Here is a 57,671-nt window from a genome sequence, read left to right as displayed (position 1 = left end):
TGCTCGGCGCCGAAAGTGCCGGCATGATCGGCTATGTGATCGAGCAGGAACTCGGCAACCTCCTCAGGAACAGGTTGTTTGCAACCCTGCTGACGCAGGTGAAGGTGGACCCGAGCGACCCAGCCTTCGCCCATCCGACAAAACCGATCGGCCCCGTCTATGACGAGGCGACAGCGCGGCGGCTCGCGGGCGCGCGCGGTTGGACCGTTGCGCCCGACGGAGACAAATGGCGCCGTGTCGTGCCCTCGCCGCGCCCTCTCGATATCCTGGAAGTGTCGGTGATCTCCTATCTGGTCGAACATGGCGTCGTCGTCATCTGCACGGGTGGCGGTGGTGTCCCGGTCATCGCCCGCGACGATGGCAGCATGATCGGCGTCGAAGCCGTCATCGACAAGGACCTGGCAAGCTCGCTTCTGGCGCGTCAATTGAAGGCCGACATGCTGCTCATGCTGACGGATGTCGATGCGGTCTATACCGGCTTCGGCACGCCGGAGGCGCGCGCGCTCCGGCACGTTGCCACGACAGAGATATCCGGACAGAATTTTCCGGCCGGATCCATGGGGCCGAAGGTCGGTGCCGCGACCGAGTTCGCCGAAGCAACGGGCAAGCCCGCCGCGATCGGCAAGCTCGACGATGCCCTGGCAATTGTCAGGGGCGAGCGCGGCACCTGGTTTGAGGCCCCCGGCCAAGGAGCGCAAAACAGCTGATCGCGGTGGACGCTGCGCCCCTGCGGCGTTCGTTCACGCCGACAATCACCGGTTCGGCGGACGGCTATCGGTTGACGGGATCAGACCCGCGCCAGCCAGAAAGGCGCGGATAGCCGTGCGAACCTCCTGCATGCGCCCGACAAGAAGATGCCCGCCGGTATCGTAGACCACCAGCTTGGCGCCGCGAATCCTGGCCGCCGCGAACTCGGCTGCCGGCAGCGTGTTGAACAGGTCGTCGCGCGCGGAGACGATCATTGTCGGCGCGGCGATTTCTGATAACGGCCGTTCATGCGGGTCTGGGGCGCTGTCGATATTGATGCCGGAGAAGCGCAGCGACAATGGTTCAACGCCTCTGACGAAGCTCATCACACGGTCCGTCTCGGCTTGGGGCGCGGCCGCTACCAGCGCCGGCCGAACGCCGAGGAAGCGAATGAGTACTGATGGCGCAATGTTCTCGGCAGCCCACCAGGCGAAATCGCCGCCGGTGTTGACAGCCCAGAACGCAAACCTGTTACCCCGGCCCACGTCGATCGAGACCGGGCTGGTGGGCGAATAGAGGGCCGGGACAACCAGAATGAGAACGGCGACCTTGTCCGGGTGCCGCAGGCTTAGCTCGACCGCGGACCGCGCGCCGGCAGAAACGCCGACGACCACCGCTTTGGAAACGTCCAGTTCAGTGAGCAACGCCGCGAACGCATCGGCCTGCGCGGCTGGAGAAGGGTCTTGCGGAACAGGCGTGCGCAGGTAGCCGTAGCGCGACGGCGCGATGATCCGGAAGCCCTCCCCCACGAGACCGGAAGCAAGGGCAAGCCCTTGGTCAAAGCCGCCGCCGGCGCCGTGGATCGAAAGCAGTGGAATGCCCGCGCCGCGGTCGGCGTATTCAACCGGCCCGATGTCGAGCTTGGCGACCAGGCTGCCTCGGCTGACGGCGTCGCGCAGGCGACCAAGCTCGTTCCTGTAAAGCACGAAAGCGACACCGGCCGCGGTCACCGTGGCGATAAGCATGACCAGCAAGAAACCGCCGATACGACTCATGCGAGGGCTCCACCAGCTGTGAGCGGATATTGACCTGCCTCGCTCGGAAGCAAGTTCATCTATCCAGGCTGACCGTCGATATCGAGCCGGACCAGTACCGTCGTGTAGCTCATGTCCGGACTCCATCAGAGACGGATCGACCAGCACGGTCGAAAACGCCCCGCTTTGATGTGCATCAACTTCGGTTCAGCCGGGGCACGACAGGCCGAGAGCGTCGAGTCCGGCCGCGAGGTGATCGCCCAACAGTGGGTTGCCGCAAAGATAGTCGGCCGTATGCCTGTTGTGGGCGTAGGCCGCCTGCCGGCGAACCTCGTCCCAATCGGACGCCTTGCCGTCGTCCCTGCCGAGCCATGTCAACGCCACGAGGTCGATCTGCTCGTCGACTGAGAGATCCGAGATCAGCGACCCAAGCTCTTCACGCACGGGGTCATCATCATAGTCCTGAAGCACCGCGATTTCACCATCGTCCGTGGGATTGGAGCCCGCGTCCGGCTCGGTGACGGCAACCTTGACATCGAATCCATGCGCCTTGGCGATTATGAAACAGACCTTCCTGGTCGAGATTGCCAGCTCAGGGGCCTCTGTGTCCTCACTTCCGATACCGCGTTTCATCCGATACCTCCTCTTGCGCCATCGGCGCTCTCTTCCGCGGATTCCCACTATCGGCCGAGGCTCCCGATATAAGCGATGATCGCCTCGATCTGATCTGGAGAGGCCACGAACTCGGGCATGTCCGGATGACCGGTGGAGATTCCCTCGGCCAAGGCTTCTTGCAGGTCCTCGATCGGATAGCGGCGGTGCAACAGACGAAAAGGCGGGGCATCAGGATGGGTGCTTTCGCCAGTCCGGCCGACTGCGTGGCATCGCGCGCAGTTTGTTTCGACGAGCCTTCTGCCATAGGCAACCTGCAGATTTTCGCCCGCCGAGGCCGGCGATGCGAAGGCGATTGCAAACAGCAGAACCTTGAGCGCTGTTCGACGTTTCATGGCTGCTGAATACGCCTTGAGCGGACGCCGCGCCTTGACCTCGCTCAAACGGCTGGAACGCAGCTACCGCTCGAGGACATACGTGCCGGGCGCGGCGCAAACCGTCTTCAAGGTGCCCAAGGCATCGCCCCGGTCGGCCGCGACCTCGCCGCTGGAATGACCGGCCAGCCATTCGACCCAGGCCGGCCACCAGGAGCCATATGTCACGGCCGCCTCTTTTGCCCACTCGTCCGGGCTGGGACGAATGGCGGCATGGCGGCAACTGAGCCTTCTGTAGGAACGGTTCGAGTGTCCGGGCTCCGACACGATACCCGCATTGTGTCCGCCGGTGGTCAGGACGAAGTCGATGTCGGTGTCCAGGAGATACGTCAGCTTGAATACCGAACGCCACGGCGCGACATGGTCCGTCTCGGTGCCGACCGCGAACACCGGGGCTCGAATGTCTTCCAGATGAACAGGCCTTCCCTCGACGCGAAAGCGGCCCTCGACAAGATCGTTGTCCAGATAAAGCTGCCGCAGATATTCCGACTGCATGCGAAACGGCATGCGGGTTGAATCGGCGTTCCAGGCCATGAGGTCGCTCATCGGAGCGCGCTCGCCGAGCAGATATTCGCGCACCATGCGTGACCAGATCAGATCCTGCGAGCGAAGCATCTGGAAAGCGCCGGCCATGCGGCGCTGGTCGAGCGTGCCTTCGGCCCACATCACGTCCTCGAGCAGCGTGATCTGGCTCTCGTCCATGAACAGGCCGAGTTCGCCCGGTTCTTCGAAATCGACCTGCGCCGCAAAAAGCGACAGGCTGGCCAGGCGGTGATCGCCGTCGCGGGCCATCGCCGACGCGGCTATCGACAGCAGCGTGCCGCCAAGGCAGTAGCCCACCCCGTGGATCCGGCTGCTTCCCGTCGCCGCCTCGACCGCATTCATGGCCGCCATAGCGCCGAGCCGGCGATAGTCGTCCAGCGAGACTCCGGCCTGGTCGCTACCCGGATTGCGCCAGGAGATGCAAAAGACCGTATAGCCGCTCTGGACAAGATAGCGGACCAGCGAGTTCCGCGGCGAAAGATCGAGGATGTAGTATTTCATGATCCAGGCGGGGACGATGAGGATCGGCTCCTCCTTCACGGTGCCCGTCATCGGCGCATAACGGATCAGCTCGATCAGTTCATTGCGAAAGATCACCTCGCCCGAGGTTGCGGCGACCTCGATGCCCGGCCGGAAGTCCTCCACGCCAGCTGGCGGCTTGCCGTCGACCAGTCGCATCAGGTCGTCGACCATATTGCTGGCGCCGTTGACGAAGTTGGCGCCGTTTTTTCGAAAGGTCCTATCGATGACCTCCGGGTTGAGCGCCGGGAAATTGGAAGGAGAGACGGTATCCAGTATCTGCCGGCTGTAGAACTCGACGAGGCGCTCATGCCTTCTCGTTACTCCAGGAAGCCCGCTGGTGGCGTTGTGCCACCATTGCTGGGAGAGCAGGAAGGCTTGCTGCATCGCGTTGAAGGGGAATGTCTGCCAGGCATGGTGCTGGAACCTTCTGTCTTGCGGCAAGGGCGTGATGGTTGGCGCAGCCGTCCCCATTCCAAGCCCGCAGCGAAAAAGAAAATCATTGAACCTGACGAGCTTCTCGACCGCCTTTGTGGAGACCTCCGCCTGCTTTCCCGGCGATGTCGACAGGTGCAGCAGCCAGTCCTGCCAGGCCTGCAGGAGGCTGACCGGAGAGACGCCCGCGGTGAAGGCGCCCACCAAGGCATGCGCGAGCCTGTCGACGTCGCGATAGACGCTTGGCGTTCCTTCGTTCGGCAACTGCGGCACTTGGGGGCCGACCGCGGCCACCACCTCATTGCGCCTGGAGCCTTGCGGTGTCTCCGGATCTTCCACCATGTCATGACTGCTCCAGACGGAGGACCGATCGGCGGCTGGTTTGCGCCTGCTTTTCCCTGGCAAAGACATTTCAGGCGGGAAGCGTTGCCGCGGCCATGTCGTTCATCGTCGTTTCCGCCTCCTTGCGGACTTGCCCGGCTGTCTCCGAAGCCAGTTTGGCGCCGATGGAAGCGAATTTGCCGGCCTCTTTCGCATAGTCGGATGTGGCGTTCTGGACGAAGTTCACGAACACGTCGAACGCATCGACGAATTCGTCGCCGCCGGTCAGCTTCTCTACAAGCTTCAGGTCATCCTCGAAGCGCCGCTTGAGGAAGGATACGCCTTCAATCTGGCAGCGCAGCAGCGCGCGGACCGAATGCGCCTGCATCGCGGCGGCCGCTCTTATGAATTTTTGCCCGGTTTGGGCGAAAGGGAACAGCTCGGGCGAACTAAACTCTTCCGAATTCCACGTCATGGTGTCTTTCCCTTCGCTTCTCGCTTCAATTTCTTGATTTTGGCTGATGCGGGCGTGAGTGGCGTCCAAAGCCGTGGCTTGCGGACAAGCCTTTGCTTCGCCGGAACGATGCCCGCTCGAAATAGATCGCGGCTCCGGCGATGAAGCCGAGGCAGGGCACGGCGCCCCACAGCAGGAAATCTTCAGTCGCCATCGACGAGCCCCTTTGGTCGTCCTGCTTGAACATCGCAGGTCCGGCGCAAGGTGGCATTGATCATGATCAATCCGGCCCGGCATGCCGGCTTTGACCCTGATCAAGGCGAATGATGGCAATGCCCGCGACAAGTCCATGACAACAAGCCCATCCTCAGATGCAAAGCGAGGGACGGATATGAAGGAATTGCCGCTTGCCGAGGTCTACCGGATCATTGAACCCGGTCCGGTCGTCCTGCTTTCGACGCGGTCCAGGCAAGGCCGCTCGAACGTCATGACGATGTCCTGGCACATGATGGTGGAAGTCGCGCCGCCAACCATCGCCTGCATCGTATCAAGCAATGACCTCTCATTCTTCGCCTTGCGTCAAACGAGGGAATGCGTGATTGCAATCCCAGCCGTCGGCCTCGCGGAGAAGGTCGTGGAGGTCGGGAATTGCTCCGGCCGGGACACGGACAAGTTCGCGACCGCATGGTTCACGCCGCTTCCCGCTGAACAGGTATCGGCGCCGCTGGTGGCCGAGTGTTTCGCCAACCTCGAGTGCCGCGTGGTCGATACGCGCCTGGTCAACAGATACAATCTCTTCTTGCTGGAGGTCGTCAAGGCGTGGATCGATCCGCAACAGCCGAGGCCGAAAACCATCCATCACATCGGGAATGGCGCCTTCGTGGTCGATGGCGAGGTAATCCATTTCGACTCCCGCATGCCTTGAAAGTAGGGGGCGGCTTAGAGGCGACTTTGATCCACATCAAGGCGGGCATGCTCTTGCGACATATGGTTCCGTTCATCGAGAAGGACCCGATCGAAAGCGCGTGCGATGAGCTACAAATCAATTCTTCTGAACCTCAATATCGACGGTCCGATAGAACCGATCATGCGAATCGGCGTGAACCTCGCCAAGCGCTTTGATGCCCGTTTGATAGGGTTCTGCGCCGCGGATGCTCCGTTGCCGGTAACGATGGCGCCCGAGGGCGCGGCGATCGCCGCCGAGATCTGGGAACAGTCGCGGGATGAGATCCGACGCCGCCTGACCGGCCTGAACGCCGAGTTCGATGGCCTGGTGGCCGGAGCAGTCAAGACGGACTGGCATGGCGAGATCGAAAACCCGGATCACGCCGTGGCCCGGAGAGCCCGCATGGCCGACATCGTCGTCACCAGCGCTTCCCAGGGCGCGTCGACGGGCGATACCTGCCGCACGGTCGATCCAGGATCCCTGGTGCTGCGCGCGGGCCGGCCGGTCCTGGTCGCGGCTCAGGGCGCGATGGATTTGCCGGCTCGCAGGACCGTGGTGTCCTGGAAGGACACGCGCGAAGCCAGGCGGGCGGTGGCCGACGCTTTGCCACTCATGGTCATGGCCGACGAAGTCACCATTGTGGCGGTCGATCGCAATCCGGACGATTGGATCAGGGACGGCGTCAAGGACGTGGCGAGCTTCCTGGCCGGTCACGGCATCAAGGCGCGCACCGAGATCATCAAGACGGCCGATGATGAAAGCAATCGCCTGGTCGATTTCTTCGCTTCGGTGAAGGCCGAGTTGATCGTGTCGGGCGCCTATGGGCATAGCCGGTTGAGGGAATGGGTGTTCGGCGGCGTTACCCGCTCGTTGCTGGACGAGGTGTGGCTCAACCGGCTGATGTCGAGCTGACGCGGGTCGCCTGGGCACGCGCATGATGACGGCGGCAGCCGCGGGATAGAGCATGGTGATCCGCATCGCCGTCGCCATCGAATATCTCGACCGCGGCGAGAGGCGTGAGGAAATCGCCCACCGGGCCGCATGGACCGCAGTGAAACATCGCTACCACAACCAAGGGAATGCGTGGGGGCCATTGTAAGCGACTCTTTTCGGCGCATTGACCGAAATCAAATTCTTCGCGTCGAAATCCTTCATATGTGGCGTAATCAGGCACTTAAGGTCACGCCGCTCAATGAGAAAAGCCGTCGCGAAGCTTGTCGACACCTGCAATGCTGAAAGAAGCAAGGGATCAGACTTTCCAACTATCTGGAGAGATGTGCTGAAGGCGCATCCTTGCGTGCTCGGGCAGCCGGTGCAGGACAGCGGAGAGGACGGTCCCCTGTTGAGGATTCCTTTGATCACCGGCCAGGTCCTCGTGTTCCTGGGTTCGCATTTTTCTCTGTGGTGAGCTACCGCGCCGCCGGGCGATATCGCCAACCGACCGGGCGTCAGGACCGGCAGCGAGGTCGTCAGCGGGTTGTCAGGCTGTGCTTGCTAGACAGCGCTCGCGACCAATCATCTTGCCAAGCAGTCCGCCTTTGTGGTCGCCGGGCGGCAGACAGGAGCACTTACGATGCAGTTTTTGAGAATTGGACTTGCGTTGACCGCGCTGGCCGTTGCGGCGCCGGCCTTCGCGGATTCCACGGTCAACGTGAAATTGTGGGACAAGAACGGCGACATGAACGCCGACGCCAAGATGGGGATGGGCATGCCGGCGAATATGAGCATGGCGATGATGAAGATTCAGGTCGACAAGAAGGTCGTGCCGGCCGGCAAGGTGACCTTCGATGTGACCAACACCTCCAAGGCCACGGTCCATGAAATGATTGTCGTTCCCGTGGCGGACCCGAAAAAGACAACGCTGCCCTATATTTCGAACGAGAACCGTGTCGATGAGGATGCGGCCGGCCATCTGGGCGAGGTCTCGGAACTCGATCCGGGCAAGTCGGGTTCGCTGACGCTCGATCTCAAGCCGGGCTTCTACGCGGTCTTCTGCAACATCCCCGATCATTTCATGAACGGCATGTGGGCCACCATCAAGGTTCAGTAAGACGACACCGAGCACGCCCGGCGACGAACCGCGGCGTGCTCGCCCAGCCAGTGCGGTCGCGAGCTGCGAGAACATCGTCGCGTATCGCAACCGTGCGCGGCCCAACGGGTCTGCCGCCGCAAAGCTTTCCAGCGGTTGGACGCGCCTATGCCAATCAAGGCGGGCGGAGTGTCGATCGGGTCAGGCGGCTTCTATGGCGCTCTTGATCGACATCACCGGATGCTTGACGAAGTCCTTGGCGATCTCGCCGACGAGTTTGGCGCTCAATGACGGCTGATAGTGCCTCCGCATCTCACCGAGCGTGCGCGGATCGGCGATCACCAGTACATGCTCGCAGGCTTCCTCGCGGGCCTTATGATTGAGATAGCTCGCGATCGATGCGGCGAAGTCGTCCTCGCCCAGCCGGGACTCGTCCGGATTGGCGGTTGAACTGCGGTGCCTGCCGCCGGATCCGGCGTGAGCCACTTCAAGGACCGCGTCCTCGACTTCGATCAGGTCGAGATGAGGTTCGTGCCCCTTGTTGTGAAACAGCCGCAGGCTCTCGCCATCCGTAACCGCGACGAGGGTGCCGTTGTTCACGATCATGTGTTTCTCCGAGGTCGGATCAGCCGAGCACTCCGGCGCCGTCCGATCATTTCACTGCTGTTGCCAGACAGGTAAGCCCGGATAGCCTCGCATCGCTTTGACCTTGATCAAAGCTGGCCAAGGCCACGCGATGACCGGCTAGGGTCAGGCAGAAGGCGGAATGCAGCGCCTCGACGACAGTCGCTACCTCCGGGCGGCGCCAAGCGGATCGAACTCGTAGAAACACCGCCCGCGGTGTAGGATCACGCCGTAGGGATCAAAGCCGACGAACTTCACATCATGCCGGACGGCGCCGCCGTCGAGCCTTGACCCGCCGCTGCAAGGTCCTATTCGAACGAGTAGGTGAATCCTTCCGGCGACGCCCCCACGATGACTTTCGCCATCTTCTTGCCCTCGAGCGAGCGGTTGAGCACGCCGCGGCTGAGTTCCGGCAGCAGTGTGTTGGTGAGGATGGCGTCGATCATGCGCCCGCCGGATTCGATCTCGGTGCAGCGCGCCTTGACCAAATCCATCACGCCGTCGCCGATCACCAGCTCGGCGTCGTTGGTTGCCTTGAGGCGGCGCGCGATCTTGCCGAACTGATGCCTGGCAATCGCCTCGATCATCGCGTCCGAGAGCGGATAGTAGGGGATGGTGACGACCCGACCGAGGAAGGCGGCCGGGAATACCTTCAGCAACGGGGCGCGTAGCGCGGTATCTAGGTCGTCGATGCCGGTGCGCACGGTGCCGTTCTTCGTCCGGTCCATGATGACATCGGAACCGACATTCGAGGTGAGCAGGATCAGCGTGTTCTTGAAGTCGATGCGACGGCCCTCGCTGTCGTCCATCATGCCCTTGTCGAAGACCTGGAAGAAGATCTCATGCACGTCCGGATGCGCCTTCTCGACCTCGTCGAGCAGGATCACGGAATAGGGTTTCCTGCGCACGGCCTCGGTCAGGATGCCGCCCTTGCCGTAACCGACATAGCCGGGCGGCGCGCCCTTCAGCGTCGAGACCGTATGGGCTTCCTGGAATTCCGACATGTTGATCGAGATCAGGTTCTGCTCGCCGCCATAGAGCGTCTCGGCGAGCGCCAGCGCGGTCTCGGTCTTGCCGACGCCGGAAGGCCCGCAGAGCAGGAACACCCCGACCGGTTTTTCCGGCGCGCCGAGGCCGGCGCGGCTGGTCTGCACGCGCCGGGCGATCATTTCCATGGCGTGATCCTGGCCGACCACGCGCTCGGACAGGGTGGCGGCGAGCCTGAGCGCCTTCTCGGTCTGGCTGGAGAGCATCCGTCCGGTCGGGATGCCGGTCCAGTCCTGCACCACGGCCGCGACCGCATTGCGGTCGACCGACGGCAGGATCAGCGGCGTCTCGCCTTGCGCGGCGGCAAGTTCGGCCATCAGTTCGCGCAGCCGCGCCAGATCGGCGGAGGCTTCATCCGCCGGCTCGGCGGAAACTGTTTCGGCCTTTGCGGCCTTGGCCCCTTTGGTTTTCGAAGCCTTGGTTTTCTTGGTCTCAGCAGCCTTGCTCTCTGCGGGCTTGTTCTCAGTCGGCTTTTGCCCGGACGCCCTTGCCGCGCTCTCCCCGCTCTCGGTCCCGGCAGCAGCCTCCTCAGCCGCCGCCTCGTCGAACGGCACGCCTTCGCCGCGCAATTTCGCACGCAGGTCGAGGATCTCGGCCACCAAAGCCTTTTCCCGATCCCACCGCGCTTGGGCTGCGGCTAAAGCGGTCTCGGCTTCCGCCAGCCCCGCGTCGACACGGGCCTGCCGGTCGGCCACGTCGATGCCGATCGCCGCCTCGCGGCCGATGATGCCGCTCTCCACTTCCAGCGCCTGGCGGCGGCGCAGGATGTCCTCGACCTCGGCCGGCATCGCATGCTGCGAGATCGCGACGCGGGCGCAGGCGGTGTCGAGCAGGCTGACGGCCTTGTCCGGCAATTGCCTGGCCGGGATATAGCGATGCGAAAGCGAGACCGCCGCTTCGATCGCCTCGTCCAGGATCTGCACCTTGTGGTGCTGTTCCAGGACGCCGGCGACGCCGCGCAGCATCAGCACGGCCACGGCTTCCGACGGCTCGTCGATCTTGACCACCTGGAAGCGCCGGGTGAGCGCCGGATCCTTCTCGATGTGCTGCTTGTATTCGGCCCAGGTGGTGGCGGCGATGGTGCGCAGCTCGCCGCGCGCCAGCGCCGGCTTCAGGAGATTGGCAGCGTCTCCGGTTCCCGCCGCGCCGCCGGCGCCGATCAGCGTGTGCGCCTCGTCGATGAACAGGATGATCGGCGTCTCCGAGGCCTGGACCTCGTCGATGACGGCCTTCAGGCGCTTCTCGAACTCGCCCTTGACGCTGGCGCCGGCCTGCATCAGCCCGACATCGAGCATACGCACCGAGACATTCTGCAATGTCGGCGGCACGTCGCCCTGGGCGATGCGCAAGGCAAATCCCTCGACCACCGCCGTCTTGCCGACGCCGGCCTCGCCGGTCAGGATCGGATTGTTTTGCCGGCGCCGCATCAGGATGTCGACGATCTGCCGTATTTCGGGATCGCGGCCGACGACCGGATCGATCTTGCCGTCGCGGGCGCGCTGGGTGAGGTCGGTGGCGTATTTGGCCAAGGCCGAATCCCCGCCCGGGCCCCGCTTGACCGGTGTCTCCGCGGCGGCCGCGACAGGAGGTGAGCCGGCTTCGAGCGAGCCCTCCGTGACATCGGCGAAGCGGGAAATGACCCCATCGGCATCGATCTTGTCGAATTCGGCGCTGATCTTCGACACCAGGCCTTCGAGCGCGGGCGTCCTCAGACAAGCGAGCAGGATATGGGCGCTGCGCACCTCCTCAACCCCGAACTCCAGCGTCGCCAGGTTCCAACCCTCCTGGATGGCGTGGAAGATGTGGTCGGAGAATTCCTCCACCGAGGTCGCGCCGTAGGGTAGCTTGTCGATGGCGCGGGTCATGTCGGCCGTCAGCCGGCTGACATCCAGTCCGGCGTCGGCGACGATCATCTGCACATCCGAGCGCTCGGACAGCACCAACTGCTGGATGAAATGGGCGAGCTCGACATAGGGATTGCCGCGCAACTTGGCCGTGTCGGCCGCGGCCTTGAAGGCGCGCACCCCCGTGGCATTGAGCTTGGCTACCAATTCCTTACGCTTGAAGCTCTGCGATGACCGGCGCTGTTCCATCGAACCTGCTCCCGCGACCTGCCGACCATACCCTGCCATATAAGCGGCTGCTTGACAAAGCCGCGTGGCGGATAGGGCCATTGAATCTATCCGGGCGGCACCGCCCGGTTACACAAGCCTTGCAAACTCGTGGCAACAAACATGGATTGCCGTCCGGACTATGCGAGCCATTTCACATACCGGGTCCGACAATCGCGCAATGGGTTTCGCCGAAGAGAACGGTCGCGTTTAGCTTCCGTTAGTTTTTGCGCAGGTGCTCAATTGTCGTCGCGCGAGGCCGGTGATAACGTTACGTCACATAGGGTCTCAGGGCCGCTGGCTGGGGGTTAGTGTGATTGATCTCGCACTCTGGCTGAATCCTCTGAACGGTGCGAATCCGTCGGGAGAGGACTTGCGCAACGACCCGGCCTTTCATGAGCTGGAGCGCCTGACCGAGCCTCAGATCAAAGTTGTTCATGACGGCAATAGCAAGCCCACCTCGCAATCCAGCCCGGTCGACTGGACGGCCGTGCTGGAAAAAGCCGAGGAATTGCGACCGCGTGGCCGGGATCTGCGCCTGCTGGTCATCGTTGCGCGGGCCCTGGCCAACGAGGAAGGGCTGGCCGGCCTCGCCCAGGGCCTGACGCTGATTGCCAGGACCTTCGAACAGTACTGGGACACGATGCACCCGTCGCTGCGGCCGAGCCCGTCCCCACGCGACGCCGCCTTGCGACGCATCAATGCGCTCCTCGATCTGCAAAACGGCCAGGAGGGCTTGCTGGCGAACCTCAGGCAGGCGGTGTTCTTCTCCCCGCGCGCGATCGGGCCGATCAGTGGCCGGGACCTGGAACAGGCGGCGCTCGACGAACGCGTCATGCTCCAGGAGGCAGCCTCCGGCCTCGGAACCGCCGAAAAGGCGGCGCTGACGAGCGCCCACAACCAGTTGCTGAACCGCGTGCGGACCGGATGCGCGGCGCAGATCGATCAAGCAGCGGACGCGATGACGTCGCTTTTGGCCGACGCGCGTGCCGCGATCGCCGCTCTCGAGGCGGTGGACGTCGCGCTCAACGCCCGCATCGAAGGCAATGGCGCCACCGTCCCGGAATTGAAGAAGTTCCTGCAGCGTTTGCTGACGACGCTGGAGCGGAATTCCAGCGCGGGCACCCAAGTGGCGAATGGTGCCGCGAAAACCTCCCCACAGCCGGCGCAGCCGGCATCGACGCCCGCCCGAAACGGTCATGGAGCCGAGCCGATGGCAAGTGTGGCAAGCCCAGTGGAAGCGAGCGCCGGCCTGCCGGACCGGATCAACTCGCGCGACGAAGTCGTCAAATGCCTGGACCTCGTCGTCGCCTTCTACGACCGCACCGAGCCGTCCAGCCCCATCCCGCATCTCGCCCGGCGGGTGCGCCGGATGGTGCACATGGATTTCGTGGAACTGATGGAAGATCTCGCCCCGTCGGGGCTGAAGGAATTCCGGCTGCTTGCCGGTGTCCCGGATCCCAAGAAGCCGGCCCAGAAGGATGAAAGGTAACAAGCATGCCAGCAGAGAGCAAAGCGAAGGTCATCGAAAGAAACCGCGCGCCGCGCGTGCAGATCGCCTATGACGTTGAAACCTACGGCAGCCCGACGACGATAGAACTGCCGTTCGTCATGGCCGTCATGGCCGACCTTGCCGGCGCTTCACAGACCAAGGAAGCGTCGAAATCGGTCCTCGACCGCAACTTCGTCGAAACCGACGCCAACCGCTTCCCGAAATTCATGGAAGCGATGGGGCCGCGCGTGAAGGCGCGGGTGAAGAACACGCTGCCGCAGGCCGAGGGGCAGGAGCGGGACGAAGAGCTCGCCATCGACCTCACCTTCTCCAAGATGGGCGACTTCGCGCCGGACAAGATCGCCGCGCAGGTCCCGCAGCTGGCCGAGATCCTGAAGATGCGCCGCCAGCTAGAGGAGCTGCTGGGCTTCATGGACGGCCGCGTCGACGCGGAAAAGCGCATTGCGCAGCTTCTGAACAACGAGCCGCTGCTGAGCAAGATCGCCAGCCAGGCGATGGATGACGGCAAGGGCGAGGAGTAAGTCATGGCCGAACAGCAAAAGACCGCAGCCGCCACCGCCGAGGCGGAAGCCATCGATCTCGGCGAATTCAGCGGACTCCTTGAAAAGGATTTCAAGGTCAAGAAGGACGACAGCGAGAAGCTGCAGCAGCTGGTGCGCAATCTGGCATTGGCCGCCCAATCGCGCTCCGAGACCACAACCATCTCGTCCAACGCGATCAAGTCGATCAAGTCGCTGATCGCAGGCATCGACAAGATGCTGACCACGCAGGTCAACGAGATCCTGCATGCGCCCGAAGTGCGCGAGATGGAAGGCACCTGGCGCGGCCTCTGGTACCTGATCAACAACACCGAGACGGATACCAAGCTGAAGATCCGGGTGATGAACATCTCCAAGGAGCAGCTGGCCGACACGCTGGAGGACTATGAAGGCCAGATGTGGGACCAGAGCCCGATCTTCAAGAAGGTCTACACGGACGAGTATTCGATGCTGGGCGGCGAGCCGATCGGCTGCATCATCGGCGCCTACGAATTCTCCAACCATCCGCGCGACGTCGGGCTGCTGCGCAACATTTCCGGCGTCTGCGCCTCGGCCCATACGCCGTTCATCGCCGCTGCCTCGCCGCGGCTGTTCCGCATGGACAGCTGGCAGGAACTGCCCAACCCGCAGGACCTGCAGATGATCGTCAACAACCCGGCCTATGCCTCCTGGCAGTCGCTGCGCGAAAGCGAGGACGCCCGCTATATCGGGCTCACCATGCCGCGGGTTCTGGCGCGCCTGCCCTATGGTTCGGAGACCGTTCCGGTGAAGGGCTTCACCTTCGAGGAGGAGGTGGGCGGAGACCACAACAAATATGTCTGGATGAACGCCGCCTTCCCGATGGGGGTGAACATCAATCGCAGCCACAAGCTCTATGGCTGGGGCACGCAGATCCGCGGCGTCGAGAATGGCGGCACGGTGCTCAACCTGCCGGTGCACGCCTTCCCGACCGACGACGGCTCGATCGCGATGAAATGCCCGACCGAGGTCGCCATCGACGACCGGCGCGAGGCGGAGCTGGCCAAGCTCGGCCTGATGCCGATCCTGCACCGCAAGAACACCGATCTTGCGGCCTTCATCGGCGCGCATTCGCTGCAGGACGACGAGACGCGCGCCGGGCGCCTGGTCGATCCCGACGCGCAGTCGAACGAACGGCTTTCCGCCAACCTGCCCTACCTGTTCCCGGTCTCGCGCTTCGCGCATTATCTCAAGGCGATCGCGCGCGACAAGATCGGCTCGTTCAAGGAACGCACCGACATGGAGATCTGGTTGACCGAATGGATCAACCGGTACGTGCTGGCCAACCCTGCCTTTGCCGACGACAAGGCGCGCGCCAAACGCCCGCTTGCCGCGGCCGAGGTCCAGGTCGACAGCGTCGAAGGCCGGCCCGGCTACTACAATGCCCGTTTCTATCTGCGTCCGCACTACCAGCTGGAAGGCATCAACGCCTCGCTCCGGCTGGTGTCGGAACTGCCGTCGGTGAAGGGCTGAACACGTTAAGCAAAGTCATCTTGTTTCGTAGCGGTGGAGAAAGACAATGCCAGACAGAACCGATGCGCCCTCGACGAAAATCGACGGCTTCCTGAAAGTCCCGGACATCAAGGGCCCGAGCAAACGCGACGGCCATGAAGACGAGATCGAGATCCACGGCGTCGATTACAAGATGATCGCGCCCTACGACCCGAACTCGCTGTCGCGGCGCGGCCGCGTGTCGATGGGCATGATCAAATTCGTCAAGCACTACGACAAGTCGTCGCCCTATCTGAAGAAGGCACTGTTCGAGAACAAGGCGCTCGATGAGGTGGTGTTTTCGGCGCGCCGCACGATCGATGGCGAAACCAGCGACTATCTGGTGGTGACGCTGACCGACGCCTCGATCATGGAATACGACATGCGGCAGGCGCCCGACGAGCCAGACCTGATCGAGGAAGAGGTCAGCTTCGCCTACAAGAAGATCAAGTTCGTCTACAACAAGGACGACGAGATCGAAATGGACGTCTATGTCGGCAAGTGAGGTCAAGCGGCCCGGCGCGAAGGCGCAGCTCGCCGGCAGCTCCCGGGCAAAGCGCGAGGCGGTCCAGCCCTCCCTCTGGGACCGCCTTGTCAACGATTTGCCCGGGCTGACGTCGGAGATCGATGGGCTGCGTCGCCTGCTGGATGAAGAACTCGGCGCCGAGCGCGTCGAGGCTCTTCTTGCCGGCAGCGCCCGGGCCATCGATGCCGATCCCGACCTTACGGCCGAGCAGAAACGGCGACTGCACAGGCTGGTCTTCCAGACCGAGCATCGCGCCGAAATCGAAAGCCGCGGCGTGGTGGTGTCGGCGCGCGTGCTGCGCGAAGCCGTGCGCCGCGACATCGAGGCGCTGTTCAACACCGAGCGCTTCGAGTCCGTGCCGATGCTTTCCGATGCAGAGCACGAACAGCCCTTGGACGAACTGCCGCCGCTCGCCGATTTTCCGGAAGTACGCCGCAGCGTCGTCAATTACGGCGTGCCCTCCTTCTCCGGCCGCTCGTCGCGGGATTTCGACCGCGATACCCTGGCGCGCGAGATCCGCGCGGTGCTCGCCACCTTCGAGCCGCGTCTCAAGGAAAGCGCGACGACCGTGAACGTCACGCTCGGCGACAAGAGCGTCGGCCTCAAGATCGAGATCGACGCGGTGCTGATCATGACGCCGACGCCGGAACGCATGCGGCTGCGCACCACGATCAATCTCGACAACGGCCTGGCGCGAACCGAATTCCGGGAGACCTGAGATGGATCGGGTCTTCGTAGAGTATTACGAAGAAGAACTGACCCACATCCGGGCGCTGGCCGCGGAATTCGCCGACATGCATCCGGCCGTCGCTCGCAATCTTTCCCTCGATACGGTCCCCTGCCCCGACCCCTATGTGGAAAGGCTGCTCGACGGCGTTGCCTTCCTTGCCGCGCGCACGCGGCTGAAGGTCGACGCGGAGCGCTCGCGCTTCTCGCGCGCCGTGCTCGACGTGCTCTATCCGGACCTGGTGACGCCGGCGCCGGCGACGGCGATGGCCGTGCTGAAGCCCGGTCAGCAGGTGCAGTCGATGATCGCCGGCCACGCCGTCGCGCGCGGCACGCGGCTGGTCTCGGGCCTGCATCCGGGACTCTCGACGCGCTCGACCTTCTCCACCGCGCAAGAGGTCACGCTGTGGCCGATCACGATCAATTCGGTCGGCTATTTCCAGGATCGCAGCGCGCTGGCCGCCGCCGGCATCGCGCCGGTCGGCGGCGTGCGCGGCGAGGCGGCGTTCCGCATCGCGCTGGCGCGGACCGGAAAGGGCAAGCTCAGCGAATTGTCGCTCGACCGCCTCGACCTCTATTTCGCCGGACGCGCCAAGGCGCCGCTCATCTTCGACGCGATCTTCGGCGCCTGCTCCGCCGTCGGCGCGCGGGCGGAAGGCAAGACCAATCCGCTCACCGCCCTGCCCGAGCCCGAAATGATCGGCATCCACGACGATGAAGCGCTGATGCCGCGCACCCGCCCGACCTTCGAGGGATACCGGCTGCTGCGCGAATATTTCATGGTCCCGGAGCGCTTCCATTATGTGCGGGTCGCCGGCCTGCAGCCGGTGGTGCGCAAGTGCGATGGTGCAATAGAGATCATCTTCCTGTTCCGGCGGCCGGTGCCGGAGCTCGCTGATGTGACGGCGGCCGATTTCGAGCTGTTCGCGACGCCGATCATCAATCTCTTCGAACGCGAATGCAACGTCGTCGAGATCGATCCGCGCCGGACGCGTCAGGTGCTGCATGCCGACCGCACCCGAGCGCGCGACTTCGAGATCTTCCGCGTCACCCGGGTGGAAGACGCCGACGCCGAAGGCAGCGAAGCGGTCATTCCCGAATTGTTCAGCCTGGGGCAGAACCGCGGCAGCGGCTGGGTCTATTCGACCGAGCGGCGCCCGCGCCGGGCGACGGAGGACGAACGGCGCGAAGGCCTGACCCGCACCTCTTATACCGGCGACGACGTCTTTCTCGCGGTCTCGCGCCCGGCGGGAAGCCCGGCGAACCGGCCGCTCAAGCGGCTCGACGTGATGGCGCTCTGCACCAACCGCGACCTGCCGATCCTCGACGACACGCCGACGCTGACGCTGGAGACCGCCGATCCGGTGGAAGCAGTGCGGCTGCTCGGCGCGCTGCGGCCACCGCAGCCGGCGATCCCGGCAGCGCTGCCGGCAGGCGCCGAAGGCGAATCCCGCGCCGACAATCTCGCCTGGCGGCTGGTGGCGCAGCTCTCGCTCAACTTCCTCAGCCTCGCCAAGGAAGGCCGCGGCGTCGATCCGCTGCACGCGCTGCTCGACCTTTATGCCGACCGCGGCGATCCTGGCCTTGCCCGCAACGTGCATTCGATCACCCGCATCGACTCGCGCCCGGTGATTGAGCGGCTGCAGATCGACGGGCCGATGTGTTTCGGCCGCGGCATTGAGGTGACGCTGCATGTCGACCAGTCGGTGCTGGCGGGCCAGAGCACACTGCTGCTTTCGGCCCTGCTGGCGCGGCTGTTCGCCCGCCATGCGGGCATAAACGGTTTCGTGCGGACCCGCACGCGGTTGCTGCAGAAGCAGGAGGATGTGCCATGGCCGATGACGCCCGGCAATCGCTACCTGATCTAGCGCAACCGGCCCCAACCGAGGCGGAGGCGCTATCGGAGGGATACGACTTCTTCGAGCTGCTGCGCCGGCTGGAGCAGCGGCGCGGCCTGTTCGGGCATTCCGGAACCGCGGAGCGGGAGCCGGCAAGGCTCGGCCAGCATGTGCGCCTGAGCTTCTCGGCCAGGGACGTGGTCAAATTCCAGGGTGCGGGCGACAAGGCTCCGGCGCGGGTGACCGTCGCCAATCTCGGCCTGCTCGGGCCGGAAGGGCCGATGCCGCTGCATCTGACCCGCTGGGTGCTCGACCGGCTGTCGCAGCGCTGGTTCACCGGCGCCGACGCGGAGCAGACCAGCGACACGACCTTCGTCGACTTCGTCAACATCCTGCAGCACCGCATGATCGCACTTTACTATCGCGCCTGGGCAGACGCGCATCCGGCGGTGCAGGTCGAACGTTCGGTCGGCGGGCGCGTGCGCGCCATGCTGGAAGCCATGGCCGGCATCGGCCTGCCCGGAACGCAGGATCCCGAGCTCGACACGGTGCGGCTGCGCCAGGCCGGATCGCTGGCCAACCAGGTCGACGGCGCCGAGCGGCTGACGCTGTTCCTCGCCACCGCCTTCAAGGTGCCGGTTGAGATCAAGGAATTCGTCGCCGCCTGGATCGCCATACCGGTGGCGCTGCAGAGCCGTATCGGCAAGGCCTATGCCTCGCTCGGCAGCGGCGCGACAATCGGCCCGCGCGTCTTCAGCCGGCAGAGCCGGATCGAGTTGCGCGTCGGTCCGCTCAGCCTTGACGACTTCAAGTCGTTCCTGCCTGGCGAGCGGCGCCTTGCCCTGTTCAAGAAGGCGGTGCGCGACATGATCGGCGAAGCGCTCGACGTCGATCTCAGGATCGTGCTGGCGCGGGAGGCGGTGCCACCGCCTAAAATGGGAACCATCCAGCTCGGTCGGACCTCCTGGTTTTCACGCCCCGCCGAAAAGGGGGACGCCGACGATCTGAGATTGCGCACCATCGTCGGCTGGCGGCCCGACATGGCGGAGGCAGCCGCATGAGCCTGCTGCTGACCCTGGAACAAGGCCCGCGCTCGCAGGTGGTCAGGCAGACCCGGCTGGACGAGGGCGAGTTGGTGATCGGCCGCAGCGCCGATGCCGGCTGGCGGATCGACGATCCGGACATGTTCGTCTCGCGCGCCCATTGCAAGATCAGCGGCGGGCGCGACGGCTATTATATCACCGATACGTCGAGCAGCGGATTGTTCATCGACGACTCAGACAGCCCGCTCGGAACCGGCAGGTCGACCCGCCTGCAAAGCGGGATGCGGCTGCGCATGGGCGACTATGTGCTCCATGTCGAGATCCAGCCGGGCGCCGGCCACACCTCGATCGGTCAGGCGCCGATCGTCAACGCCGCGCCGGCATGGTCGTCGCCACAATCGCGGACGCCAGCCAGTATCGGCGGCGACGATTTCTTCTCGGCCAAGGCCGAGGAGGAACCGCAGCGGCCGCGCCCGGCAGGACTGCCCGATCCATTCGAACAGCCTGTGCCCGGAGCCTACGATCGCGCTTCGAACCAGCGCAGCTCGCCGGCTTTCGATGACCCGTTCAGCCTCGATCCGGTGGCGACGCCGGCCTCGAACCAAGAGCCCGCCGCCGGCCGGTCGGACCCGTTCGGCTTTGGCGACATGCCAGCGCGCAACGACATGCCCGAGCCCGCGCCGAAAGCTGCCGGCTTCGACGATTTCAGCTTCGGGCCAGCCGCGACGCCTGCGTCCAGCACCAGCGCCGATGCGGCCGGTCGCCACGAGCGGCCGGCCGAGAAGCCGAAGGCCGCCCGTCCTTGGGAGATACCGGCGCAGGCGTCCGAACCGGCTGCCCCGCCGCCGCGCCCCGTTCCCGCGCCCAAGCCCTCACGTCCGATGCAGCCAGCGCCGAGCGACATGGCACTGCGCGCGGCATTCCTGCGCGGCATGGGCGTCGAGGAGGCCGATTTCCCCGGCCGCGATGCGATCGCCGAAATGGAGAAATTTGGGCGCGAATACAGGCTGATGCTCGACGGCCTGATGCAGCTCCTGCGCAAGCGTGCCGAAGAGAAGGGCAGCGCGCGCGTCGCACAGACAGTGGTCGGGTCTTCGGAAGTCAACCCGCTGAAATTCCTGCCGACGGTCGAGGACGTCATCGTCACCATCATCGCCGAACGCAGTCCCGGCTTTCTCTCCGGCGAGGCGGCAATCGGCGACGCGGTCAAGGACCTTGCGCAACATCATGTGCGCGCCTGGCGCGGCGTGCAGGCAGCACTTCGGCGCATGATCGACCGTTTCGATCCGGCCGCCATCGAGGAAGAGCTCAAGTCCAATTCCGCGATCGGCAATCTGCTCGCCGGCGGGCGCAACGCCAAGCTGTGGGAGCTCTACCAGAAACGCCATCGCGATATCGCCCAGAGCGCGGAATCGAGCTTCCTGGGCGAGATCGGCGCAGACTTCAGGGATGCATATGAAGAGGAGTGAAGCATGATCGACAGACGCGAATTCATCGTTGCCCTCGGCGCCACGGGGCTGCTTGCGGCTTGCCAGAGCGGCCCGCCGAAACCATCGGTGATCTCGGTCAACGTGACCGGCGGCGCCGGCATGAATCCGGGACCGGGTGGCGGCGACCGGCCGGTGACGGTGTTGGTGATGCGGCTTGCCAGCACCGGCAAGTTCAACTCGGCCGATTACTTCGCGCTGCAGGGCGATGCCGGCTCGGCGCTGGGCGCCGACCTGATCGGCTCGGACGCGATCTCGGTGGCGCCGGGCAAGACGGCAGCCAAGACCATCACGGTCGAGCCGAACGCGACGGCGCTGGGCTTTGTCGCGCTGATCCGGGAACCCGGCGGACGCAACTGGCGCACGACCAAGTCGGTTTCGCCAGGGTCGAAATTCACCATCAATGTCAGCCTCGGCAAGGGCGGCATCTCCGCCTAGCGAAGCGCCAACAGGCAGTGCAGAGAGTGGCAGCATGAGCGACGCAAACAGGGTGCTGTGGTCCGAGGGCCTCTTCTTGAGGACCCAGCATTTCCAGCAGCAGGACCGGTTCTTCGAAGGCATGGTGCGCGGCGCCTTGCAGGCCGGCCAGCTCCATACGTTCGGCTTCCAGCAGCTGACGCTCGACCAGTCGCTGCTCGACGCCGGCCAGGTGTCGATCGTGTCCGCCCGGGGCATCTTCCCGGACGGCACGCCCTTCTCCATCCCGGAGCTGATGGATGCGCCTAAACCGCTGCCGGTCACGGCCGACACCGGTGCCGGACCGGTGCTGGTGGCGCTGCCGCTCGAGCCGCCCGGCGGCGTCGGATTCGATCCGGCGCATGCCGCATCGACCGGCGCGCGCTACCACGGCAAGATCGTCCCGGTGCGCGACGCCGTGCAGGGCGGCGCCGATCCGGAAGAGATCGAGATCGCCCGGCCGCAAGCGGTGCTGCTCGCGCCGGGCAAATCGGTCGGCGGCTACACCGCCTTGCCGATCGCCGATATCACGGGCGTGCGCGCCGATGGCGGCGTCTCGCTCGACGAGACGTTCCTGCCGCCGACGCTGATCACCGGCGCCGTGCACTGGTACCGGCAATTGCTGCAGGAGGTCGTCACCGGCCTCGACCAGATCGCCGAAGCGCATGGCAAGATGGTGATGGGCGGGGCCGGCCGCAGCGTCGAGGATCTTCTGATGCTTCACCTCGCCAACGCCGCGCGGCCACGGCTTGCGCATATGCTGGCGCAAGACGTCTTCCATCCGGCCGAGCTCTATCTCGAGCTTGCCGGCCTCGCTGGCGAGATGGCCACCTACGGCTCCAGCTCGCGGCGGCTCGGTGAATTGCCGGCCTACGACCACATGGCGCCGGGCCCCGCCTATATGGCGCTGGCGGACGCCTTGCGCTCGCTCATCCTCAGCCTGCGCTACATCGAGCCGAAGTCGCGCGCGCTGCCGGTGATGCGGCACGCGACCAATGTGTGGAAGGTGCGCATCGACAACCCGAAGCTTCTGGTCGCCAGCCGCATCGTCATCCGCGTCGGCTCCGAGCTTTCGGAAGACGCGCTGCGCAAGATCTTCGTCAACCAAGCGACGGTCGGCTCGGCCGACCAGTTCGAGGGCCTGTGGAAGTCGCGCCTGCCCGGCATTCCGCTGAAGCCACTGCATTCGCAGCCGCGCGAGATCCCCTATGACGGTGACCGGCTGTGCCTGGAGCTCGACCAGAAGAGCGAGCACTGGGCCTCGCTGCTCGACGCCCCCGGCTTCGTCATCGGCGTTTCCGGCGTGCTGCCGAGCGAGCCACAGGTCGACTGCTATTCGGTGAACAGGTGAGGCCATGAGCCGGGATGATCCCTTCGGACTGTCGGAGGATCGCGAGCGCACACGCATCCGGCTGACCGGTGCGGCGCCCCGGCCGATGGCGCCGCTGGCGCCGGGCGCGCCGGTCAAGCGGGCGCGCGCCCATCCCAACATGCTCATCAACATCTTCGCGCCGCTGCTCGAATTCGCGCCGGAGCTCGAAAGCGCGCTGGCGCCTGAGAACCCTGAAGTGATGCGCACGCGCCTGCTCGACGAGCTGGTGCGGGCGCGCGACGCCGCTGTTGCCGCGGGCTCATCGCTGGAGCGCGCCGACCAGGCGGCCTGGGCGGTGGCGGCGCTGCTCGACGACCTCGCGCTCAACACGCCATGGGGCGGCGCCAGCGCGTGGCCGCGCCAGCCGCTGGTGGTCATGCTGCGCGGCGACGTCGATGCCGGCACCCAGTTCTTCACCCGGCTCGACGAGCTGGAGCGGCATCCCAACCGCGACCGCGAGATGCTGGAGCTGCAATATTACTGCCTGGCGCTCGGCTTCCGCGGCAAGTACCGGGTGCCCGGCCGCGCCGGCGACCGGTCGCTCAATGCGGTGCGCGTCGCGGCGGCGCGCTTCCTGCGCAACGCCGACGCCGAGGATTCGCCGCTGTCGCCGAACTGGAAAGGCGTGATCGCCTCCGATGAACCGCAGCGCTTCATCGTGCCGATCTGGGTGATGGCGCTTGCCGCGATTGTCGTCGCCGCGGCTGCCTATGTCGGCCTGTCGATGGGCTTGAGCAGCCAGGCGGTCGAGCTTTCCGCGCTGGTGCGCACGCTGCCGCCGGCCTCGCGCGGCGATGTCACCCGCGCCGCGCCCAAGCAGGATGCCCCCGAACCCGAAGCGCCGCAGCCGGTCGATTTCGCTTTGCTGCCCGAGTTCAAGGCTGAAGCACCGGACGACCTCAAAGGCGCGCTCAGCGGCACCGAGAGCGTCTCGCTGGCGAAGCTCATCATCCAGTCCTCCAATCCCGAGCTGTTCCAGTCGTCGCGGCCGACGCTGACGGAAGGCTACGAGCCGCTGATCGCGTCGATCGCCAAGGTTATCCTCGACAACAAGGAACTGATCGGAAAGATCACCGTCGTCGGCCATACCGATAATGTGCGCCTACAGAAGTCCAACCCGCTGGCCAGCAACCAGCGTCTGTCGGAAGCCCGCGCCGAAACCATAGCCAAGCTTCTGGTGCAGGCCGGCGTGCCGCAGGAGAGCATCTCTTCCGAGGGCCGCGCCGAAACCGATCCGGTAGCCGACAATTCGACTCGGGAAGGCCGCGCGCTCAACCGTCGCGTCGAGGTCCTGGTCGAGAAGAGGCTCTGAGATGTTCATCCTGCGCTTCCTCTGGGCCGTCATCACCTCGCGTTTCCTGTGGACGCTGATCGGCATCGCGCTGCTCTCGCTGCTGATCTGGGTGTTCGGCCCGATCGTCCAGGTCGGCCCTTACGCGCCGTTCGAATCCGACAATGTGCGCATCGCCATCATCGCCGGGCTGATCATCCTGTGGCTGATCTGGCTGATCATCGCGCAGCGCCGGGCGATCCGCGCCAACCGCATGTTCGTCGCCGAGATCGCGGCGCCTGTTCAGGAAAAGCAGCTCACGCCCGGCGAAGAGAGCGTCGCGGCTGTCGGCGCCAAGTTCGGCGAGGTGATGGCCGAGCTCAAGCGGCGCAAGCTCGGCGGTCGGAAATTCCTGCGCGAGATGCCCTGGTATGTGATCGTCGGCCCGCCGGCCACCGGCAAGACCACGGCACTGCGTCAGTCGGGTCTCAATTTCCCGATCGACCTCACCGACGATCTGCAGGGCGTCGGCGGCACGCGCAATTGCGACTGGTTCTTCTCCGAGAACGCGGTGCTGATCGACACCGCCGGCCGCTACGTCCAGCAGGAAAGCCAGCCGGATGTCGACGCGGCGGAGTGGCTGGGCTTTCTCGACCTGTTGAAGAAGCACCGGGGCCGCCGTGCGCTCAACGGCGTCATCGTCGCGCTGTCGATCGACGTGCTGTCGGAAGGCGACGAGGCGATCAAGGCGCATGGCCGCAAAATCCGCCGTCGGCTGGCGGAGCTGAACGATCGGCTGGAGATCCGCCTGCCTGTCTATCTGATGCTGACCAAGGCCGATCTGATCAAAGGCTTCGAAGCCTTCTTCGGCGGCCTGTCGACGACCGCGCGCGAGCAGGTGTGGGGAACGACTTTTCCGCTCGATGCCCGCGTCAACGCCGGCACGATCCAGACGGAACTTGCGAGGCTCGCCGCCGAGCTGGAGCGGCGGCTCGTGCCGCGGCTGGAAGACGAGGACAAGCTCGGCCAGCGCGCCGAAATCTTCCGCTTCCCGGCGCAGCTCGCCAGCCTCTCCGAGCCGATCCAGGTGCTGGTCGAGGCGATGTTCGGCGAAAGCCGCTACGAGGAAGCCGCCTGGCTGCGTGGCCTCTATCTGACCTCGGCGACGCAGGAAGGCGCGCCGATCGACCGGCTGACCGCGGCGCTGTCGTCATCCTTCGGACTGCCGCCGCGCCGCGCCATGCCGGCATCGCGTGTCGAAAAGCGCAGCTTCTTCCTCCGGAACCTTCTTACCGAAGTGATCTTCAAGGAGGCCGGCCTGGGCACATTCGATCCGCTGGCGCAGCGCCGCCGCGCCTGGATCTGGCGCGGGGCCGCCGCCGCCTGCGCGCTCGCGGCGCTGCTCGCCGGCGGGCTGTTCACCTGGTCCTATCTCGACAACCGCAATGCGATCACCGAGCAGGCCGGCCAGTTCGAAGCGCTGCAGCAGCCTCTGACCGACGTCGCCGCCATGCCGGCCGCGGTCGAGCAGCCGACCATGGACGGCGCGCTGGCGGCGATGGATGCCGTGGCGGCGGCCCGCACCGCGCCGCCGGATGCCGTCCACAATCTGCTCGGCCCGACCGCCTCTGCGGAGCTGGTGCGCGCGCAAAGCGACACCTACGAGCATGCCCTGCGCAATGTGCTGGAGCCGCATATGGTCGCGCTGCTGGAGGCCACGATGTGGCGGCAGATCCGCGATCCGGATTTCATGCTCGGCGCGCTGAAGACCTACCGCATGATGACCGGCCTGTCGCAGATGGACACCGATTTCGTGCAGAATTGGTGGGTGAACAGCCTGCCGCAATTCGCGCCCGCGCCGCCCTTCCCGACCGCGGACGCGGAAGAGCACCAGCTTGCCGCGATCCGCCGCATGGCGGTCGACGACAGCTATATCGCCCCGGACAAGGAACTGGTCGCCGAGGCGCTGAAGACGGTGTGCACGATCTCGCTGCCGGAGCGCGCCTACAAGCAACTGCTGGCCGACCCTGAAGTCGCGGCGGTCAAGGAATGGGTGCCGGCGAATTTCGCCGGACCGAACGGCGCAAAGGTGTTCGCGCGCCGCTCCGACAAGACGCTGCGCGTCGGCGTTCCAGGCCCCTACACCTATACGGGCTTCCACGACGCGATCCTCGACCGGGTCGAAGACGTCGCCGGCCAGGCGGCGCTCGACCGCGCCGTGTTTGCCGGCGGCTGCTCGGAGAATTCGGAGACGTCGGTGTCGGCACTCTCCGAGGACATCCTGAAGCTCTATTACGACGACTATATCGCGCAGTGGGATTCCTTCCTGCGCGACATGCGGCTCGCGCCGCTGACGGACCTCAACGTTGCAAGCGAGAACCTCAAGGATCTCTCCAGCGCCGACTCCGCGCTGAAGCGGCTGTTGACGGCCGTGGTGCAGGAGACGGATCTCACCCGCTCCGACGAGGCGCCAGCCGACGACAAGAGCGGCGGCGCCGCCAAGACCGGCTCGAAGCTGCTCAGCAAGCTCGGCAAATTGGGCAAGGTGGTGACCACAGGCGCGAAGCTCCTGCCGCGCGCCGGCTCCGCCAACCAGGTCGATATGACCGGCAGCCTGGTCGCCGACCATTTCAAGCCGCTCAAGGGCACGATCGCCCAGGTCGATGGCCAGCCGCCGGCGCTCGACGCCGCCGTCGTGGCGCTGACGGCGCTGTCCAACGTGCTGCAGACCGTGACCGCCAACCCCGACCCGCAGGATGCGATCAAGAAGCAGGGTGGGCTGGCCGAACTGACCGGAGCGGTCGCGAGGCAGGCGCAGATCCTGCCCTCGCCGATCAACGACTGGCTGGGCGGCATTGCCGGCGACACGAGCGGCCTGTCGCAGAAGGCGGTCACCAATGAGCTCAACGCCATCTGGCGCGCCGACATCCTGCCCTTCTGCCAGGCGGCGCTCAACAACCGCTATCCGTTCAGTCCGGACAGCGCGGTCGACGTCAATGTGCGCGACTTCCAGCGCCTGTTCGGGCCGACCGGCCTGATCGACGCCTTCACCAACGACCATCTGATCAACTATGTCGACACCGCCAGCGAGCCATGGAAATGGCGCGCCGATTTCGGCCTCGATCCGGCGGCGCTGGCAGCCTTCGAGCAGGCACGGCATATCCGCGACGATCTCTTCCCCGGCGGCACCGGACCGGTGATGAATTTCACGCTTGAGCCGAAGGACCTGTCGCCCAACGTGGCGCGGGTGACGCTCAACCTCGATGGCCAGAACATGGTCTACTACAACAACGCGACCCGGCCGCAGCCGATGACATGGCCGGGCAAGGACGGCACCGGCGTGATCTCGCTCGCCTTCCAGCCGGTCGACGGCTCGCCCGAAGTGATGCTCAACGAGACCGGCAGCTGGGCGTGGCTCAGAATGCTGCGCGGCGGCCGCTTCAACCCGACCAAGCTCACCGACGTCTACAGCCTGCGGCTCGGCACCAAGGGGATGTGGGCCGACTTCGAGCTCAAGGCTGCCAGCGTCGAGAACCCCTACACGTTAGAGATGTTCAAGAAGTTCACATGTCCGCCGCAGATCTGATCCTGCCCGGCTTCTACGGCAAGATGCCTGCCGCCGGCGATTTCGTGACGCGGCGGCTGCCGGGCGATTTCGTGCGCCTGTGGGACCGCTGGCTGGCGCAGCACATCGTGCCGCTGTTCGGGCTAGAAACCTGGCCGACAGGCACGGCGCTGCGTCTTTTGGCCGGCCCTGGTTCCTTCGGCGCCTCGGCGGGCATCGTGCTGCAAAGCGCCGACCGGGTCGGCAGGCAATTTCCATTGAGCGTCGTCGCAAGGCTGTCGGAAGCACCCCTCAAGCTGGCTTATGCAGACCCGTGGTTCGAAGGGGTCGAGAATGCGGCGCTGGCCGCGCAACGCGGAGAGCTGACGCCCGACGAACTCGACGCGGCGCTGGCCGCCCTGCCCGTTCCGCTTGTCGAGGATGAGCGCGATGTCATCGACGATCTCGTCATGTGGACGGCGCATACGGATATTTTCGACATCGATCCTCAGGCGCCGCAAGCGACGCTGGAGCAGATCTTCGCCGCGAGTTGGGAGACCAGCTGATGCAGATCTGGAACCAGATGGGCTATCCGCACCAGTTCACCATGGGCATGGACAAGGCCGGCCACGAATGGCTGGTGGTGGTGGTGAAGGGCACCTTCGATTTTCCGACGAAGCCGGGCGGACTGGTGCAGAAATCGGCCGAGCAGGTGCCGCTGGTGATGGCCGACACGCACACCGGCGTGCCGGGCTATTCGGCGACGCTGTGGGAGACGGATTTCGCCTTCCGCAAGCCGCGCTGCGATGTCATCGCCAACGGCTGCGCCTATGCGCCGGGAGGGCGCCCGGCCGAGCGCGTGCCGGTTGGCATCAAGGTCGGCAACTGGTCGAAGCTTTTCGAAGTCGTCGGCCATCGCGAATGGCGCGCCATCGGACCGGTGTTCGGCGCGACAGCGCCGCAGCCCTTCCTGAAGCTGCCTATCTCCTACGATGTCGCCTGGGGTGGCGTCGACCGGCTCGACCCCGAGGATGAGCTTCCCGCCAGCTACAAGCACAACCCCGTCGGCACCGGCTGGTCGCGGACAAGGAACCAGCGCCTCATCCCCGGCCTTCGATTGCCGAACACGCAGGCGGCCAACGAAGAAATCCGTTCGCCCTTCGGCGACTACAAGCCGATGAGCTTCGGGCCGATGGGACGCGCCTGGCCGGGCCGCATCGAATATGGCGGCACCTACGACCAGAACTGGATCGACAACATCTTCCCGTTCCTGCCGGCCGACTTCGACGAGCGCTACTTCCAGATGGCGCCGCCCGACCAGCAGATCGAGGCTCCACGGGGCGGCGAGGACGTCGTCCTGGTCAACCTGACGCCGGAGGGGCGCATGAGCTTCCGGCTACCGTCCACGGCGCTGCCGATGCGGCTCTTCAAAAGCAGGCTCACCGCCTTCGAGGGCGATGTCTATCCGGACACCATCCTGTTCGAGCCAGAGGTAGGACGTTTTTCGATGGTCTGGCGCGTCTCGTGTCGTATCGAGCGCACTGTGCTCGATTTCACCGAATGCTGGATTGGCGCACCTACGGAATCGATGATCCATGCGCACAAGACAGGCCGCATCTTCATACGGGCCAACGGCACCGCGCCAGACGAGGACGAGGAGGACGCCGCTTGAACGGGACGATCGACATCGCCTCGGTTGGGATGGTGACATCTGTGGGGCTGGACGCTCCCGCGTCCTGCGCCGCTATGCGCGCGCGGCTCGATGGTTTTCGCGAGACCCGTTTCACGGGTGCGCGGGGTGAACCCCTCATCGGCGCCCCGGTGCCGCTTCCTCGAGACTGGGTCGGTGAGCGCAGGATCGCGCATCTCGCCGCCGGAGCGATATCGGAAGCCCTAAGCGGAGCGCGCATTGCCGGAGAGCAGACGGCGCTCATCCTGTGCCTAGCCGAGGAAGGCCGTTCCGGAAGGCCGGTCCGCGATGCTTCCAGGCTGCTGAGGAAGATCGCCGACATCGTTGAAATCGCTCCCCATGTCAAATCGCGAATCATCAGTTACGGCAGGCCGTCAGGCCATGTCGCGCTCGAGCAGGCGCGCCGCCTGATCTCCTCGGCCCAGGTGGCCAATGTCGTGATCGCTGGCGTCGACAGCTACCTCACGTCGCGCACGGTCCGGCACTATCTCGACCAGAGTCGCCTGTTGACCAAGTTCAATCCGAACGGTTTCATCCCCGGAGAGGCGGCCGCCGCCGTACTGTGCACGAAGCCGGGGCAAGGCACCCTCACCCTGCTTGGGCTCGGTCTGGCACGCGAACCGGCCACCATCTACAACAAGCAGGATCTCCCGCTTCGCGGCGAGGGCATGGCCGCGGCATACGGCCTTGCGCTCAGAGAATCGCGCTTCGCGATGGTTGGGATCGGCTACCGAATATCGGATCTGATCGGCGAGCAGTACTGGTTCAAGCAAACAGCTCTTGCATTCCTGCGTCACATGCGTGGCCACGTGGATTTCCAGGACCTCTGGTCTCCAGGCGAGTCGATCGGAAATATAGGGGCCGCTGTCGTACCGACAATGATCGGCATGGCGTTCACGGCGGCAAGGAAGGGTTATGCCGCAGGAAATCCGGTACTGATCGAAGCGTCGAATGACGAGGGCGCTTGCGGCGCCGCCGTAGTGGCATCGAGGCTGAATTAAGATGTCCAACGTCTTTGCCAATGGATTGGAAATCTCCGGCAAGGCTGTCGACGCCAAGACGATTGCCGCTTTCCCCGACACCTGCTTCACGCCACCCGAAAACCCGGCGACACCGCCCGGCGTTCCTGTGCCCTATCCGAGTTTCGGCTTCGCCTCCGACACAGAGGACGGCACCGGGACGGTCAAGATTGGCGGCCAGACGATAAACATCAAGAACAAGTCCGACCTTACGAAGACGTCCGGAACGGAAGCCGGCTGTGCAGCGAAGAAAGGCATCATCACCTCCAACAACACAGGGAAAGAATACTTCAATTCCTGGTCGCCGAACGTGAAGGCCGATGGCGAGCCGGTGATAAGGTTCACCGACCTAGCGACGAACAATCACGGCTCGGCGGCGAATACGCCGCCATGGCTGCACGTGTGCAAGGCCAATCCCGGATGGACCCCGACCTGTCAGAAACTGTATGAAGACTACCTCTTTATGTACAAGCCAAACAAATGCGCCAAGGGCTACGAGCCACATCATATCATAGACAATTGCGCGTTCGTGCGGGCCGGCGCGCGTGCCTCGACCAAGAAGTCCTTCAAGTCGGCGAAGAAGATGGCGGCGCGCGTCTGGAAGAAGCTCAAGAACATCTTCCAGTCGGGCAGCCCGCATCCAGGGCGAAACTACAATGAGGACGACGCCCCCTGCATCTGCCTGAAGGACAACATGGACCATGGCGAGCAGCACAAAGTCGCGCATGACGTCACCCGGGCGGAAGCCAAGAAGGCCAACGTAAAGGCGAAGGGAGGAAAATGGAAATACAGCCAGGCGCGGGCCGCCGGGGTCAAATCGGTAAAGAAAGCCGCCAACCTGACCGACGCCCAAGCCGAGTGCATCAAGATAGTGCTCGATTCCTATTATAAAGACCAGATGGGCTGCACCGACAGCACCGAAGTCGGCGGGCCTGAGACCAGCGCTCCCACCGCGACGTCCTTCGCCACGGGCCATGGCGGCAACGCCAATGTCAGCGCTGTACCGTCTTGACGCGGATATATCCGCGAGGAGGTAAGCTATGAAGTACCAGACACCTGGCGGATTGTACCCGACCTGCATCGCGCTGCATGAGGCCGGCGCTTATATTATCGCCCACCCGATCGGCGACGGCCCGATCGACGCGGATCGAACGCTACTGTTTGCCGTGCAAAACGATGTCGCTACGCTGATCCGGGACTTCGGCATCGAAATCACCGGGATTGCGTGGCTCGACGGCTCGCTGTTCGCGGTGGACGGCTATTCAGGCCTCTACCGGTTGCGCGACGGCGATTGGAGAGACCTGCCGGATGTCGGCGATCCGGTGCCCCGCATAAACGCCCTGCGCGTCGTCGGCGGCCAGCTTCACGGCCTGACGTCGGAGGGCGTCATCTGTCTTTGGCAGGACCCGGCCTGGATCGAGATCACACCCAATGACGACGACACATATCTGTTCGACCTTGCCCTCGAGGGAACCGGCAAGATGATGGCCACCGGCGACAACGGCTTCTTGGCCTATGTAGTCAACGGTGGCTTTCAACAGATCGATGTGCCGACAAATGCAAGCCTGACATCGGTGTTCGCGCTGTCCAGGGACACGATTCTGGTGACCGGGTGGAACGCCACCGCCTTGATGGGCAGTGCCGACCAGCTCACGCAACTCGATGTCGAGGGCCGCACGGAGACGTTGATGAACACGGTCCGCTGGGAGAACAGGATCCTTATCGCGGCAAACGAAGAGATCCTCGAATTGAAAGGCACGACCTTGTCGGTTTTCGGGACTACGCCTGCGATCAGGCTGACATGTGACGGAAACCAATTATGGAAGCAGTACGGGCGCGGCGTCGACAGATACGAGAACGGCCGCTGGGTCAACGTGCCGCTTGTCGCCAATATCTGATTGGCCCGTCCGCGATTGGCCGCGCCGAATCAGGTGCCGGGTGCCGAACGAAGGTAAGTCCGCACCCTGTCGAGATCGAGATCGAGGATGCCAGGCGGCTCCACCACCGACAGCATTCTGAGCACGAAGAGCTCGCCTTGCTCCGGGAATTCGTCATAGCGTTCCTTGGCGATCCTGAGGCCTTCCTCGCCGGCGACGCGCAGCCCGTCGAGATGCGCCTCGAGGCGTTCGATCAGCCGGGCAATCCTGACCTCGTCAAGTTCAGGGTTCTCTTCGGGATGCAGGAGGTGGCGGTCGTAGACAGACCAGAGGAACGCTGCCATCTCCGCGTGTTGGCGAACGATCTTTTCCAAGACGAACTTACTCAATTGAGATTCACCGAGCCCCCGCGGATGTTGTTTGTGACACTGGCGTGGCTGGTGACGTAAGTGCCGCGGATGGTGATGTGGCCGTCCTTCTCCATCACGATGGCCGCCTTGCCGCAACGCAGCTCGACGCGTTCCTTGCCGACTATCCTGACGGTCTCCCCATCGCGCACGACGAGTGCCCCGCTATCGGGCCGGCTTGGTTCAACGATCCGGCCGACGATCAGCGGGTGGGCGGGATCCCCGTCCTGGAACAGCAGCGCGACCTCGGTCCCGATCATGCCGGCCGACAGATCGGTCAAAGTACGCGCCGGCACGGCAGCCTCGTTCGGGTTTCCGGGGAAGACGACGAGCGGAGCGTCATCTCCGAATCCGAGGAACACGCCGATCACCACGCCGTCGATACGATCAATGACCTTCGCCATACCGGGCCTCAATTCTGCTTGATCTCGGAGCCCTTCATCGTGATGTCGCTGGAGGCCTTCACGTTCACGCTGCCCGATGCCTTCACGATGATGTCCTTGCCGCTGATGGTGATCTCGCCGTCCTTCTTGAGAGTGATGGACGACGAGCCGCAATGGAAGATGATCTGCTCACCAGCGGTGATGGTCATGCCCTTGGCAACTTTTATGAGACCATCCTCGCCAATATCGAGCATATCCTTCTTGGCGACCTTGGTGCTGCGCGCGCCTCCGATCTCGGTCGAATCGTCGGCTCCGACCTTGGCGCCGCGCTCCTTGGCGATTTCGGTGCTGTGCGCCCCGCCGATCTTGAAGACTTGATCGGCACCGGTCTGCACGGTCTGATCCGCCGAAATCTCCCAGGTATCGCTGGCACCGATCGTATGGCTCTGGCCCGCGCCGACGGTTACAGATCGCGTGGCGCCTATATCGTTCATCTGGGGGCCGCCGACGCTGCGCTGCTCGGCCGCGCCAACTGTGTCGATACGGGCCGCGCCGACCGTGACGGTCTGCACCAGGCTGACGGTCTGCGAATGGTTCTGGCCGATCGTTTCGGTGGAATTGGCGCCGATGCTGATCGTCTCGTTGGCGCCCACCGTCAGCGATCGGTCCTTGCCCACCGTCTCGGTGTCGTTCGACCCAATATTGGTGGTCTGGTCGACGCCGATCTTGACCGTCTTGTTGTTGCCGACGTCCTCGTCGAGGTTGTGGCCGACGGAATGCTTGGCGTCGTGGTCGATGCGGTCGGACTGGTCGTGCTGGACCGTCTTGTTGCGGTCGTGCTTGATCAGCAGGTGGTGGTCTTTCTGCGCCTGGAAATTGACCAGCTCGGAGCCGGCCTTGTCCTCGAACATCAGCTCGTTGTAACCGCCGCCGCCCTTCGAGGAGTTCGACTTCCAGCCCGACTGCGTGGCGTTGCCCGGCAGCCCGTAGGGCGGCATCTGCGAGGCGTTGTAGACGCGGCCGGTGATGATCGGCAGGTCCGGATCGCCCTCGATGAAGTCGACGATGACCTCCTGGCCTATGCGCGGGATCTGGATGAAGCCCCAGTTGCTGCCGGCCCAGGTCTGCGAGACGCGCACGAAGCAGGAAGAATTCTGGTCCTTCTTGCCGAGCCGGTCCCAGTGGAACTGCACCTTCACCCGCGCATATTTGTCGGTGAAGATCTCCTCGCCCGAGGGGCCGACGACGGTTGCGGTCTGCGGGCCGCGCATGATCGGCCGCGGCGTGATGCGAGGCGGCCGGTAGGGCAATTTGGTCGGCGCCACGCCCAGCACCACCTTGAAATTCTCGCTGTGGGCCTCGTTCTGGGTCCGGTAGCCCGGATCGAACAGCCGGTATTCGGCGCTGACCACCAGATAGTCTTGGTTCTGGTCGTCGCGCGGGAAGCTCTCCAGCGTGAACTTGCAGCCGGAAAATAGGCCGCGCACCGTGCCAACCGCCGTGCTGTGCTGGTGCACGGACTGAAGCTCCTCGCGGCGGATCCCGGCGATCTTGTCACCCCGGCCGACATCGAGATGCGCGCCCGGCTGGCGATAGTTTTCGCCCGAGGCTTCCTTATGGGCGAAAGGCTGGGCGGATTTCGCCATCAGATCGGCACCGGGCTTCTCGAAATCATAGTCGGTGTGGGCATAGGCGCCGGGCCGAACCGCGCTGCCAGGTATCCATTCGGTGATGTATTCGACATCGCGCCGCGAGGCCTGGCCCTCGAAATTGTAAAGCACCTTCTCGTAACCGGGCGCCGGCTTCAGCTTGCTCATCGCGTCACAGAGGATGAGCGTATGCTTGCCCTCGTCATGCTCGAAGAAATAGAAAATGCCTTCGTGCTCGAGCAGCCGCTGCACGAAATCGAGATCGCTCTCGTCATATTGCACGCAATATTCGCGCTGGGGATAGGAGCCCTGCAGCCGCTTCTCGAATTTGGCGATGCCGTATTTCGAGAAGATCTTCTCGACGATCTCCACCGCCGTCATGTTCTGGAAGATGCGGCAATCCGTGGTGTTGCCGAGGAACCAGAGCCATGGCCTGACGGTCGCCTCGTAGAAAGCCAGCCGGTCCTCGATGCGCGTCAGCTTGAAATCCGAAACAAGGCCACTGAACCAGCGCTTCGGGTCGGATTCGCCTTCGACCGAAACGACCCCGCCCAGCATCTTCAACGGGTCGATGTCGTGATTCTTCGAGACGAAGCCGACCGTGTATGCGAAACAGCGGCTGATCTCATCGCGGCCGATGAGATGGGTGAAGGTCAGGTCGGCGCCAGCCGGCGTCTGTACAACCGTGGCACGTTCGTTCGGCATGGGTCGTGCCCCTCCTCGACGCGGCCGCCAGTGTGATGGTTTGAAGCCCCCGCTCTATTAACTGCATCACGTTCGGGAGCGTTCAAGTTCACCGCGCCGTATCCGCTTCAGCCTAGCACATGTTTGAGGGAGGCCAAATAATAGCGATGGCTAAAGCGCGCCCATGCGCCGGTGTGAAACGCTCCTCTCCCGCTCGGCTTGCAAGCTGCTAGAATAGCAGAGCAATCCCGGAAGGACACTCAACGGTTTTCCGCTGGAATTGCGCGCAAGATAAGCATTTGTTGACCAAGTTTGGCGACGCTTCCGGATGTTCATCTCTCTCCAGATCAGCAATGTCGACAGGCTGGCGGCCGGCACCGCCGCCAGCTATGCCGCCCGCGACCGCAGCTTCGAGATCGGTCGCGAGAATTGCGACTGGACGCTGTCCGATCCGGACAAGTTCATCTCGGGCCGGCATTGCGAGGTCCGCTACCAGGCGGGTTCGTTCTGGCTGTACGACCTCTCGCGCAACGGCACCTTCGTCAATGGTTCGAGCCAGCGCATGGCCGGGCCGCATCGGCTGGCCCAGGGCGACCGGCTGTTGATCGGCCGTTATGTCGTCGGCGTTTCGATCGAAGACGAGAGAGCCGCGACCGGACATCCGCAGACCAGGACCGGGTCGACGCAGCGCGAGCTGCCGCCCTCGACTGGTCGGCCTGGCCATGAGCCGTTCTTCAATCCGGCGGAGCAGCGTCCGGCCGGGGCAGCGCCCGTCTCGACATCCTCGGCGCTGCAGCCAGGCCCAGCAGTGCCAGCCAACCGGCCGGCGGAAGCGGACGCTATATTGCGCGAGATCGCCAGGGCGGCTGGCATCGCGCCGGAGTTGCTGCAGGCGCGCGACCCGCACGATGTCGCGGCCGAGATCGGCACGGTGCTGAGGACAATGGTCGAACAGCTATCCCTGCTGCTCAAGGCGCGCGCGGCGGCAAAGGTGCTCGCCAAGAGCGCGAACCGCACGATGATCGGCGCCGAGGACAACAACCCGCTGAAATTCGTGCCGGGCGCCGACGACATATTGGAGATCATGTTCGCCAAGCGCAGGGCCGGCTATCTCGATGCCAAGCACAGTGTCGAGGACGCGTTCCGCGACCTGAAGGCGCATGAGATCGCCACCTACGCCGCCATGCAGGCCGCGCTGTCGCGGCTGCTCGACGACCTGTCGCCGGAGGCGATCGCGAAGAAAATTCCGCCTGCTTCCTTCTCGTCGAGGAAGAGCCAGGCCTGGGATGCGCTCGTCGCGACATGGCGGACGATGGAAGACAAGCACGAGAACGGCATGCTGGATGTCTTCCTCGCCTATTTCGCCGAAGCCTACGCCAAAGCCGACAAGCAGAAATAGACGCACAGGCACTGGAGCATTTCACCGTTTCACCGAAACGGTGAAATGCTCCATCTTCTTGTTTTCACGCAATTCCGGACGGAAAACCGCTCACACTTTTCCTGGAATTGCTCTAACCGCGCCGGCCGTATGTGACGGGTCTCATAGAAGAAGCCGCCTCTTCCAGCATGTTGCTTCCCGATTTCAATCGGCCGCCCGTTTCAATTGGGTATCCGGGCGACTAGAATGCACAAGGACGCCAGCCCGGCGGGCAAGGCGGCGAGGCTTGGGGCGTGTGCAGCAATGTCATGTTTCGGCGAGATGAGCTTTTCCAAGCGGCCCGCCGCCGAGGCTCAGCCTGAAACGCATTTCCTCGATCGAAAACATGCCCGTTGTGCCGAGAAGGCGGGGCGCCGCCGATGAGCTCGAAGGACCATCCCTCCGGGCCGGCGGACAAGACCGTCATCCGCGCACCGCGACCGAAGCAGAAGCCGCTCGCCGCGCCCGAGAGGTCCGGTCCGGAAGGCGTTCGGCCAGCCCCGCCTTCCCGCGAAGCGACGGTGTTCGATCCCGGCGGGGGGCGGCAGATGCCCACCGGCTGGTCATCCGGAACCGTGCTCTTCCAAGGGCCAACTCCGGGAGCCGCCGCGAATGCGGCGCCGGGTGTGCAGCAGGATGCCCTGCTCGATGCCGCCTCCGGGGTGAAATACGCTGCAGCCAATCCGATCCTTGCCGCCTCCGCGCCGCTGCTGATGCTTCTCGGCCAATTGCGGCTGATCCCGGTCGACCGGCAAGCCGCACCCTTGGCAGAGCATATCGCCGACGCGATCGAGACCTTTGACCTTGCAATCGCGAAGGCAGGCGTAGCCGGGGAAGACGCGCGGATCGCCAAATTCGCCCTGTGCGAAACCGCCGACGACTTTGTCGGCAATCTGCCCTGGCCGAGCAAGGACAGTTGGCTTCAGCACAGCCTGGTGGCGCGGTTCTTTCACACCCAACCTACCGGCGCCGGTTTCTACGAAGCCCTGAACAACATCCTCGCCAGGCCGGAAGCGCACTACGACCTGCTGGAACTGATGCATGCCTGCCTGTCGCTGGGCTTCGAGGGCCAGTATCGCGGGCTGGCCAGGGAACGAAACACGCTCGAACGCGTCCGGCGCGATGTCTACGACACGCTGCGCTATTTCAGGCCGCGCGCCGCCGACGACATATCGCCGCGCTGGCAGGGCATGGCGGCGGCGCTGCCGAAGCCAAGGGCGCGGCTGCCCCTCTGGGCCGTCGCGGCCGCCGCGGCGACGCTGGTGACGGCAGCCTTCTTCGGGCTGCGGGTGCTGATCACCGATGAAGGCGACGCAACTGCAGGCGAGCTGCTGGCGCTCAATCCATCGACGCCCGTCACCATCGAACGCGCCAGCGTGGCGACGCCCACTGAACCGGCGCAAGCCACCCCGCCGCCGCCCGCTGTTCCGGACACCACCCAGATCGACCGTATCCGCGCCGCGCTTGCCAATGAGATCGCTGGCGGCGGACTGAGCGTCGGCGAGAAGGGCGCGTTCATCGTCGTCGAGATAAACAACCAGCTCCTGTTCGCGCCCGGCCAGGCGGAGCCGCAGCCGCAGTTCCAGCCGATTGCAGCCGCACTGGCCGCGGCGCTCGACGCCGAATCCGGGCCGATCCAGATCGTCGGCCACACCGACAATGCGAAGCCGAAGAAATCGAGCCAGTTCAAATCGAATTTCGACCTCTCGGTCGCTCGCGCCAAGGCCGTCCAGGCAATGATGGCCAAGCAATTGAAGGACCCGTCGCGGCTCAGCGCCGACGGCAAGGGCGAGGACGAGCCGATCGCCGACAATGGCACTGCGGACGGCCGCGCCAAGAACCGCCGCGTCGACGTCATGATCCCGAAACAGGAGAGCTTGCAGACCGGCGCGGCGGAGAACGGCGGCTGATGCGCTGGATGCTGCGGATCTTCAGCCTGGCTGCGCTCGCCGGTTTCTCGGCGGCGGTCTGGTATGCCGGGCCGCTGATCCGCTTCGCCGATACACACCCGCTTGGGCCTGTGTGGCTCAGAGCCGCGATCATCGGCGTCAGCGTCGCCGTGCTTGCGCTGTTCTACGGGGTCCGCTTCTGGCGGCAGCGCAAGGCGCAAAAGGCGCTCGAAACGGCCATCGCGCGCGGCGACGAGCGAAACGACGATTCCCAGGTGCTCGAAGCGCGCATGAGCGAAGCGATCGCGACGCTGAAGCGGACGAGCGGCAAGCGCAATTTCCTCTATGACATTCCCTGGTACATCATCATCGGCCCGCCGGGCGCCGGCAAGACGACGGCGCTGGTCAATTCCGGGCTGAAATTCCCGCTTGCCGGCTCCGGCAGCGCGCAGCCGGTGGCCGGTGTCGGCGGCACGCGGTCCTGCGACTGGTGGTTCACCGACGAGGCAGTGCTGATCGATACGGCCGGCCGCTATACGACGCAGGAGTCGAACCGCGAGCGCGACAAGGCAAGCTGGCTCGCCTTCCTGGGGCTGCTCAAGAAGCACCGCACCAGGCAGCCGATCAACGGCGTGATCCTCGCCATCAGCCTCTCGGATCTCATCGGCTTCGACGACCGGCAGCTCGACGCGCATGTCACCGAGATCAGAAGCCGCCTGCGCGAGCTGCACGAGACGCTGAAGATCCAGTTCCCGGTCTATCTGCTTTTCACCAAGGCCGATCTCGTCGCCGGCTTCATGGATTATTTCGGCGATTTCGACGAGGCGCGCCGGCGCAAGGTTTGGGGCGCGACGTTCCAGACCGCCGACCGCACCAGGAACATGGCCGGCGAAGCGCCGGCGGAATTCGACGGGCTGGCCAAGCGGCTCGCCGAGGAAGTCGCCGACCGCCTGCAGGAAGAGGCCGACCCCGTGGCGCGGATCGCGCTGTTCGGTTTTCCGGCGCAGTTCGGCGCGCTGAAGAGCCGGATAACGCAGTTTGTCGGCAGCCTGTTCGATACATCACGCAGCCAGGTCAATGTCAGCCTGCGCGGGCTCTATTTCTCGTCGGGCACGCAGGAAGGCACGCCGTTCGACCAGGTGCTGGGCGCGATCGGCCGCAGCTTCGGCAGTGCTTCGCATGCCCATCTTTCCGGCGCCGGCAAGAGCTTCTTCCTGCATGATCTGCTGACCAATGTGATCTTCCCGGAATCGGGTTGGGTGTCCTTCGACAGGGCGGCCGAGCGGCGCATCCGGATCGCAAGATTCGGCAGCCTTGCCGCGATCGCGCTGGCGGCCTTGGCGGCGCTCGGCGTGCTAGGCCTCAGCTTCTTCGCCAATAAGCAGCTGATCGCCTCCACAAGGCAAGCCATGGCGCATTATCGCGACAGCGCCGATAGCCTGTTGAAGGCAACGACGGTGACCGACGTCGACCTCGAAAACGTCATCGGTCCGCTCGACCAGTTGCGCAACCTGCCGGCCGGGTTCGAAAACGGCGACCAGGGCAAGCCGATCGAGGAGACGTTCGGGCTCAGCCAGCGCGAGAGGCTGCTGTCGGCCTCCAAGACCGCCTACCGGCAGGCGCTGGAGCGAAGCTTCCGCTCGCGGCTGCTGGTGCAGGCCGAGCGGACGATCCAGGCCAGGATGGCCGATCCGATCGCGCTTTACGAGCCGCTCAAGATCTACCTGATGCTGGGCGGCAAGGCGCCCAAGGTCGACGACGAGCTGATCGTCTCCTGGATGAAGCAGGACTGGGAGGAGAACCGCTATCCCGGCGAGAACAACCGCGAAGGCCGCGAGCAGCTCGAAAAGCATCTGCGCGCCATGCTTGCGCTCGACGACGCCTACGATCCAACCTTCGCGCTCAACCAGCCGCTGGTCGAGGCCGCGCAGCGCTCGCTCGGCCGCATGAGCCTCGCCGACCGCGCCTCGGCGCAGATCAAGTCGGCTGTCTACGCGGCAAGGCTGCAGGATTTCTCCGTCGCCGCGAAAGCCGGTCCGGAAGCGCAGCTGTTGTTCGAGCGCATGGACGGCAGCGAGCTCGCCGACCTCCACGTTCCCGGCCTTTACACGCGTGCGGGTTTCAATCGCTTCTTCCTGCCGCAGCTGTCGCGGATCGCGCAGATGCTCGTCGACGACCAATGGGTGCTCGGCGGCGGCGGTGAACAGGGCGGCATCGACCAGGACCTGCCCAAGCTCGGCCCCGAGCTCATCGACCGATACGGCAAGGAATTTGCAGCCGCCTGGAACGGCGTGCTCGACCAGCTGAAGCTCAAGGCGATGCTGAAGGACAAGCCGCAATATCTGGCCCTCTCCGCCCTCGCTGCGCCGGATTCGCCCCTCGACCAGCTGTTCACGGCGATCGCCAACGAGACCGCGTTGACCAAGGACGCTGCCGCCGCCGAAGGCGATGCCGCGGCATCCGAGCAGGATCCCGCGAGCATGGCCAAGGGCCTCGCCCGCATCGGCCTGCAGATCGCCGGCGGCAAGTCGCAGAGCCGCGCCGGCGCAAGCTCGGCCGTTGCGCAGAATGCCGGCGCGACCGTCGAGGCGCAGTTCCGCTCGTTCCAGGCGCTGGTCAACGGCGCCGCCGGACGCCGGCCGCTCGATGCGCTGACGCAGAATTTCCACGACATCTTCCAGAGCCTGAAGCTCGCTGCCGATGTCCCCTCGCAGAGCGAACGCGTCAATGCCAATCTGCAGCTGCAGATCTCGACCTTGCGCGCCAATGTCTCGCGCCTGCCCAAGCCGCTGGCGCGCATGGTCAATGCGGCGGCGGACGAATTCGAGGGCAACGTCGCGGAGACCTCGGTCGCCAATCTCAACCAAACCCTCGACCAGACGGTGACTCGCGCCTGCGAGGAGGCGGTCAACGGCCGCTATCCCTTCGCTCGCGACAGCAGTGAAGACATTCCAATGGCGGATTTCGCCAAGCTGTTCGCGCCGGGTGGGCTGATGGACCGCTTCTTCGCGCAGAACCTTGCACCGCTGATCGACATGACCGGGCAGGAATGGACCTGGAAGCAAAATGCGCGCTCCAGCAAGGATCTCGCAAAATCGACCTTGAAGGCATTCCAGGCGGCGGCGGAAATCCGCGCCGCCTTCTTCCCGTCGGGCGGATCGACGCCGTTGGTGTCGATCACCTTCACACCCACCTCGCTGAACAGCGAAGCCGACAGCGCGGTGCTCAATGTGGACGGGCAGACGGTGCAGAGCGCCCAGGCCGGCAACGCGCCGAGCATCGTGACATGGCCGAGCGGCGCCGCTTCCGGCTCGGCGAGCCTCAGCCTCGTGCCGGAAATGCCGGGTCGCGAGTCCGCGCTCAAATTCGACGGCCCGTGGGCGTTGAAGCGGCTTTTCGACAAGGCAACCATCACCGGCGACGGCGCCAGCACCGAAGCGCGCTTCGTGATCGGCGGGCGCGATGTCGCCTACACGATCCAGGCCGGCTCAGGGGCCAACCCCCTCACCCTGCCAGCCCTGTCAGGCTTCAGCTGTCCGAAGGCGTTCTGACATGGCCGGATCCAGCCTTCATTTCGATACTCTAATTTACACGCTTGTGGCAGAGTGGCCTGGGCACGCGGCCCATGGCTGGTCACAGAGGACGCTCGCTGAGCGCTTGGTGGCAAATTGAGCACTGTCGCCCTCCCCATCGACAGCTTCGGCGTCAGCCACCAGGGCTGCGTGCGCGACCATAACGAGGACAATTACCTCATCGAGCCGCAGACCGGGCTATGGGTGGTGGCCGACGGGATGGGCGGGCACGAGGCCGGCGAAGTCGCCTCCGCCAGCATCGTCGATCACCTGGCAACCATAGGCATTGCGAGCTCGGCGCCGGATCTTCGCGCGCGCTTCGAGGATCGGCTCAGCCGCGCCAATGCCGAGATCCGCGGCATATCGCGCTCGCGCGGCATCACCATCGGCTCCACCTTCGCGGCCCTGCTTGCCATGGATGGGCGCTTCGCCTGCCTGTGGGCCGGCGACAGCCGCATCTATCTCGTGCGCAACGGCTCGATCTTCCAGGTCTCGAAGGATCACACCGAGGTGCAGGAACTGCTCGACCGCGGCATGATCAGCGCCGAGGAAGCGCGCACCTGGCCGCGTCGCAATGTGATCACGCACGCGGTCGGCGTCAGCGACGAGCTCGAGATCGATTTCCAGCAGGGCGAGCTGATGCCGGGCGACGTTTTCGTCCTCGGCACCGACGGGCTGACCGCGCATGTCAGCGACGCCGAGATCGAGGCCGCGGTCCGATCCGCCACGCCGCGGTCGGCATGCCAGACCCTCTTGGATACGGTGCTGGCGCGCGGCGGTACCGACAATGTGACCATCGTGCTCGTGAAGATCGGCGGCGGGCGCAACGGCGCGCCCCATCCGGATCGGTCCGCAGTGGAGGGCCTGGCCAGATGAGCGACGACGACAAGACACGGATCGCGGCGAACGTCACTTATGCCGGCGTCGGCACCCAGCTCAGCGGCATCTACGAGCTCGACGAGAGAATTGCGTCCGGCGGCATGGGCGAAGTCTATCGCGGCCACAACATCCAGACCGGCGACCATGTGGCGATCAAGATCGTGCTGCCCGAATTCGCCCGCGACCAGACGATCCTGTCGCTCTTCCGCAAGGAAGCATCGATCCTCAACCATCTCTCGCATGACGCGGTGGTGCGCTACCACGTGTTTACGATCGATACGGGGATCGGCCGCCCCTATCTCGCGATGGAGTTCGTCGACGGCCAATCGCTGTTCGACGTCATGCGGCGCGGGCCGATGCCGGCGGACGAGGTGCGCCGGCTTTGCCATCGCCTCGCCTCGGGCTTGAGCGCCGTGCACCAGGCGGGCGCCGTGCATCGCGACCTTTCGCCCGACAACATCATCCTGCCGGGTGGCCGGGTCGATCGCGCCAAGATCATCGATTTCGGCATCGCACGCTCAGCGACCGGCGGCGAGACGCTGATCGGCGGAAGGTTCGCCGGCAAATACAACTATGTTTCGCCGGAGCAGCTCGGCCTCTATGGCGGCGAGGTCAGCGAGCAATCGGATATCTACAGCCTCGGGCTGGTGCTGGCCGCGGCGCTGCGCGGCAAGCCGCTCGACATGAGCGGATCGCAATATGAGGTCATCGAAAAGCGTCGGACCGTGCCGGACCTGTCGGATATCGATCCCGACTTCCAAGGACTAATCGCCGCCATGCTGCAGCCGGATCCGCGCGACCGGCCTCCCAGCATGGCCGAGATCGCCAGGGCGACGCGGGGCGAGGATCTCGAGGCGACGTTGCCGCCGCCGGTGGCGTTCGGCGCACGTGAACGCTCGGGCCTGCCACGCGCCGGCTGGACCGCGCCGCCGGACACCAAGCCTCCGACGCCGCCTTCCGGGGAGCCGCGTTTCGTCGAGCATGTGCGCCCCGCCTATCTGTCGGAGCCACGGCCCGCGCCGGCTGCCGCTCCGGCCAGCGCGCCCGCACCCGCCGCGCCCAAAAAGGCTTCGCGCATGCCTGCCATCGCCAGCGGCGCCGCGGCGATCACCGTCCTGGCGGCGGCGGGCCTCTATTTCAGCGGCGTGCTGGCGCCCGGGCCGGTAGCGGAAACATCCAAGCCGCTGACGCCGAAGCCGCTCGCCGAAGCCACCAAGCCAGTGGCCGAAGCGCAGCAACCGAAGGCGCCGAAACCGCAGGCTCAGGGGCCGGCCGTGGCTCAGCCGGAATCAACGAAACCCGACAGCGTGAAGCCATCCGCCCAACCTGATGCGGAGGCCCACACGCCCGTCGAGCAGCCAGCCACTCAGCCGGAGAGCGAGGCCAAAAGCCAGACGCCTCAGGTCGAGACCAAACCCGTGCAACCTCCCGCTCAACAGTCGCCGACGCCCGCACCAACGGCTGAAAACCAGAAGCCGGCGCAGCCCGCCAGCGAGCCGAAGGTCAAGGCGCCGGAACCGACCCAGACAGCCAAAAATCAGCCGGCGCCGGAAACAAACAAACCGGCGGCCAAGCTCAGCGTGAAGGAGCTCGTGGACAAGCTTTCCAAGCTGCCCAAGCCGGCGGCGTCCCCGCCCCCAACTTCGCAAAGCCAGGCTTCAGCGCAGCCGACCCCTTCGCCATCCGCGCCGAAGGCGCAGACCCCGGCAGCCAGCCAGCCGGCAACGCCGACCGCGCCAACCCAGCCGGCGCAGCAACCGCAGACACCGGCGGCCAAGCAACCCGGCACCGATGTCGTCATCAATGTGCCCAAGCCGGCGCTTCCGTCAGCGGAAGATGACATGGCCAAGTGGAACGACCAGCGCTCCTGGGTGCGCGATTTCAGCGGCGGCAACTGTTTTTACGCGAATGTGACGTCGGGACCCGGCGCCACCCCGACGATCGAAGGATATGCAACGGCGGTCCAGCCCTTCGAACAATTGCTCAACGATTTCCAGACCAGGTTTCATATCGAGCCGGACATCAGCGTGCGCCTCATCACGCTCTCCCAGTGCGGCGTGCCCACTTTCCTTCGCTTCCTCGACCGGAGCTCGGCCGCGAAACCGCAGCTTGTGCTGGACCGGACATCGGTCCCGGACGGCTCGCCGGTCAGCGGCGCGCTCTATACCGGCGGCGGGCTGATCTCGAACATCATGCTGATCGACCACAAGGGCGTCGCCTTCAACCTCGACGACCGCATGGTGGCGCAAACCGACAGGGTGATCTTCAACATTCCGATCGGCCTTGCCGGCGCCGACAAGGCGGCCGGCAAGGCGGTGCCGCAGATCATGCTGGTGATCACCGGACCCAAGGACATCCAGGCCGCTATGTTCTCCAAGCCGACGCCGGCCTCGGAGCTGTTGCCCAAGATCCTCGAGGAGATCGAGGCCGACGGATCGCAGTTCTCGGCCACGGCCACCTATTTCCGGCTTGGCGGATAGCATGAACGCCGATGGACCTTCGCACCTTGCGTTCTTTGCACCAGCCCTCGCCACGCAAGCTGCGTAGCCGGCTCCGATTGCTGTTTCCGGGCCGCTTGACGCTTGCCGCACTGCTCGGCGCGGCGCTGCTCTCGATGCTTTCGCCCGGCAAGGCGCATGCCGAATTCACCGTCTGCAACCAGACGCTCGACGTCGTCAATCTCGCCGTCGGACAGAAGGTCGACAATGCCGACCAGACGGACGGCTGGTGGACGATCGGCGCCAATCAGTGCGTAAACGTCATCCGCGAGGAGCTGGCCAATCGCTACATCTATCTCTACGCCACGGACGTCTTCGGCCACGCGATCCTCAACGGGTCGACCGAGATGTGCATCGACCGGCGGCGCTTTTCCATCCGCGGCATCGAGGAGTGCTGGCTGCGCGGCCATATCGCGGCGCGCTTCGTCGAGGTCGATACGCAGGAGCAGGTGCGCTGGACCTATTTCCTGACCGGAAACAGCCCGTGACGCACGCGATCGACACGAGCTTCAAACAGAAGAAGCTGGCGCGGCTGGCCGAGCGGCGGCGCAGGCTGTGGCGCCGGGCTCTTGCCGGGCTTGCCACGCTCGCCGTCGTTGCTTTGGCCACCGGCTTCTATCTGACCAGGGACTATTGGTCGTTCGGCGACGAGGACGAGGAGCTGCATCCGGTCGAGGGCATGGAAGACGTGCCGCCCGACGCCTCGGTCTATGTACCCGCGATCATCGACCTCGCCGGCGACCCGATGTGGATTACGCTGGCGCCCGACGCCGAGACCGCGACGAAGGGCAAGACCGTCGCACGTCCGGCCGAGCTCGACAGTTCCGGGGCTTCGCCCCAGATCGAAATCCTCTCCGATGTGATGCTGAGCGCCAGCGAGAAGTTCATGACGACCATCCCGTCGACGCAGGAGGATTTCGCCTTCTTCCAGGCGCAGCGGCAGGCCGCTCCAAAGCCTTCGGCAACGGCGCCCGACGACCAGCAACCGGCCCCGCCCGCTCCGGCCGTGGCGCCGGACGATCAACAGGGCGATCCGCAAGGCGATCTGGAGAACGACCTGCAGGCGGCGCCGGACGACAGCGACGCCGGCTCGGCGCCCAAGGCCGACGCCGACGACCCCGAGGCCGGCTGGGGCGAGACCATCGACCAGGGGGAAGCGGCGCTTCCCGCGTTCAAGAAAACCGCGATCGAGAACAACACGACCGTCGCGACAGTCACCAGCGAATATCAGCGCTTCGAGGCGACCGAGGACACATTCGTGAAGATCCTCAACGACCGCAGCCTGGACTCGGTGGCGCTCGACGCGCATTTCTCTCCCGACGACGCGAAGCTTGCCGGCGAGGCGCTGAAGGCGCTGTTCAACCGCGACGGGTTGGAAGCTGGCTTTGTCGTCGCCATGCGTGGCTTCCGGCTGAACCGCGAGACGACGACCATGTCGCTGATGCAGGTCTCCATCTACGCCAAGAACGTCTATGTCGGCACGCTGACGCGCAATGCGGCCGGCGCCTTCGTGTCGGGCGTCGATCCATGGGTCCGCGAGGACCTGTTCAACTATTCCGGCGCGTCCGACCAGGGCGGGCCGAAGCGCCAGTACCGCCTGCTCGACGCGATCTATTCGACAGCGGCGCGCAACAAGGTGCCGACCAGCGTCATCGGCGAGGCGATCATGTATCTGTCGCGGGGACAGGACCTCGACGCCTTCGCCAGCGAGGACCAGCGCCTGGTGCTGATCTACTCGCAGACGCCGCGCGGCCAAGGCGAGATCTCCGGACGGGTGCTCTATGTCGGCGTCCAGGGCGCGGACAAAAGCCTTGACTGCTTCGTCTTCCAGCAGAGCGACGGCCAATATGCCTGCGTGACCGGCGACGACCAGGTGCGCTCGCTGACCGTCACCAACGGCATGGTCACGCCGGTCGCCGGGGTGATGACCTCGACCTTCGGTCCGCGCAAGCATCCGATCCTGGGCACAGTCCGCATCCACAAGGGGGTCGACTGGGCGGCTCCGGCCGGCACGCCGGTGATGGCCGCCTTCGACGGCGAGATCTCCTTCCAGGGCGATGGCGGCAGCTACGGCAATCTGGTGAAGATCACGCATGCCAACGGCCGCGAGACGCGTTACGCGCATATGCAGAAATTCGCCATCGCCAGCGGCGTCGGCACCAAGGTGAAGGCCGGCGACGTCATCGGCTATATCGGCACAACGGGGCTTTCGACCGGCCCGCATCTGCATTTCGAGCTCTACCTGAACGGCGAGGCGATCGATCCGCTGGGGACGGTCACCACGGTGGCCACGGCCGTTGCCGTCAGCTCCGGCGGTTCCGGCGATACCGCCGTCGAGACGCTCACCGACCGGATTGTGCATGTCGAAAGCGGCGGCAGCGCCCGCGCCAAGAACCCGCTTTCTTCGGCGACCGGCGCCGGCCAGTTCATCTCCAAGACCTGGATCCGTATGATGAACACCTATCGGCCCGACCTTGCCCGCTCGCTGTCGACCGCCGACCTGCTGGCGCTTCGCTACGACGCGACGCTATCGCGCGAAATGGTGCGCAACCTGGCGCGCGAGGGCGAGGCCTATCTGCGCGCGCGCGGCCACCAGATCACCGCCGGCCGGCTCTATCTTTGCCATTTCCTCGGCATGGAAGGTGCGGCCCAGATTCTGGCGGCGCCGGGCTCGACGCAACTGAGCGCCGTGCTCGGATCGGCGGTCATCCAGGCCAACCCATTCCTCACCGGCAAGACCGCGAGCTACGTTGTCGACTGGGCCGAGCGGAAAATGGGACAGAAAGTGCCGCGCGTGGCGACCGACCAGGGCCTGCCGACGACGACCACGACCGAAGTGCGGCAGACGTCGCCGGAATTCGAGAAATACAAGCAGGCGATCACCACGCTGATAGGCTCCCTCCAGGATACGCTGGAGCCCGGCTAGCCGATTCACCAAACCTCGCGCTTTTGGATTGGCCGATTGGTTTTCAGGCCGGCCAATGGTACATTAGCGGGTGCTCACGGAGGAAATTTCGAACCCCTCGTGAACCAAATCTGTGGTCGAGATCACAGACGCCCAAGAGACGATTTTGGCAGAAGCGACGTCGTCGCTTGCGACATTCAGCATGCGCAGACATCGATAACGCGCCCTACGGGGCGGAGGGCTGATCCATGAAAGCGTTCGCCATCCTTTTGGGCGGGTTGATCCTGCTGTTCCACGCCGCGTTCGGGGTACAGGCCGCCACGCCCGACAGCAAGCGTGTCGCGCTGGTCATCGGCAACAGCAAATATGTCAATGCGGTCGCTTTGCCCAACCCAGCGAACGACGCCCGCCTCATCGCGTCCACGCTGCGCAACGCTGGCTTCGAGGTGATCGAAGGCGTCGACCAGGACAATGCCGGCATGCACAGCCTGATCAGCAAGTTCACCGAAGAGTCCTACAATGCCGACCTTGCCGTCATCTACTATGCCGGGCACGGCATGCAGGTCGACGGCAAGAACTACCTCATTCCGGTCGATGCCGAGCTGACGGCGCCGGCCTATCTAAAGACCCGCACCGTCCAGATCGACGAGTTCATGGCCGCGCTGCCGGCCGATCCCGCCGTCGGCATCATCATCCTCGATGCCTGCCGCGACAATCCGCTCGCGCGCACGCTGGCCGCGGCATTGCCGAAGAGCCGCTCGCTCGGCGCCGGCCTGGCGCCGGTCGACGCAAAGGCCGACGGTATGGGCACGGGCGGCGTGCTGATCGCCTATGCGACCGACCCCGGCGCCATCGCCTTCGACGGCAACGGCGTCGACAGCCCCTATTCGCTGGCCTTGGCCAAGCATCTGACTGAACCGGGCGTCGAGATCCAGAGCGCCTTGACGCGGGTGCGCGGCGAGGTGACGGAAGCCACGCAAGGGAGGCAGCGGCCATGGCACAATGCCTCGCTCGGACGCGAGGTGTTCCTCGGCAAGCCCGCGGCAGAAACACCCCCGCCCGCCGCGACGCCGGTGGCAGACGCGGCCAAGGCGTCCGCAGCGCCTGCCCCCGTGGCCAGCGAGCCGCCGTCCTGGGAGGTCGAGCAGCGGCTTTGGGACGAGGCTTCGAAGAAGAACGCCATCCCCTATTACGAGGCCTATCTCGACCAGTTCCCGAACGGCCGTTTCGCCACGGTGGCGAAGCTCAACATCGACCAGTTAAAAGACCCGGCGGCGAGCAAGCAGGTCGCGGCGCTCGGCGCGGACGATGCCAGTGCCAATCCAGGCTCTGCCGTTCGCACCTCCGTCGGCATCACCGACGAGATGAGAAAGACGCAAGGCAGCGAACTGACGGAAAGCGCCATCGGGCTCGACCGCAACGGCCGGATCGACCTGCAATTGCGCATCGAAGCGCTGGGCAACGAGCTCGGCCAGGTCGACGGCAATATCGGTCCGAGGACGCGCCAGGCGATCGGCGCCTGGCAAGACAAGAACGGCCTGCCCTCAACCACCTATCTGACGCGCGAACAGCTGGCGTTGCTGGTGATCCAGACCGACCCGATGATGGATGCCGTGCGCGCCAGGAACGCCGCCGACCAGGCGCGCGCCGCGCCGACGAAGAAACAGGTCGCGCAGAAGACCCGCACGCTGAACCCGACGACGCAGCAAAAGCCGCGCCGGAAACAGACGCAGGTCGTTCAGCGCCGGCGCAACAGCGACACAGTGGTTCGCGAGGACGCGCCGCCGCCGAGAGAAAACAACGACTTCCTGACCAAGGCATTGATCTTCGGCAGCGGCGTCGTGATCGGCAATGCGATCAAGAATTGATCGTTGAGCAATTCCAGGAAAGTGTGAAGCGGTTTTCCGCTTGGAATTGCGTCGAAACAAACAGAAACAAAAAGGGGAGCCGGCGTTTTGACCGAGCCCCCCTTGACCTGTGTCGCTGTCAACGGGCCGGCCTGCCCGCGACCCGTCTATTCCGTCCTGATGCGCATTTCCACGCGGCGGTTGACCGGATCGTATGGATTGGCGACGCGCGGATGCGACTTGCCGAGGCCGATCGCTTCGAGCCGCGTCGACTGAACGCCGTTGGCTTCGAGGAACGCTGCCACCGATTGCGCTCTGCGCTGCGACAGGCCCTGATTGTAGCTGTCCGTGCCGGTCGCGTCGGTGTGGCCTTCGACGACGAAGCTGAACGTGCTCAGCCGGTTGTCCTTAAGCGCCTTGGCGAACTCGTCCAGCTCGGCGCGGGCGGTCTGGTCGAGCTGGGCCGAATCCAGGGCGAAGTTGATCATCATGTCGAGGCCAGCCTTCTGGGGCGGCGCCTCGTTCTTCTCGGCCTTGCTCTTGCACTCTTCCTCGGTGCCGACACAGATGCCGCGTGACGCGCCAAGATTACCCTGGCCGGCGAAGAATTTTACGATGTCTTCCGATTTCTGAAGCGGGTCGGCGTAAACGTGCGTTGAAAAAAGCACGGTCGCCAATGCCAAGGCTGAGCTGCCCCACCGCATGACCGTCACTCCTGTTTTGACCTGTTTCGAGCGGGTTTTCGCTGGCGCGGACTATATCAAATCCTGAAACGATTGTCTGTGAACAAGCGCACGTTGCCGATGGCCGGCGCCTGATAAGGTTGAGGCTTGACCGGCGCTTGGCCGGGGGTTTCAGTGCTGTTTGTGCCGATGCTCGGGGTGTGGCAGCCATGGCCAATGAACTCGGATACAGAACGGCAAGGGATCTGTTTCTTGCCTGCCCCGCGATCGCCCGGGACATGAAGTCGCCGGCCGCCGCCCAACCCCCGCTGGAATTCTGCCGCACGCTGCTTGCCGGGCGCGTGCCGGAGGAAGCCGTCACCTTCTGCGCCTATCTGCTGCCCGAGCGCGCCGCGGTCTGGTGGGGGCATGAATGCCTGAGCCATCTCGCCGAGCTCCTTGCCGAAAGGGATCTCGAATTGCTGGCGCTCGTCAGCGACTGGGTGGGTGAGCCCGGCAATCCTCGCCATCGGGCGGCGCTGGGCAGCGCTGCCGATCCGTCGCCGGCAACGCCGGCTGCCTGGATCGCCTTGTCGGCGGCGTGGCGTGACCCGGCCTTCGATATGCTGTCGACCGGATTTCCCGCCGCCCACGCGGTCAACGCCGGGATCCTGGCGGGGTTGGCGCGCGTCTCGACCGCCGACCGCTTCGCCGTGCTTTCGGCCTTCGTCGAAATGGGCATACAGATGGTGGAGATGGAGGCGCAGCGGCAATCGGTCGACGCGTATTAGAGGCGCATGATATTTTCCGAAAGCCGGTTCCCGCTTTTCCGGATCAGCTTAGGTGGGCACTGAGTTGGATGCGTGCTGAAGAGTGAGGTCTTATCCCCAGCCACCGCCACCGCCACCGCCACCGCCGCCGCCACCGCCCAAAGGAGCAACGACCGGTGGGGTTTCGTTGACTGGTTTGATCAGTTTCTTTGCAGTGACCTTCTGTTGCTTGACAACTTTTGGCGTCGTGGTGCGGACGACCTTCGCCTGAGGTCTCGCCGCCACCGGCGTCGGCTCTGGTCCGGGCGGCAACATGGACGTACAGCCCATGAGCGCCGCCAAAACCGTAGAGAAAGTTGTCCCAACGATCACCTGTTTCGATGCCCAGCCCACCACTTTTGCCTCCTGTTGATCAGAACAAGTCCCGGCGCGGATTGGCTTGTTCCCAGACCGCCCTGGCCGTCTTGACCAGTTGATCGTCCAACGAGCCGGCTGCCGAAATCTTCGATTTGAGTTCCCCACGCATCTGTTTCAGAGCCGCTGTCTTCGCCTTCGCGCCAAATTTCGCCAGCGTTGCCTTTGCGTCCGGGATTTCGTTGCGAAGATCGAGCGCGGCCGCGAAAGCAAGGTAGCGCGCGGCCACGGCCTGATCGGCCTTGTCGCCTCTTTGCATCTCCAGCGCCGCGCGATCATACGCAGCCGACTGATCGCCGCGGTCCGTCGCCAGCTCGAACAGCCTCTGCGCCTCGGCAAGGTTCTTGTCGACGCCGACTCCATCCCTGTACATGCGGGCAAGGCTGCCGGGCGCATAGGGCTGGCCGAGATCCATCGACTTCTGGAACAGCGAGAGGGCGGCCTTGGGGTCCTTCTCGACCCCCGTGCCGGCGAGATAGTTGCGGCCGAGCAGGTTCATCGAATACATATCCTGCCGCTCGACGCCAGCTTTGAGGAAGGCCACCGCGCGCGCCGGATCTGCCGGCACGCCGTTGCGGCCCTCGGTGAAGATCGCCGCAAGATCGTTCATCGCGTAGGTATGGCCCATCGCCGCCGCCTTGAGCAGCAGGTCAAGCCCCTTGCCGGTATCGCGGTCTACACCGTAGCCGTTGAACAAAGCACGGCCCCATGAGGTCATGCCATAAGGATCGCCTTTGTCGGACGCTGCCGCATAGAAAGTGTTGGCCTGCTTGCGGTTGGCGGGCATACCCGTCCCGGTTGCGTTGAGGTAGCCAAGCTCGAACACAGCGCGGACATGCCCCTTGTCGGCGGCCTCCTGGATCGCCTTCTTCGCCTCATCGACCTTGCCAGCGGCAAGCAGCGCGCGGCCGAGTTCGTAGTGGAAACGCGCGACATCGGGATAGGCCTTCACGGCCGCCCGGCAGGCCTCCACCGCGCCGGCGCCGATCTCGTTCGGCAGCAGGCCGGGGACGACGCCCTGCAGGTCCAAAGGTTCGCCTGCCTGCGTGTCGCAGGGATCGACGCTCGGCGACAGTTTCATGGTCGCCGGCTTCGCTGACGTGTTGGCGGCACTGATCTCGAAGCCGACGATCAACGGTTTGGCGGCACCTATCTGCGGTTCGTAGCGCAGCTGGTCGACTTCATCGGCCATCAGGCTCGATTGAGGCGACAGGGTCCTATCCGGCAGAGACAGCGTCCCGGTTGCCGGATAGCTCGCGAGCTTCAGGCTGACGCCTGGATCCTTCGCCGGGAAATCCAGCTTCAGCGGCACGGGGCCGACACCGACGGGGATCTTGACGTCGCGGTTCTCGATCGCCTCGGCGGCGCCGGCGATGTGGATGCCGCGCTCCACCACCTGCTGCTTCTGCTCGGACTCCAGCGAGGCCACGAGCTGCTTGCCCGCGGCAGCGTCGCCGTTCTTGACCCGGAACACCAATATGCCCTGCGATCCGCCGCCCCATTCGTCATGCGTGGCATAGGCCAGCATGTCGACCTGATCCTCGGCGTCGGCGCCCTTCGGCACGTCCATCTGGAGCCGCGGCAGGTCCTTGCCCTCTATCGGCTCGCCCGTCGCGACCGGCTTGCCGTCCAGGATCAGGCGCCCCATCGCCGGCGGCCTTTCGATGCTGATGGTGACGGCGCCGCCGTCGACATCGACCGGCACCGGCAGGTCGAGCGCGACCGGTCCGACGCCCGACGGCACGGTTTTTTCCAGCACCGGCGGCAAAGCCGGCCGGCTGGCGCGGCGCATCAGCACCACTTCGTCAATCAGCGAGGAATTCTCCCACGGAACCTGCGCCCCCTTGGTGGCCGCGACCACATCGCGGCGCACGGCCGCCATCACCGAGCGTATCTCCTGGTTCGGCGCCAGCGCGCGGCGGGAGAAGGCGGATGAGAACGGGCTGAGATCGCCGGAGCCGTCATAGGCGACGGCGCCCGGCTCGGTGGCGAAGGCGATCAGCGTGTTCAAGGAGCTTTTCACCTGGGCGAGGCCGGTGCCGCCGGCCGCGATCAACTGGTCGCGCAGCCAATAGTCCTTGCGCGGGAACGGGTTGTTGCGGCAGGCGTCGAGGATGATCACCTGGATCTTCGATTTGGCGCGCAATTGCTGCAGGACGTCGTCGAGCTTGACCGCCTGGACCTCGATGTCGGCCGCACCTTTAAGCGACGCATCGACCGGGATCAGAAAATTCTCGCCCCCGATCTGAAAGCCGTGACCCGAATAATAGACGACCGCCAGATCGGCGCCGTCCGCCGCCGCCAGATAATTGCGGAATTCCTTCTCGAACTGGAGCTTGGTGAGGTCCTTGGCGACGAACACATCGAACCCGGCCACCCGGAACGTGTTCGACACGTCCTCGGCATCCTTGTCGGGATTCTTGAGCGCCGGAATTTCGCGGTATTCGGAATTGCCGATGACAAGCGCAACTCTTCGATCGGCCTGCGCCTGCACCGTCGTGAGGCCCACGAGGATCAAGGCTGCAATCAGAGCGCAGCGTCGCAGCATGGCAAAATCCCTAACCGCTATGACCTGTCGGCCACAAGAATTCAGCTTGCGACGCGTAGGTCTGTTAAAGAGTTCACAATCCGATAAGGCCGGATGGAACCCTTGCACTAACGACAGGATGCATGCGTATCGTCCAATCCGCCTAAGATTACCGCAGTGGCTTCGGCACCGCAACGACGGAACGGATTCGATCGCGATGATCGTCATCGGCGGGCTCAGCTCGATATGGGGGCCGCTGCTCGGCGCCGCCGTGCTGATGCTGGCCGACGAAGGCATGCGAGAATTGTCCGATTACCGCAATATCGGCCTTGGGCGGCTGCTGCCGATCTTCGTCATTGCGTGGCCGAACGGGCTGAACGGCTGGCTGCAGAGGAGCCGAACCAGCCGCGGTTGAGCAGCCGTTTCAACCCGCGCTGCTTTCTGGTTAAATACGCTCATACCATCCTGGAGAGCGCGCCAATCGCAAACGATCCCTTCGCCCCGTTGCGGCAACGCTTCCTCATCCGGTGTGGCGGTCAGTTGGAAGAGTTGAAGGCCATCGCTCGTCAAAGCAACCCCCTGCACGGCAGTGATCCCCTGATCAAGATCGCGCATTCGCTGGCGGGAGCGGCGGGAACGTTCGGATTTGCGGAGATCAGCGCGCGGGCGTCGGCGCTGGAGACGCTGCTGATCGAGCAGGCGGATGGCGCGACTGTCCGCGCGGGGCTCGATGCCTTGATCGGGGAGATCGAACGGACGCTGGCGTGACATGGACTGGCCTGACGCCAGCGGTCGGGCTCACTTCTTCCCAGCGCCGCCAAGTCCGGTCCGGGTCATTTCGCCCCAACCCTGGTTGCCGCGCAAGAATTGCCACCAGCCTTTCACCCGCCAGAAATTGTTTAGCTGGCGGTAGCCGAAATTTTCGATCACGGCGGCCACCGTCAGCACCGCGAGATCCCTGGCGCGCGGAAACCGCTGCAGCTCGGCTTCCTCGAGGATCAGCGAGCAGACGCTGACACAGACGCCATAGGTGAAGATGAGCGCGGTGAAGGCGAGCAGGTATTCGGCCGACAGGATACCGAGCAGCCAGAAGGCCGGGATCAGGATATAGCCCAGCACCTCCGCCACCGGTCCCAGCACATCGACGATCAGGATGTGGCCGAAGCCCAGGAAGCCGACGCGGCCATAGCGCGGGTTGAAGAGCATCGAGCGGTAGCGGAAGAAGCATTCGAGCGCGCCGCGCTGCCAGCGCGAGCGCTGGCGGGCGAGCACGCTCAGCGTTTCCGGCGCCTCGGTCCAGCACACCGGCTCGGGAATGAACTGGATGCGGTATTTGCGCTTTTTGTCACGCATATGGCGGTGCAGCTTGATGACAAGGTCGAGATCCTCGCCCATCGAACCCTTGGTGAAGCCGCCCACCGCCACCACTTCGGCGCGGCGGAACATGCCGAAGGCGCCGGACACCAGCATCAGCGTGTTGATGCTGCTCCAGGCCAGTCGCGCCATCAAGAACGCCCTGAGATATTCGACCACCTGGAACAAAGGCAGCAAGCGTCGCGGCAAATGGATCTCGCGCACCCTGCCCGCCTCGATCTTAGAACCGTTGGCGATGCGGATCGTGCCGCCCACGGCGATGGTGCGCTCCGGGTCGTCGATGAAAGGCTGGGCAGCGCGCATCAGGGCATCAGGCTCGAGGATGGAGTCGCCGTCGATGACGCAAAAGAGCGGCGCGCGGCAGACATTGATGCCGGCGTTCTGGGCATCGGCCTTGCCGCCATTTTCCTTATCGACTACGAACAGCCGTTCGGTCATCGGCGAGGAATAGAGGCCGCGGATCGGCTGGTGGGCAAGCGCCTCCTCGTAAGGCCGCTGGAACTTCACCAGCCTGAAGGCGTCGATCAGGCGCTGCAGCGTGTCGTCCTTCGAGCCGTCGTTGATCACGACCACCTCGAAATTCGGATATTCGAGCGCCAGCATCGAGTGCACGCTCTCGACCACGTTCAACGCCTCGTTATAGGCAGGCACCAGCAGCGCGATCGGCGGCGCGACGTCGCCATAGCGCTGCCACAACAGCGCCGAGCGCGCTACGGGCGGGCGGTTGGACAGCGCGTAGCCGGCGACGACGAGCTGCAGGAGGTAGATCGTCGTCTGCGCCAGCCCTGCCCCGATGATGAACCAGGACAGGATGGTGGCTGCCAAAACAACCTCATGGCTCCAGTCGGCGATCATAGGGCCGGCCCCTCGGCAAGGATGAGCGAGGCGGTGCGCTGGCTGCGCGAGACTTCCGCCGAAGCGATCTCGCGCAACAGCCGCTCTCCCGGCTGGCCGAAGGAGCGCAAGGCGTTGGCGGCGGCGTAGCGCACGGTCCAGAACTCGTCGTCCATCAGCCTGGAAAGCGGCACGGCGAGCTCGGGCAGGCCGAGGCGGCCCGCGGATTCGGCGGCGGCGGCGCGCACGTCCCAGTCGTCGTTGGCCATGGCGCGCTTCAGGATCGCCGGCGCCTCGGCGTGCCCCGTCAGGCCCAGCGCCCGCACCGCGGCGGCGACAACCTCGGGCGCTGCATCGCCGGCCAGGTTGGCGAAGAAATCGGCGAAGCCGAAGCCGCCAGCGTGGGCAAGCGCGTCGATCGCGGCCGCCCTGATGAAGGGCGAGGCGTCCACCCGGGATGCGTGGACCGCAAGCTCGTTGAAGCGGGAGCGTGGAAAGCGCCTGAACAGCTCGATCAAGCGCCGCGAGCGCTGCCCCGCCACGCCGATAAAATCCAGCGCGGTGCCGAGCAGGGGCAGGCTGCCCAGATCGCAGAGCGCGATGGCCGCCGCGATCTTCACTTCGCGCGAACGGTCCTGGGTGAGCGCTGTAAGGAGGCTTGCCGACGCGTCCTCCGAACCCAGCGCCGCCAGCATCTCCGCCGCGTGGATGCGCTCGGCGACGTTGCCTTTCCGCAACTGCCTGCCGACGAGATC

General features: G+C 64.8%; 50 protein-coding genes (2 of these 50 cut by a window edge). 34 read left to right on the top strand and 16 right to left on the bottom strand.

Annotation, left to right across the window (positions count from 1 at the left end; all coding sequences use genetic code 11):
* Window positions 1-707, top strand: the 3' portion of a protein-coding gene (arcC, locus tag EN852_RS15490; RefSeq protein WP_127875985.1) for a carbamate kinase. 220 nt of this gene lie to the left of the window's left edge; only the last 707 of its 927 coding nucleotides appear in the window; its start codon lies off the left edge, out of view; it ends in the stop codon at window positions 705-707.
* A gap of 45 nt (window positions 708-752) precedes the next feature.
* Here arcC and EN852_RS15485 read toward each other — a convergent pair whose 3' ends face one another.
* The 6 genes from EN852_RS15485 to EN852_RS15460 all read right to left on the bottom strand — a co-directional run bounded on the left by EN852_RS15485 (window position 753) and on the right by EN852_RS15460 (window position 5,286).
* A complete protein-coding gene (locus tag EN852_RS15485; RefSeq protein ID WP_127875986.1) occupies window positions 753-1,742 on the bottom strand; it encodes an alpha/beta hydrolase in 990 nt (329 codons plus the stop codon).
* A gap of 186 nt (window positions 1,743-1,928) precedes the next feature.
* Entirely contained in the window at window positions 1,929-2,354 is a 426-nt protein-coding gene (locus EN852_RS15480) for a DUF3775 domain-containing protein (RefSeq protein WP_127875987.1), read from the bottom strand.
* 47 nt (window positions 2,355-2,401) lie between these two features.
* Entirely contained in the window at window positions 2,402-2,776 is a 375-nt protein-coding gene (locus tag EN852_RS15475) for a cytochrome c (RefSeq protein ID WP_246693091.1), read from the bottom strand.
* Window positions 2,777-2,791: 15 nt separating this feature from the next.
* Complete coding sequence (locus EN852_RS15470) at window positions 2,792-4,606, bottom strand: alpha/beta fold hydrolase (protein WP_127875988.1); 1,815 nt, start codon at window positions 4,604-4,606, stop codon at window positions 2,792-2,794.
* A 70-nt stretch (window positions 4,607-4,676) separates the two neighbouring features.
* Window positions 4,677-5,129, bottom strand: coding sequence for a phasin family protein (locus EN852_RS15465; RefSeq protein ID WP_246694299.1), 453 nt, complete (start codon window positions 5,127-5,129; stop codon window positions 4,677-4,679).
* Window positions 5,086-5,286, bottom strand: a complete 201-nt coding sequence (locus EN852_RS15460) for a hypothetical protein (protein ID WP_135879546.1) — start codon at window positions 5,284-5,286, stop codon at window positions 5,086-5,088. The genes EN852_RS15465 and EN852_RS15460 overlap by 44 nt, the downstream gene beginning before the upstream one ends.
* Before the next feature lie 144 nt (window positions 5,287-5,430).
* Between EN852_RS15460 and EN852_RS15455 the strand changes: the two genes are divergently transcribed.
* The 5 genes from EN852_RS15455 (at window position 5,431) to EN852_RS15435 (ending at window position 8,035) form a co-directional block, all read left to right on the top strand.
* On the top strand, window positions 5,431-5,964 hold the full coding sequence (locus EN852_RS15455) for a flavin reductase family protein (RefSeq protein WP_127876104.1): 534 nt from the start codon (window positions 5,431-5,433) through the stop codon (window positions 5,962-5,964).
* Window positions 5,965-6,069: 105 nt separating this feature from the next.
* Window positions 6,070-6,897: a universal stress protein gene (locus EN852_RS15450; RefSeq protein WP_127875989.1), complete on the top strand. Its 828-nt coding sequence runs from the start codon at window positions 6,070-6,072 to the stop codon at window positions 6,895-6,897.
* A gap of 52 nt (window positions 6,898-6,949) precedes the next feature.
* The gene (locus EN852_RS15445; protein WP_127875990.1) at window positions 6,950-7,084 is read left to right on the top strand and encodes a ChaB family protein; all 135 of its coding nucleotides are present in this window, start codon (window positions 6,950-6,952) and stop codon (window positions 7,082-7,084) included.
* Window positions 7,085-7,177: 93 nt separating this feature from the next.
* A complete protein-coding gene (locus EN852_RS15440) occupies window positions 7,178-7,393 on the top strand; it encodes a hypothetical protein (RefSeq protein WP_127875991.1) in 216 nt (71 codons plus the stop codon).
* 165 nt (window positions 7,394-7,558) lie between these two features.
* Complete coding sequence (locus EN852_RS15435) at window positions 7,559-8,035, top strand: plastocyanin/azurin family copper-binding protein (protein ID WP_246694298.1); 477 nt, start codon at window positions 7,559-7,561, stop codon at window positions 8,033-8,035.
* A gap of 180 nt (window positions 8,036-8,215) precedes the next feature.
* Here the strand turns inward: EN852_RS15435 and EN852_RS15430 are convergent, their stop codons facing one another.
* A complete protein-coding gene (locus tag EN852_RS15430; RefSeq protein WP_127875992.1) occupies window positions 8,216-8,620 on the bottom strand; it encodes a host attachment protein in 405 nt (134 codons plus the stop codon).
* Between the two features lie 326 nt (window positions 8,621-8,946).
* Complete coding sequence (gene tssH, locus EN852_RS15425) at window positions 8,947-11,778, bottom strand: type VI secretion system ATPase TssH (protein WP_127875993.1); 2,832 nt, start codon at window positions 11,776-11,778, stop codon at window positions 8,947-8,949.
* A gap of 331 nt (window positions 11,779-12,109) precedes the next feature.
* On the opposite strand from tssH, the gene tssA reads away from it, so the two are divergent.
* The 17 genes from tssA to EN852_RS15340 are packed head-to-tail and all read left to right on the top strand — an operon-like array spanning window position 12,110 to window position 32,226.
* Window positions 12,110-13,288, top strand: a complete 1,179-nt coding sequence (gene tssA, locus EN852_RS15420; protein ID WP_127875994.1) for a type VI secretion system protein TssA — start codon at window positions 12,110-12,112, stop codon at window positions 13,286-13,288.
* A gap of 5 nt (window positions 13,289-13,293) precedes the next feature.
* Window positions 13,294-13,830: a type VI secretion system contractile sheath small subunit gene (tssB, locus tag EN852_RS15415; protein WP_127875995.1), complete on the top strand. Its 537-nt coding sequence runs from the start codon at window positions 13,294-13,296 to the stop codon at window positions 13,828-13,830.
* Window positions 13,831-13,833: 3 nt separating this feature from the next.
* Complete coding sequence (tssC, locus tag EN852_RS15410) at window positions 13,834-15,339, top strand: type VI secretion system contractile sheath large subunit (protein ID WP_010910844.1); 1,506 nt, start codon at window positions 13,834-13,836, stop codon at window positions 15,337-15,339.
* A gap of 46 nt (window positions 15,340-15,385) precedes the next feature.
* A complete protein-coding gene (locus EN852_RS15405; RefSeq protein WP_127868516.1) occupies window positions 15,386-15,862 on the top strand; it encodes an Hcp family type VI secretion system effector in 477 nt (158 codons plus the stop codon).
* Window positions 15,849-16,601 (top strand): type VI secretion system baseplate subunit TssE, encoded by a 753-nt coding sequence (gene tssE, locus EN852_RS15400; protein WP_127875996.1) that lies wholly within the window; start codon window positions 15,849-15,851, stop codon window positions 16,599-16,601. The genes EN852_RS15405 and tssE overlap by 14 nt, the downstream gene beginning before the upstream one ends.
* A gap of 1 nt (window position 16,602) precedes the next feature.
* Window positions 16,603-18,477, top strand: a complete 1,875-nt coding sequence (gene tssF, locus EN852_RS15395; protein WP_127875997.1) for a type VI secretion system baseplate subunit TssF — start codon at window positions 16,603-16,605, stop codon at window positions 18,475-18,477.
* Window positions 18,441-19,508, top strand: coding sequence for a type VI secretion system baseplate subunit TssG (gene tssG / locus EN852_RS15390; RefSeq protein WP_127875998.1), 1,068 nt, complete (start codon window positions 18,441-18,443; stop codon window positions 19,506-19,508). The genes tssF and tssG overlap by 37 nt, the downstream gene beginning before the upstream one ends.
* Window positions 19,505-20,959: a type VI secretion system-associated FHA domain protein TagH gene (tagH, locus tag EN852_RS15385; RefSeq protein WP_127875999.1), complete on the top strand. Its 1,455-nt coding sequence runs from the start codon at window positions 19,505-19,507 to the stop codon at window positions 20,957-20,959. Before tssG ends, tagH (EN852_RS15385) begins: the two co-directional genes overlap by 4 nt.
* Before the next feature lie 3 nt (window positions 20,960-20,962).
* Window positions 20,963-21,415: a type VI secretion system lipoprotein TssJ gene (tssJ, locus tag EN852_RS15380; RefSeq protein WP_040985738.1), complete on the top strand. Its 453-nt coding sequence runs from the start codon at window positions 20,963-20,965 to the stop codon at window positions 21,413-21,415.
* 34 nt (window positions 21,416-21,449) lie between these two features.
* Window positions 21,450-22,784: a type VI secretion system baseplate subunit TssK gene (gene tssK, locus EN852_RS15375; RefSeq protein ID WP_127876000.1), complete on the top strand. Its 1,335-nt coding sequence runs from the start codon at window positions 21,450-21,452 to the stop codon at window positions 22,782-22,784.
* A 4-nt stretch (window positions 22,785-22,788) separates the two neighbouring features.
* Complete coding sequence (gene tssL, locus EN852_RS15370) at window positions 22,789-24,117, top strand: type VI secretion system protein TssL, long form (protein WP_127876001.1); 1,329 nt, start codon at window positions 22,789-22,791, stop codon at window positions 24,115-24,117.
* Between the two features lies 1 nt (window position 24,118).
* The gene (gene tssM, locus EN852_RS15365; protein ID WP_127876002.1) at window positions 24,119-27,661 is read left to right on the top strand and encodes a type VI secretion system membrane subunit TssM; all 3,543 of its coding nucleotides are present in this window, start codon (window positions 24,119-24,121) and stop codon (window positions 27,659-27,661) included.
* Window positions 27,643-28,185, top strand: a complete 543-nt coding sequence (gene tagF, locus EN852_RS15360) for a type VI secretion system-associated protein TagF (RefSeq protein WP_189545981.1) — start codon at window positions 27,643-27,645, stop codon at window positions 28,183-28,185. Before tssM (EN852_RS15365) ends, tagF begins: the two co-directional genes overlap by 19 nt.
* A complete protein-coding gene (locus EN852_RS15355) occupies window positions 28,185-29,291 on the top strand; it encodes a DUF2169 domain-containing protein (protein WP_127876003.1) in 1,107 nt (368 codons plus the stop codon). Before tagF ends, EN852_RS15355 begins: the two co-directional genes overlap by 1 nt.
* On the top strand, window positions 29,288-30,310 hold the full coding sequence (locus tag EN852_RS15350; RefSeq protein ID WP_127876004.1) for a 3-oxoacyl-ACP synthase: 1,023 nt from the start codon (window positions 29,288-29,290) through the stop codon (window positions 30,308-30,310). The genes EN852_RS15355 and EN852_RS15350 overlap by 4 nt, the downstream gene beginning before the upstream one ends.
* Before the next feature lies 1 nt (window position 30,311).
* Entirely contained in the window at window positions 30,312-31,340 is a 1,029-nt protein-coding gene (locus tag EN852_RS15345) for a PAAR-like domain-containing protein (RefSeq protein ID WP_127876005.1), read from the top strand.
* Between the two features lie 28 nt (window positions 31,341-31,368).
* Complete coding sequence (locus tag EN852_RS15340; RefSeq protein ID WP_127876006.1) at window positions 31,369-32,226, top strand: hypothetical protein; 858 nt, start codon at window positions 31,369-31,371, stop codon at window positions 32,224-32,226.
* A gap of 29 nt (window positions 32,227-32,255) precedes the next feature.
* On the opposite strand, the gene EN852_RS15335 is transcribed toward EN852_RS15340, so the two are convergent.
* Genes EN852_RS15335 through tssI form a run of 3 tightly spaced genes read right to left on the bottom strand, consistent with a single transcriptional unit; the run spans window position 32,256 to window position 35,349 of the window.
* Window positions 32,256-32,549, bottom strand: a complete 294-nt coding sequence (locus EN852_RS15335) for a hypothetical protein (RefSeq protein ID WP_127876107.1) — start codon at window positions 32,547-32,549, stop codon at window positions 32,256-32,258.
* 41 nt (window positions 32,550-32,590) lie between these two features.
* Window positions 32,591-33,016 carry a DUF6484 domain-containing protein gene (locus EN852_RS15330; RefSeq protein ID WP_127876007.1) on the bottom strand — a complete coding sequence of 142 codons (426 nt, stop codon included), beginning with the start codon at window positions 33,014-33,016 and terminating at the stop codon, window positions 32,591-32,593.
* 8 nt (window positions 33,017-33,024) lie between these two features.
* Complete coding sequence (gene tssI / locus EN852_RS15325) at window positions 33,025-35,349, bottom strand: type VI secretion system tip protein VgrG (protein ID WP_127876008.1); 2,325 nt, start codon at window positions 35,347-35,349, stop codon at window positions 33,025-33,027.
* A 307-nt stretch (window positions 35,350-35,656) separates the two neighbouring features.
* On the opposite strand from tssI, the gene tagH (EN852_RS15320) reads away from it, so the two are divergent.
* From tagH (EN852_RS15320) to EN852_RS15285, 8 genes are all read left to right on the top strand, one after another.
* On the top strand, window positions 35,657-36,727 hold the full coding sequence (gene tagH, locus EN852_RS15320) for a type VI secretion system-associated FHA domain protein TagH (protein ID WP_127876009.1): 1,071 nt from the start codon (window positions 35,657-35,659) through the stop codon (window positions 36,725-36,727).
* Between the two features lie 398 nt (window positions 36,728-37,125).
* A complete protein-coding gene (gene tssL / locus EN852_RS15315; RefSeq protein WP_127876010.1) occupies window positions 37,126-38,655 on the top strand; it encodes a type VI secretion system protein TssL, long form in 1,530 nt (509 codons plus the stop codon).
* Complete coding sequence (gene tssM / locus EN852_RS15310; protein ID WP_189545979.1) at window positions 38,655-42,185, top strand: type VI secretion system membrane subunit TssM; 3,531 nt, start codon at window positions 38,655-38,657, stop codon at window positions 42,183-42,185. Before tssL (EN852_RS15315) ends, tssM (EN852_RS15310) begins: the two co-directional genes overlap by 1 nt.
* 117 nt (window positions 42,186-42,302) lie before the next feature.
* A complete protein-coding gene (locus tag EN852_RS15305; protein ID WP_127876012.1) occupies window positions 42,303-43,082 on the top strand; it encodes a PP2C family serine/threonine-protein phosphatase in 780 nt (259 codons plus the stop codon).
* Complete coding sequence (locus EN852_RS15300; protein WP_127876013.1) at window positions 43,079-45,565, top strand: serine/threonine-protein kinase; 2,487 nt, start codon at window positions 43,079-43,081, stop codon at window positions 45,563-45,565. The genes EN852_RS15305 and EN852_RS15300 overlap by 4 nt, the downstream gene beginning before the upstream one ends.
* Window positions 45,566-45,576: 11 nt before the next feature.
* Complete coding sequence (locus EN852_RS15295) at window positions 45,577-46,071, top strand: DUF1036 domain-containing protein (RefSeq protein ID WP_189545977.1); 495 nt, start codon at window positions 45,577-45,579, stop codon at window positions 46,069-46,071.
* On the top strand, window positions 46,068-48,509 hold the full coding sequence (locus tag EN852_RS15290) for a M23 family metallopeptidase (protein ID WP_127876014.1): 2,442 nt from the start codon (window positions 46,068-46,070) through the stop codon (window positions 48,507-48,509). Before EN852_RS15295 ends, EN852_RS15290 begins: the two co-directional genes overlap by 4 nt.
* Before the next feature lie 227 nt (window positions 48,510-48,736).
* The gene (locus tag EN852_RS15285; RefSeq protein WP_127876015.1) at window positions 48,737-50,356 is read left to right on the top strand and encodes a caspase family protein; all 1,620 of its coding nucleotides are present in this window, start codon (window positions 48,737-48,739) and stop codon (window positions 50,354-50,356) included.
* A gap of 146 nt (window positions 50,357-50,502) precedes the next feature.
* On the opposite strand, the gene EN852_RS15280 is transcribed toward EN852_RS15285, so the two are convergent.
* Window positions 50,503-51,039, bottom strand: a complete 537-nt coding sequence (locus EN852_RS15280; RefSeq protein WP_189545975.1) for an OmpA family protein — start codon at window positions 51,037-51,039, stop codon at window positions 50,503-50,505.
* Between the two features lie 188 nt (window positions 51,040-51,227).
* Between EN852_RS15280 and EN852_RS15275 the strand changes: the two genes are divergently transcribed.
* Window positions 51,228-51,788: a hypothetical protein gene (locus EN852_RS15275; protein WP_245430046.1), complete on the top strand. Its 561-nt coding sequence runs from the start codon at window positions 51,228-51,230 to the stop codon at window positions 51,786-51,788.
* A 90-nt stretch (window positions 51,789-51,878) separates the two neighbouring features.
* On the opposite strand, the gene EN852_RS15270 is transcribed toward EN852_RS15275, so the two are convergent.
* Window positions 51,879-52,163 (bottom strand): hypothetical protein, encoded by a 285-nt coding sequence (locus EN852_RS15270; protein WP_127876016.1) that lies wholly within the window; start codon window positions 52,161-52,163, stop codon window positions 51,879-51,881.
* Between the two features lie 16 nt (window positions 52,164-52,179).
* Entirely contained in the window at window positions 52,180-54,729 is a 2,550-nt protein-coding gene (locus EN852_RS15265; RefSeq protein WP_127876017.1) for a caspase family protein, read from the bottom strand.
* Between the two features lie 196 nt (window positions 54,730-54,925).
* On the opposite strand from EN852_RS15265, the gene EN852_RS42340 reads away from it, so the two are divergent.
* Window positions 54,926-55,123 carry a hypothetical protein gene (locus EN852_RS42340; RefSeq protein WP_246694297.1) on the top strand — a complete coding sequence of 66 codons (198 nt, stop codon included), beginning with the start codon at window positions 54,926-54,928 and terminating at the stop codon, window positions 55,121-55,123.
* Window positions 55,120-55,476 carry an Hpt domain-containing protein gene (locus EN852_RS15260; protein ID WP_246693087.1) on the top strand — a complete coding sequence of 119 codons (357 nt, stop codon included), beginning with the start codon at window positions 55,120-55,122 and terminating at the stop codon, window positions 55,474-55,476. The genes EN852_RS42340 and EN852_RS15260 overlap by 4 nt, the downstream gene beginning before the upstream one ends.
* Before the next feature lie 30 nt (window positions 55,477-55,506).
* Here EN852_RS15260 and EN852_RS15255 read toward each other — a convergent pair whose 3' ends face one another.
* Window positions 55,507-56,937: a glycosyltransferase gene (locus tag EN852_RS15255; RefSeq protein WP_189545973.1), complete on the bottom strand. Its 1,431-nt coding sequence runs from the start codon at window positions 56,935-56,937 to the stop codon at window positions 55,507-55,509.
* Window positions 56,934-57,671: the 3' portion of a HEAT repeat domain-containing protein gene (locus EN852_RS15250; RefSeq protein WP_127876018.1), read on the bottom strand. It continues 300 nt past the right edge of the window; 738 of the gene's 1,038 nt are visible here — the last part of the coding sequence; its start codon lies beyond the right edge, outside the window; its stop codon occupies window positions 56,934-56,936. Before EN852_RS15250 ends, EN852_RS15255 begins: the two co-directional genes overlap by 4 nt.

The sequence above is a fragment of the Mesorhizobium sp. M2E.F.Ca.ET.209.01.1.1 genome, from assembly GCF_004010375.2.
Taxonomy (GTDB): Bacteria; Pseudomonadota; Alphaproteobacteria; order Rhizobiales; family Rhizobiaceae; genus Mesorhizobium.
Note: the sequence above shows the minus strand (reverse complement) of the source record. Positions and strands in the feature narration are given on the sequence as shown.

Coding starts and splice junctions, on each gene's coding strand:
- EN852_RS15485 (WP_127875986.1), bottom strand. CDS start 1,742: ATGAGTCGTATCGGCGGTTTCTTGCTGGTCATGCTTATCGCCACGGTG.
- EN852_RS15480 (WP_127875987.1), bottom strand. CDS start 2,354: ATGAAACGCGGTATCGGAAGTGAGGACACAGAGGCCCCTGAGCTGGCA.
- EN852_RS15470 (WP_127875988.1), bottom strand. CDS start 4,606: ATGGTGGAAGATCCGGAGACACCGCAAGGCTCCAGGCGCAATGAGGTG.
- EN852_RS15460 (WP_135879546.1), bottom strand. CDS start 5,286: ATGTTCAAGCAGGACGACCAAAGGGGCTCGTCGATGGCGACTGAAGAT.
- EN852_RS15455 (WP_127876104.1), top strand. CDS start 5,431: ATGAAGGAATTGCCGCTTGCCGAGGTCTACCGGATCATTGAACCCGGT.
- EN852_RS15450 (WP_127875989.1), top strand. CDS start 6,070: ATGAGCTACAAATCAATTCTTCTGAACCTCAATATCGACGGTCCGATA.
- EN852_RS15445 (WP_127875990.1), top strand. CDS start 6,950: ATGGTGATCCGCATCGCCGTCGCCATCGAATATCTCGACCGCGGCGAG.
- EN852_RS15440 (WP_127875991.1), top strand. CDS start 7,178: ATGAGAAAAGCCGTCGCGAAGCTTGTCGACACCTGCAATGCTGAAAGA.
- EN852_RS15435 (WP_246694298.1), top strand. CDS start 7,559: ATGCAGTTTTTGAGAATTGGACTTGCGTTGACCGCGCTGGCCGTTGCG.
- EN852_RS15430 (WP_127875992.1), bottom strand. CDS start 8,620: ATGATCGTGAACAACGGCACCCTCGTCGCGGTTACGGATGGCGAGAGC.
- tssH (WP_127875993.1), bottom strand. CDS start 11,778: ATGGAACAGCGCCGGTCATCGCAGAGCTTCAAGCGTAAGGAATTGGTA.
- tssB (WP_127875995.1), top strand. CDS start 13,294: ATGCCAGCAGAGAGCAAAGCGAAGGTCATCGAAAGAAACCGCGCGCCG.
- tssC (WP_010910844.1), top strand. CDS start 13,834: ATGGCCGAACAGCAAAAGACCGCAGCCGCCACCGCCGAGGCGGAAGCC.
- EN852_RS15405 (WP_127868516.1), top strand. CDS start 15,386: ATGCCAGACAGAACCGATGCGCCCTCGACGAAAATCGACGGCTTCCTG.
- tssE (WP_127875996.1), top strand. CDS start 15,849: ATGTCGGCAAGTGAGGTCAAGCGGCCCGGCGCGAAGGCGCAGCTCGCC.
- tssF (WP_127875997.1), top strand. CDS start 16,603: ATGGATCGGGTCTTCGTAGAGTATTACGAAGAAGAACTGACCCACATC.
- tssG (WP_127875998.1), top strand. CDS start 18,441: ATGGCCGATGACGCCCGGCAATCGCTACCTGATCTAGCGCAACCGGCC.
- tagH (WP_127875999.1), top strand. CDS start 19,505: ATGAGCCTGCTGCTGACCCTGGAACAAGGCCCGCGCTCGCAGGTGGTC.
- tssJ (WP_040985738.1), top strand. CDS start 20,963: ATGATCGACAGACGCGAATTCATCGTTGCCCTCGGCGCCACGGGGCTG.
- tssK (WP_127876000.1), top strand. CDS start 21,450: ATGAGCGACGCAAACAGGGTGCTGTGGTCCGAGGGCCTCTTCTTGAGG.
- tssL (WP_127876001.1), top strand. CDS start 22,789: ATGAGCCGGGATGATCCCTTCGGACTGTCGGAGGATCGCGAGCGCACA.
- tssM (WP_127876002.1), top strand. CDS start 24,119: ATGTTCATCCTGCGCTTCCTCTGGGCCGTCATCACCTCGCGTTTCCTG.
- tagF (WP_189545981.1), top strand. CDS start 27,643: ATGTCCGCCGCAGATCTGATCCTGCCCGGCTTCTACGGCAAGATGCCT.
- EN852_RS15355 (WP_127876003.1), top strand. CDS start 28,185: ATGCAGATCTGGAACCAGATGGGCTATCCGCACCAGTTCACCATGGGC.
- EN852_RS15345 (WP_127876005.1), top strand. CDS start 30,312: ATGTCCAACGTCTTTGCCAATGGATTGGAAATCTCCGGCAAGGCTGTC.
- EN852_RS15340 (WP_127876006.1), top strand. CDS start 31,369: ATGAAGTACCAGACACCTGGCGGATTGTACCCGACCTGCATCGCGCTG.
- EN852_RS15335 (WP_127876107.1), bottom strand. CDS start 32,549: ATGGCAGCGTTCCTCTGGTCTGTCTACGACCGCCACCTCCTGCATCCC.
- EN852_RS15330 (WP_127876007.1), bottom strand. CDS start 33,016: ATGGCGAAGGTCATTGATCGTATCGACGGCGTGGTGATCGGCGTGTTC.
- tssI (WP_127876008.1), bottom strand. CDS start 35,349: ATGCCGAACGAACGTGCCACGGTTGTACAGACGCCGGCTGGCGCCGAC.
- tagH (WP_127876009.1), top strand. CDS start 35,657: ATGTTCATCTCTCTCCAGATCAGCAATGTCGACAGGCTGGCGGCCGGC.
- tssL (WP_127876010.1), top strand. CDS start 37,126: ATGAGCTCGAAGGACCATCCCTCCGGGCCGGCGGACAAGACCGTCATC.
- tssM (WP_189545979.1), top strand. CDS start 38,655: ATGCGCTGGATGCTGCGGATCTTCAGCCTGGCTGCGCTCGCCGGTTTC.
- EN852_RS15300 (WP_127876013.1), top strand. CDS start 43,079: ATGAGCGACGACGACAAGACACGGATCGCGGCGAACGTCACTTATGCC.
- EN852_RS15295 (WP_189545977.1), top strand. CDS start 45,577: ATGGACCTTCGCACCTTGCGTTCTTTGCACCAGCCCTCGCCACGCAAG.
- EN852_RS15285 (WP_127876015.1), top strand. CDS start 48,737: ATGAAAGCGTTCGCCATCCTTTTGGGCGGGTTGATCCTGCTGTTCCAC.
- EN852_RS15280 (WP_189545975.1), bottom strand. CDS start 51,039: ATGCGGTGGGGCAGCTCAGCCTTGGCATTGGCGACCGTGCTTTTTTCA.
- EN852_RS15275 (WP_245430046.1), top strand. CDS start 51,228: ATGGCCAATGAACTCGGATACAGAACGGCAAGGGATCTGTTTCTTGCC.
- EN852_RS15265 (WP_127876017.1), bottom strand. CDS start 54,729: ATGCTGCGACGCTGCGCTCTGATTGCAGCCTTGATCCTCGTGGGCCTC.
- EN852_RS42340 (WP_246694297.1), top strand. CDS start 54,926: ATGATCGTCATCGGCGGGCTCAGCTCGATATGGGGGCCGCTGCTCGGC.
- EN852_RS15255 (WP_189545973.1), bottom strand. CDS start 56,937: ATGATCGCCGACTGGAGCCATGAGGTTGTTTTGGCAGCCACCATCCTG.